This window comes from Streptomyces angustmyceticus (assembly GCF_019933235.1).
Taxonomy (GTDB): domain Bacteria; phylum Actinomycetota; class Actinomycetes; order Streptomycetales; family Streptomycetaceae; genus Streptomyces; species Streptomyces angustmyceticus.
On record NZ_CP082945.1, the window covers coordinates 3,307,026 to 3,363,957 of the forward strand.

Below are 56,932 nucleotides of genomic sequence, written 5' to 3' on the forward strand. Positions count from 1 at the left end.
ACCGGCGGCCGCGCGGTGGGCGTGACCACCTCCGCCACCGCCGAGATGCATCCGCACCCGTCCATGGCGTACGTCCCGCTCTCCGACGCGCCCCCGGTCCCGGTCGTCATCGCCCGGCGCGACGGCCCCGGCCATCCGCGGGTCCCCGACCTGATCAGGCTGGCCCACGAGGTCATCGGGAGGACGGCGGGCGGGGCGGCGAGCGGGACGGCAAGCGGATCGGCGGGCGGGACGGCAGGCAGGTCGGTGGGCGGGGCGGCGCCGGACGGTGGCTGAGGCGGCGGTTCCCCGGGCGGGCCGGGCCGGTGCGGGATGCAGGCGGTGCGGTGACGCCGGCGATGTGGGATGCAGGCGCCGTCCCCGCTCCATAAGCTCGTAACAGAGAGCACTCACCGGCGGGCGCAGCGGCCCGCCCGGTGCCCCTCGGCGTCCCGCCGGATGCCGGGCCAGGTGCTCAGCGCCGCATCGCTCCTGATGCCCTGACGTGGAGTCCTTCATGACCACACCGCGGGACCTGTTGTTCGTCGCCCTGGACGCGCCGCCCGACCGCGCCCCCGCGCAGGGCGCGCTGTCGCTCGCGCTCGCGGGGGCCGAGCTGGTCGACCTCCGCGAGGCGGGCGCCGTCGGCCTGGACGGCGACCGCCTCGTCCCGGGCTTCCGGCCCGCCGTGGCCGACCGCCTCATGGACGAGGCCGCGTCCTCCCTCGACCAGCAGCCGCCGTACGAGTCGGCCGAGGACTGGCTGTGGCGCAGGGGCCGCGGCCTGGCCGCCGCCTACCTCGCCGCCCTGGAGGCGGAGGGGCAGCTCACCCGGCAGGGCGGCGGGCGCTGGAAGCGCTTCCGTGCCGGTGAGTTGAAGCCGGCCGACTCCCCCGCCCACCGCGCCGCGACGGACCGCTGGGCCGCGGGCGAGCCCGTCCTCGCCGCGCTCGGGGCATCCCTGGGCATCGGCGACGAGCGCCCCGCCGACCCCCCGGAGGTCTCCGACGACGCGGTGGCCACCGTGCTCGCCGCCGTCGACACCGCGGTCCGGGAGCTGGAGTTCGAACGCCAGCGACGAGCCCTCGACGAGGAAGCCTTCAGCAACGTCTGGCGGGGCTACGACGGGTGGTGAGCCGCCTGTCGAGGAACTGCGCGGCCAGTTGGGCTGGGCGGGAGCGGTGCAGCAGGCCGCGGTATCCGCCGGCGCCCACGTCGCGCTCGGCGCGGCCATGCTCCTGTGCGCCTTCTGGATGCGTCAGGGCCGCAACTGGGCGCGGCTGCTGCTAATCGCCCTGGGCGCCCTCTACCTGGCGTTCATGCTCACCGACATGACCATGGACGGCCTGGGCCCCGCCGCCGTCTACCGCTACCTCCCCGAACTGTGCACCGCCGCTATCGCGACCCTGCTCCTCCTCCGTAGCCAATGGCCGACGGCAGTGACCGTCGACAGCCGCCCCTCCCGCTCCCTGGGTGTGCGGCACCCGGCCACGGTCCCTGGGTGTGGCGCACCCGGCCACGGCCCACCCTGGTTGCGCCGCCGCCGACGGCACAGAGTTGCCGCACCCGGCGGCCTCCGGGCCGGCGCGCGGACGCTCCCGCGCCCCCGTCACCGGCAGCCGCCGCCGGGGCCCGTGATCCCCCTCGCAGAGGAGCAAGCGACCGTGTCCGTCTCCCCCGGCAACCACAACGACGACCTCGCACGACGCCTGCGGCGCCTGGAGGACAAGGAGTCCCTGCGCGCGCTGCTGATCCACGGCTGGCGGGCGCTGGACCGCAAGGACTGGCGCACCTGGATCGACTGCTGGACCGAGGACGCGGTCCTGGAGTTCGGCCCGTGGGAACGGATCCACGGCCGGGAGGCGATCCTGGCCAAGGTCGAGGCGGCCGAGGCGCCGTACGCCGGCATGCAGCACCACATCCTCAACATGGACTTCGAGGTCCGGGGCGACCGGGCGACCGGCGTCGGCTACATGTGGTTCGTGGGCATCGCCGACCCCGCGGCCGCCTCCTCCCCCTACGCCATGGGCGGCCCCTACGACTGGGAGTTCACCCGCCACCCCACCGGCTGGCGCCTGACCCGCCAACGCCTGGGCGTGTGGTGGACCACCGGCGACGACACCCTCCAGGCGTTCTCGCCGGCCGACTAGCTCCCTGCCCGGACAGCCGCCGGAACGGGCTAACGCAGCGGACACACCCGCTCCGCCCGCACCCGGTGCGGGCCACAGCCGATCAGGTTCAACGAGAGGAACCGTCCCCCGCTCACCCACCACCCCCCGACCCTGTCCTCACCTGCGGACAAGGCCCGGACGGTCTCCTCGTACGACGGCTCCGGCGCGTAGGTGCCCACGAAAAGCCCGGCGTAGCGCCCGAGTTGTGCGCCGTACCAGCCCGCCGCCTCCTTCGGCTCCTCGAAGGTCGCCTCGATCCGGGCGGCCGGCTTCAGCAGCCAGTCCGCGCACTCCAGCGGCATGACCTGCGCGGCACGGAACTCCGGATGGTCCGGACGCCGGTGCGCGTCCCCCGGCTTCACGAGCACATCGCCGCTGCCGAGCCAGAGGTAGGCGTGGTGGTGGGGTCCGGCCATCTCACTCCTTCGCGCGAGCGCGTTACCCGCGCTGGTCCGAACGGGCGGCCCCCGCCCAGAAACCCGAACGAGGGCCGCCACTTCACTTCACGGCCTACTGACGGCCACAGCCCTGCCCGTCGCCGCAGCCGCCGTTGGGGTTGCCACCTTCGTCGTCGTCCTCGTCGCCGCCGTACTTGACCGGGTCGAAGCGGTATCGCATGGTGCTCTCCTCAGGTGCCAAGCCGCCGCGCGGTCGCTCCGCGCGCCGTCGTGCACGTGCGAGGGCCCCTCACGGGCCCACCCGCTCCGGCCGTGTCCTGCGAGGGAATGACGGCCGGGCGGGAGCTTTCACGGCCGCCCGCTCCCGCTCACGAATCCGCCCCGTGCCGGGCGCGATGCCGCGCGAGGAGGACGTCGAAGTCGGTCACCTTGCTGAGATCCCGCGCTGCGGCGGCTAGCCTGCGGCCGCGTTCCAGGTCGTCACACTCGGGGCAGCCGCGCGTCGTGGACGCGCTCGTGGAGGTGCTCGCTCGGGCCGCCTCCACGGGGTCCGCCGAGCCTTCTGGGTGTGTGGGTGCGGTCATGAGCAGGACGCTAGGAAGCAGACGGAGACGCCGCCACGCAATGTTCTCCGATGTTCTCGGGGAATGGCCGAATGTTCTCGCCTGGTCTCACACGACCGAGTGCAAGCTGTGGTGCGGGACTCCGGGGCGCTGTGAGGCTGGAGGCTCACGCACCTCCCTCACGAGGGAGACAGCCATGGCACGGCGACTGCGTTTCAACGGCACCAACAGCGGCAACGGCGGCTGCCCCGCCCTGCACGAGGACTTAGACACGGGCGAGTGGATCGTGCAAGGCAAACCGCTCACCCACCCCGAAGACCTCAGCCAGCTCAAGCACTTCCATGACGGCGAGAATGCAGTAGTCGTGCCGGCGGAGTTGCTCATCGACTTCGGCCCCAAGGAGGTCACCCGCGTGCCCGAGATCATTGACCTGAGCGAGTTCGCCCAACTCTTCAAGACATTCGAACACTCGGCATGGCGTTTGGAGACCCGGCGCGGCTATGCCTCCGACCGCGAGGAAGAGACCTACCGCGAGTTCATCGAGACGGGCAAAGTGACATGGGATCACGATGACGCCTGGTGCCGGAACATGCGCGCACAGACGACGGCGGGAAAGCGCGTGGGTCGGGTACGCATCGTCGACAACCCTCCGACTACCGGCCAGCTGTACCTACTCGACAACGCGAAGCGTAATTCGACCACAGGAGAGGACATGCGTAACCTGTGGCGCGCCGACGCCGAACGACTTCAGCTGCCCTCCGAAGATTTCTGGATCTTCGACTCACGGTTCATTGCACTGCTGCACTTCGATGAGGCCGACACCCTCCTCCACGTCGAATCGATCACGAATCCCGCGGAGGTGATGCGGTACGCCCAGGCACGCGATGCCGCGCTGCATCACTCAGTCCCCTACGAAGAATTCGCGGCACTGGTAGCCGCGAACAAGGAGTGACTCGTACCCGGTGAGCACGGACTACCAGCAAGCACGAGTCGCCCTCGGAGTGCGCCTGCGCGAACTCCGCATCTCGCACCCCGGAGGCCGGCTCACCGGGCCCCAGTTAGCGCAACGTCTCGGCTGGGCACATTCAAAGATCTACAAGCTGGAGAACGGGAAGCAGACCGCCAGCCCGGAAGACCTACGAGCGTGGGTGGACGCCACTGAACAGCCTCAGGCATTCGCAGAGCTGCATGGGCGTTTGAAAGGATTCGAATCACAGATCCGGTCGTGGCGACGCCAGCTTTCCTCTGGACATCGCCCAGTGCAAGAAAACTGGAACAGCGAAATTGCACGGACCAAGGTCATATACAGCTGGCAAGAATCCATCGTCGAAGGAATGCTTCAGACGGCCGAGTACGCACGCCACATTTTCACCCACTACGCGAAACTGCAGAACTCCCCGGGCGACGCGGATGAAGCTGTACGGGCCAGGCTGCAGCGCCAAGAGCTGCTGTACCAGCCCGGAAGGACGTTCCGAATCATCATGTGGGAGGCGGCTCTGCATGCTCGCCTTTGCCCTCCCTCAGCCCTCGCTTCCCAGCTTGACCGCCTTACAGGCGTGATCGGTCTGGACACTGTAGAGCTGGGGATAGTTCCCTTCAGTGCACCACTCAAGATCCCAACGGCCAACGGCTTTTACGTACTGGACAACCGGCTGGCTGTCACCGAGGACTGGCACGCAGAGTTGCGGCTGGAGGACACAGCCAGCATCGCTCTGTACTTGAACGTGTGGAACACGCTCCGGGAATCTGCCGTCTACGGCTCCGAGGCACAGAACGTGATCAATAGAGCCCGAAGAGCGCTCTGTTCCCCGTGACGCCCCTACTGACCACACAAGGAACCATGCCCCAGAGCGCCGTTTCGATCTGCTTGTCGAAGAGTCCGTGCTGTACCACCAGCTCGGAGAAAAGGAGGCGATGGAGAGCTTGCGCCGAGGTTGCGTGTGGCGGCGGCGTGTTCCCCGGGTCGGGACCTGAGCTGGGGCCGGACCCGGGCGGAGCAGGGGGCGCGGCAGTTGGGCGCACCGTACAGCGGGGTGGTACAGGAGGCGGTGGAGACGCCGCAGGCGGCCGCACCGGCCGATCCGCGCGCGTGGCCGGACGCGCAGGGGCCTCACGGATACGGCGGCGCGTTCCGTAGGACCGTGGCGGCGGCGCGGCGGATGGCGGCGACCGTGGGCAGGGTGCGGTTTCTGGCCATCCAGGCGAGGGCGGCGGTGCCCGGGGGAAGGTCCGGTACCGCGACGTAGCTGAGCCCGGGCCGGGGGTAGAAGTGGCGGGCGGCGGCGGGGAGGAAGGCCATGGCCTGGCCCTGGGAGACGGCGAGCAGCAGCGCCTCCATGTCGGGGGCGACCGGCCCGTACCGCACGGGAGAGCCGTCCGGACGCGGGTCGGCCATCCAGAAGCGCCACCACAGGCGGGGGCATTGAGGCGGGACGTCCACGACGGGGCGTCCGGACAGCTCGGCCAGCGTCACCTCGTCCCGGCCGGCCAGGGGGTCGTCGGCCGGCAGGCATGCCACCCGGGGTTCGGTGGCCAGGGTCAGCGTTTCGATGCCGGGCGGCACCGGCGGGCGCAGGAACAGCACATCGACCTCGCCGCGCTCCAGTGCGCCGAAGTGGGTTGCGAGATCGAGGCCGCGGACGCTGGTGCGCAGCCGCGGATGGCAGGCGTGCAGCTCGTCGAGGACGGCCCGGGTGTACGGCATCGCGGCCTCGGCGGCGATGGAACCGATCACCATCCGGCCCTCGATCTGCCGGGCGTGGGAGCCGGCGGCCCGGCAGAGCTCGGCCATCGCCTCCACCGCGGCGCGCGCCTTGGGCAACAGTGCCGCTCCCGCCGGGGTGATCTCGACATGACGCCGGGACCGCTGCAGCAGTACGACGTCCAACCGCTCTTCGAGCGATCGCAGTTGACGGCTCAGGGCGGGCTGCGTCACGAACAGCCGCGCCGCTGACCGGCCGAAGTGCAGCTCCTCCGCCAGGATCAGGAAGGACTCCAGCTGCTGGACACTCGGGACTGGCCGGGAGGCCGTCCACGGAGCGTCGGCGCGCTCGGGTGCCCTCGGGGAGTACGCATCCGGATCGCCTGCCCCTGGGGCGTCCGCGCCTCGGTGGTCCGCACCCCGGTCGTCCGCACCCTGACCGTCCGCGCCCTGACCGTCCGCGCCCTGACCGTGCTCCGTCATGCGAGGACGTTATCAATGAGCCGTGAACCCTCATCAGGATCAGGGTTCCACCGGAGGCCGTGGTGCCGCAGGATCGAGAGGCCGCGGGAGCGGAATCGGGGGACCGGCGGCGCTGAGCCGGGGCGCGACCCATGCGGTACGGGGAGCGGCTGCCGGCGCGGCTCCGTTGACGGAGGTTGACGGAAAGTGACGGAACCGGCCCCCGGCTGGGGCGAGCCAACGTTACGGCGAACCGCCCGCCCCGCCGGAGGAGACGGTCGGAGCGGCTCAACAGGGGAGAGCCGCTCCGCTCCGTCCCCCGGCATCGAGCAGCCGGCAGATCCGCTCAGCTCACCCTCACCCTCACCTCACGCGTCCCTCACCTCCAAGGCCCCCTCCTCCAAGGCCCCCTCCCCCAACGCCTCCGCCAGTACCTCCGCCAGATGCCGCCCCGGTCGGTCGCCGAGCTGGGCGAGCTGGGTGCGACAGGAGAAGCCGTCCGCGAGGATCTCCGTCCCTTCGGGGGCTTCCCTTACGGCGGGAAGGAGTTGGTCCTCGGCACAGGCGACCGACACGTCGTAGTGGCCGCGTTCGAAGCCGAAGTTGCCGGCGAGGCCGCAGCAGCCGCCGGTCAGGTTTCCGGTGAGGCCCGCGCGCTCGCGCAGGCGTTGTTCGGCGGCGTCGCCGAGGACCGCGTGCTGGTGGCAGTGGGTCTGGCCGGCGACGGGGCGGTCGAGGCGCGGGGGCTGCCAGTCGGGGGCGAGTTCCTCCAGGGCCTGGGCGAAGGTGCGTACGGAGCCGGCGAGTCGGGCCGCTCGGGGGTCGTCCGCGAGCAGTTCCGGGAGGTCCGTGCGCAGGGCGGCGGCGCAGCTCGGTTCGAGGACGACGAGGGGGCGGCCGGCCCGGAGCAGGGGGCTGAGGACCTCGACCGTGCGGCGCATGACGGCGCGGGCCCGGTCGAGCTGCCCGGTGGAGACATAGGTGAGGCCGCAGCACAGGGGCGGGCGGTGCAGCCGGGGCAGGCTGGGCTGCGGGAGGGCGCCGCCCGGCTGGCGCAGCGGGGCGGTCGGCGGCAGGAGGGGGCGCAGTCCGGCGGCCTCCAGGACGCGTACGGCGGAGCGGCCGACCTCCGGGGAGAGGTGGTTGGTGAAGGTGTCGGGCCACAGGACGACCGTGCGGCCGCCGGACGGCGACGGTGCGGCCGACGCCCTGCGGCGGCGCCACCACCAGCGGGTGAAGGTCTCGGTGGCCAGCGGGGGGATCGGGCGCTCGGGCGCGATCCCGCCGAGGCGTTTGCCGACGGCGGCCAGCGGGGTGCGGGCGAGGGCGTTGAGGGCGGGTGCGGCGGGGGCCGCGGCGTGCAGCCACTGGGGCAGGCGGCCCATCGAGTAGTGCGCGGCGGGGCGCCGCCGGCCCTCGTAGTGGTGGTGCAGGAACTCCGCCTTGTAGGTGGCCATGTCGACCCCTACGGGGCAGTCGCTGCGGCACCCCTTGCAGGACAGGCACAGGTCGAGGGCGTCGTGCACCTCGGGCGACCGCCAGCCGTCCGTGATGACCTCGCCGGCCAGCATCTCGTGCAGCAGGCGGGCCCGGCCGCGGGTGGAGTGCCGCTCCTCGCCGGTGGCGCGGAAGGACGGGCACATGACGTCCGCCGAGCCCGGACCGGTCGTGGCGTTGCGGCACTTGGCGACGCCGACGCAGCGCCGTACGGCCGCGGAGAAGTCGCCGTCGTCGTGCGGATAGCCGAACTCGACCGGGACCGGGCTCTTGGGCAGCAGCTCGAAGCGGAGGTTCTCGTCGAGCCGGGCGGGGCGGACCAGCATGCCCGGGTTGAGGCCGGCCGCCGGGTCCCACAGGGACTTGAACCGCTCGAAGAGGCCGACGAGTTCCGGACCGTACATCTTCGGGAGCAGTTCGGCGCGGGCCTGGCCGTCGCCGTGCTCGCCGGAGAGCGAGCCGCCGTGGGCGACCACCAGCTCGCCCAGGTCGTAGGAGAACTCCCGGAAGCGGCGGATGCCGGGGCCGGTCAGCAGGTCGAAGTCGATACGGACGTGGATGCAGCCGTCGCCGAAGTGGCCGTAGGGCGTGCCGCGCAGGCCGTGCTGGGAGAGCAGGGCGCGGAAGTCGCGCAGGTACGGGCCGAGCCGGGCGGGCGGGACCGCGCAGTCCTCCCAGCCGGGCCAGGCTTCGGAGCCGTCCGGCATCCGGGTCGCGGTGCCGGAGGCGTCCTCGCGGAGGCGCCACAGGGCGCGCTGGCCGGCCGGGTCGGTGACGAGGGTGTGGTCGGTGGCGCCGTCCGCGGCCGCCGCCCGGCAGAGCGCCTCGGCCCGCGCCGTCGCCTCGCCGGGGCTCGCCCCGCCCATCTCGACGAACAGCCAGGCGCCGCCCTTGGGCAGCCCGGCCGCGCTGCCCACCAGGTCGGCGGCCATCCCCTCGACGGTCATCGGCTGGTGCGGGAGCAGGGTGTGCGCGGCCTCGGCCGCCGCGCTCTCGTCGGGGTAGCCGAGGACGGCCAGGGCCCGCGCCGCCGGGGTCTCCACCAGCCGTACGGTCGCCTCGGTCAGCACGCCGAGGGTGCCCTCGCTGCCGGTGAGGGCGCGGGCGAGGTCGGTGCCCGCCTCCGGCAGCAGCGCGTCCAGGGCGTAGCCGGAGATCCGGCGGGGGAGGTCGGGGTAGCCGGTGCGCAGCAGCGCCAACTCCCCGTCGACCAGGGCCTTGACGCCGTCCCGCAGCCGCGGGGGCAGTCCGGTCGGGGCGCCGGTGGGGCCCGTACCGCGGCCGGCCCGCACCTGCTCGCCGCCGTACGTCAGCAGCTCCAGTGCGCGGACGCTGTCGGCGGTGGTGCCCCAGGCCACGGAGTGCGAGCCGCAGGAGTTGTTGCCGATCATGCCGCCGAGGGTGCAGCGGCTGTGGGTGGAGGGGTCGGGGCCGAACGTCAGGCCGTGCGCCCCGGCCGCCGCCCGCAGGTCGTCGAGGATCACGCCGGGCTGGACGACGGCGGTGCGGGCGTCGGCGTCCAGGGACACGATGCGCCGCATGTGCCGGGTGAAGTCCAGCACCACGCCGACGCCCGTCGCCTGCCCGGCGATGCTGGTCCCGGCGCCGCGCGGTACCACCGGCACCCCGTGGTCCCGGCACACCCGCAGCGCCGCCGCGACGTCCTCGGCGTCCCGGGGCGCGACCACCGCTCTGGGCACCCGCCGGTAATTGGACGCGTCCATCGTCATCAGGGCCCGGTCGGCCGCGGCGAACGAGACCTCCCCCCGTACCGCGGCCGCCAACTCCTCCGCCAGGTTCCGCTTCTCCGTCTCCGTGCGATCAGCCATGTCTCCAGCCTGCCCACTGGGGCGGGTTCATGGGTGGCTGGCGGGGCGGATGTCGGGCGAATTGCCCCGTCCTGGGGCGGGGAGGGCTGCCGCGGACGCAGCCCGGTCCGTCGCGGCGGCGGGGTGGAAGCGGAAGACGTTCTCCGGATCGTGCCGAGCCTTGAGGGCGGCCAGCTGCCGGTGCTCCTCCGGGGCGCGCACGCTGCGGGCCACCTCGTCGGCGTCCGGACGGTCCCCGTGCCCGCCGAGGAGGAAGTTCACGCTCCGGCCGAGCCGCCAGGGCGCGACGGCCGCCAGCGCCTCGGCGTGCAGCGCCCGGACGTCTGCCAGGGCGGCGGCCGCCTCCGCACCGCCGGGCCCGTCGCCCGCCACGGCTCCCGTGAGCGGCGACAGCACCCGCAGGGCATACCGGGCGTCCCGGTGACCGACGGAGCCGGCCGGGGCGCCGGCCGAGGACGCCCCCCGTGCCATCCCCCGTGGCCATCGCCCCGCCGAGATGATTGAGCTGGACCACGCACATGACCGGGGCGGCCGGGCCGGTCAGCGCCGCCACCCGCTGCAGCGCGGCCGCGTCCAGGCCGCTGAGCAGCGCGTTGTCGCCGTCGTAGGCATGCGGATCACTCGGGTCACGGTGAATGGTGTGCGACTCGGCGTACGGCATCTCGCGCAGGTCGTCGCTCACCCGCGGCCCCACCGCCCGCAGCGGCGCCACCAGCCGCTCGCCCTCCTCGGCGCTCCCCGTATAGGCGATCCGGATCTGCGCCAGGTAGCGGCCGCGCAGCGCCGCGGGCAACTGCGGGAGGTCCGGGTAGACGATCAGGGCGAGGGATGACGTGAGCTCGTCGGGGACGGTCCCGGTCCAGTGCAGATACGCCGCCAGCGCCTCGTCGGTCTGTTCGCCGCCGAACACCAGCTGCCCGCCGTACAGCCGGGCCACCGGCACCAGCCCGAACTCCATCGCGGTCACCACCCCCAGACCGTGGCCGCCGCCCAGCAGCGCCCGGAACAGCTCAGGGTCGCGCTCCGCGGTGACCCGCAGCTCCCGGGCGTCGGCGGTGACCAGGTCGACGGACCGCACCCGGTCGGCGGCGAAGCCGTACGTCCTGGCCAGCACCCCGACGCCGCCCCCGAGGGTGTACGAGACGACGCCGACGCCCGGGGAGGAGCCGTTGAGCGGGGCGAGTCCGTGCGGGGCCGCCGCCTCGACGACCTGTCCCCAGACGGCACCCGCCCCGACCCGCGCGGTACCCGCCGCCGCGTCCACCCGCACCCCGGCCATCCGCCGCGTACTGATCAGCAACCCGCCGTCGGTGGCCGCGGACAGCCCGTGCCCGGTGGCCTGCACCGCCACCGGCAGCCCCTGGGAGCGGGCGAAGCGCACCGCGGCGACGACGTCCTCGGCGCACTCCGCGCCGGCGATCACGGCGGGGCGGTGGGGGCGGGCCAGCTGGAAGCCGGACCGCTCGGCGTCGTAGCCGTCGTCCCCGGGGACGAGGACGGGGCCCCGGACCTGCGCCATGAGGGCGGCGAGGGCGGCGGGTCCAGGGGCGCAGGATTCGACGACGGCGGGTTCGAGGGTGGCGGCGGACGGCCGGGCGAGGGCGTTGATCTCCATGCCCCGCACTCTTCCGCGATAACTTGACATCCGCCGTCATATATAAAAGCGGCTGTGAAGTCGTCCCGTCTGCTCTCGATCGTGCTGCTGCTCCAGACCCGCGGCCGGGTGCCGGCCGCGGAGCTCGCCGAGCGGCTGGAGGTCTCCACCCGGACCGTCTACCGCGATATCGAGGCACTGTCGGCGGCCGGGGTGCCGGTCTACGCCGAACGCGGGCGGCACGGCGGGATCGCGCTGCTGCCCGGCTTCCGTACGGATGTCACGGGGATGACCACCGACGAGGCGCGCGCCCTGTTCATCCTGGCCGCACAGGGCGCCCACTCCGCGCTCGGCCTGGACGACGCGCTCCGCTCGGCGCTGCAGAAGGTGATGGCGGCGCTGCCGGCCCCGCACCGGCCGGCCGCGGAGCTGGCCGGCCGCCGCATCCTGGTCGACCCGGACAAGTGGACGACCCGCCCGTCGTCCGCCGCCATCACGGAGGACGGGCCCACCGGCCGCCGCGCGACGGTCGACCTCGATGTCCTGCACACGGCCGTCTTCACCGACCTCCGGCTGCGCATCGGCTACCGCCACAGCGGCGAGACCCGGCTGCGGAGGTACACGGTCGACCCGTATGGGCTGGTGGCCAAGGCCGGCACCTGGTACCTCGTCGCCGACCGGCGCGGCCGGCCGCAGCTCTTCCGGGCCGACCGGGTGGCGTCCGCGACTCTCACCGAGGTCCCCGTACGGCGCCGCGCGGGCGTGGAGCTGGCCGAGGTCTGGCAGCTGCTGCGGCGCCGGGTGGAGCACCGGCCCGCGGAGGTACGGGTGACCGCACGGATCCGCCGTGACCGACTGGATCTGGCGGTGCGGATCCTCGGCGGGGCGCTGACCGGACCGCCCCGTACGGAGGACGGCGACGGGACCGGAGCCGGCGAGTGGGCCACCCTCGACCTCGCCTTCCCCGTCCTCCCCGCCGTCCGCCAACTGCTCCAGTTCGGCGACTCCCTGGAAGTACTCGCCCCACCCGAGGCCCGCCGGGTGATGGCGGAGGCCGCCGCCGCCCTCACCACTCTCTACGCCGGGGCGGTGGCGGACCGCCCGTCCTGATGGTCCGGAGGAAGGGCTTCGCCGAGCGGGTTGACGGCTGTCCACGGCATCGCTGTGGGGCCGTGGTGACGTGCGATCGACGTCTGCGTTCATAGCAGGCGCTGCCCGCCTCTTACTGCGTTCGTGGCAGGTCAAGTGTCTGCGCATGGACAACGACAGCGTGGCGTCCGGACGGCACCGTGGAGGGTGCCCGAGCGGCGCAACAAGCGCCGCCTGTCGAGGAGTCTGGAGCAGTCGTGGATCCTGGAGCACGTCGCGAGGACGTCACCGCAACCGCTGTCCGTCGTCGGCTGCTTCGCGCGGTGATCGATGTCGCGCCGGTCTTCGGGTTCACCGTGAGCTTTGCGGTCACGCACCGGCTTGCCGTGGCGCTGGCGCTGGCCATCGCGGCCGGGGCTGCCGTGTGTGTCCACCGGTTGGTGCGTGGGGAACCGATCCGGCGTCCGCTCGCCGCCCTGGGGCTGGTCTGCGTCGGGGGTGTGCTGGCCGCCCGCACCGGTCAGGCCGCCAACTTCTTCTTGCCCAGTTTGGTCGTGCACTGCGTGGTGAGTGTGGTGACGCCGGTCCTGCTGGTTCTCGGATGGCCGCCGATGGGCCTGCTGGTCGGCGCGGTGACGGGAGAGCGGACCAGGTGGCGGCGCTGCCAGGTGCGCCGTCGGGCCTTCACCAAGGGGAACCTGGTGATCCTCGCCGGGCACCTGCTGATGCTGGCGATCCAGCTCCCGCTGTTCTTCTCCGGTCGGACCGTCGCCCTTGGCTCGGTCGACGTTCTTGGCCCGATCGCCCTTGCGCTGGCCGCGCTGTGGGGGTGGCGCATCTACCGCCGCGCCGTCGGTACACACCGCTGTACCGCCCATGACCGCCCGAGCGCCGAGATCTCTCCTTGTGTGGAAAGGGCTGCGTGACGGTGACCGAGGCACACGCTGATGCCAGGACGCAGCCGACGGCGCGGACCTGCCCCTTCGATCCGCCGCCGGAGTACCGCGTGCTGCGGGAGAACGATCCCGTTGCGGAGGTGACGTGCCCCGACGGCGTCCACGAACTGCCCGTGACCTGGTAGGCCGCCCCACCGCGGTCACCTGTCGAACCATACGAGAGGAAGTCCCCATGAAGATCACCATTGACGAGGACAAGTGCGTGGGTGCCGGCCAGTGTGTGCTGGCCGCCGCTGAGGTCTTCGACCAGCGCGATGAGGACGGCGTCGTCGTCCTGCTCGACTCCGCCCCGCCGCAAGAGCTCCTGGCCGACGTCGAGGACGCTGCCGCGCGCTGCCCCGCGCTGGCCATCGAGGTGGAGAAGTAGCCCTATGGACCACATCGTTGTGGTGGGCGCCTCGGCCGCGGGCCTGACCGCGGCCGACACCCTGCGCCGTGAGGGCTTCACCGGCACGCTCACCATGGTCGGTGACGAACTGCGGCCCCCGTACGACCGGCCACCGTTGTCCAAACAGGTCCTGGCCGGCGAGTGGGAACCCCACAAGGCCACCTTGCGCCAGGAAAGCGACGTCCAACGCCTGCGGTTGCAAATGGTGTTGGGGCATCGGGCAACCGAGGTGGACCCGGCGGCACGCGCCATCACCCTGGACGGCAGGGAACGGATCGGCTACGACGGGTTGATCGTCGCAACCGGTCTGAGGCCGCGGCATCTGCCGTTCGGCCACGACCTGGCCGGGGTGCACGTACTGCGCACCCTCGACGACACCCTCACGCTGCGCGCCGAACTGCTGGGCGGGCCCCGCGTGGTGGTGATCGGCGCGGGGTTCCTCGGCAGTGAGATCGCGGCCACCGCACGCGGCCTTGGCCTGGATGTCACCCTCGTCGACGTCGAGACCACTCCGCTGGCCAGGCAAATCGGTTCCGATGTGGGCGAGTTGGTGGCGCGGACGCATCGCGATCACGGGGTTGATGTGCGCATGCGCCGCCATGTCACCGGCATGACCGGGCAGAACGGCCGGGTCGCCGCGGTGGTGCTCGATGACGGCAGCCGCCTCGCTGCCGACGTGGTCGTGGTGGCCATCGGCTCGGTACCGGCCACCGACTGGCTGACCGACTCCGGGATCCCGCTGGGGGACGGCGTGCTGTGCGACCCCACCTGCAAGGCGGCGCCAGGCGTGTACGCGGCCGGGGATGTCGCCAACTGGCCGCATCCCCTGGTCGGTGGGCGGATCCGGCTGGAACAGCGGACCAACGCCACCTTGCAGGCCGTCACCGCCGCCAAGAACCTCCTCTCCGACCCCGACGGTGCGTTGCCTTACGCCCCGATGCCGTTCGGCTGGACCGACCAGTACGACACCAAGATCCAAATCCATGGCTGGTGCCCGCCGGACGCGCATGTCGAGGTGGTCGACGGCGACGTGCGGTCCCGCACGTTCGTCGCGCTGTACCGCACGGGCGGCCGGGTCGTCGGCGCGCTCGGCTGGAACAGCCCACGCGCCCTGCTGCGGTACCGCGGGCACATTGCCCAGCACCCCGGCGCCTGACTCCGGCCCTGGCAAGAGGCACCGCCCCGACCCACCGAACGCCGGTGCCGCCCGGCACCGGAATACCCCCACCCCCCTTCCCTGAGGAGTTTTCGTGACCTGCCCCGCCCACGAACCCGTTCCGCTGCCCCGCGAACGTCACCACCCCCTGGAGCCCGTGCGGGAGACGACCCGCCTGCTCCGTGAGGAACCGGTACGCAAGGTCCGCTTCCCCAACGGCATAGACGCCTGGTTGATCTCCGGCCACGAGTACTTCCGCGCCGTGATGGGCGATCCACAACGGTTCAGCAGCCGCAAGGACGAGACGGACCCGCAGATGCGTGCGGTCTCCAGGCCCCCGGTGGACAATCCCGCCGCGTTCAACCGCGCGGACGGCGCACAGCATCAGCACTACCGCCGCAAGCTGACCGGCCAGTTCATGGTCAAACGGATCGCCGCGCTGCGACCGCGCATCCAGCAGATCGTCGACGAACACCTCGACGCCGTCGCGGCGCGTCCCGCTCCGGTGGACCTGGTGAACACCTTCACTCTGCCCGTGCCGTCGCTGGTGATCGCGGAACTGCTCGGCGTGCCGTATGAGCACCGGCAGGCATTCCAGGACGCGGCGAGCAAAATGCTGGGGCTGAACCCCACAGCGGACGAAGTACAGCAGTCCTTCGCACGGCTCGCGGCAATCCTTGAGTCGGTGTTCGACGCCCGGCTGAGCGACCCCCGCGACGACCTGATCAGCCGCCTGCTGCACGAACAACCCGACCTCAGCCGCGCGGAGCTGACCTCACTGTGCGCCGGGCTGTTGATCGCCGGGCACGAGACGACCGCGAACTTCTCCGCGATGGCCATCATCACGCTGCTCCAGCACCCCGGCCAGCTCGCCACGTTCACCGCTCGCCCCGACAGGGCGGGCCAGGCTGTCGAGGAACTGATGCGCCGCCTCACCGGGAACTCAAGCGGCGGCGGTCTCACCCGCCGAGCAGTGGAGGACGTGGAGATCGGCGGACAGCTGATCCGCGCCGGGGACTGGGTCGCGCCGAATCTGGCTGCCGCGAACATCGACCCGGCCTTGTGCCCGCACGCCGAAGAGCTCGACCTCGACCGCACCCCCGCGCAGCACGTCGCGTTCGGCTACGGCCCGCACGCATGCCTGGGACAGAACCTCGCCCGCGCCGAGCTGGAGATCATGCTGGTCAGCCTGTTCTCCCGCTTCCCCCGGCTGCGGCTGGCGGTGCCGGTGGAGGAACTGCCGTTCCGCGACGACATGCTCGTCTACGGAGTCCATTCGCTACCCGTGACCTGGTAGGCAGCCATACGCGCCGCCGCCGCTGCCCGTTCCCCAGGCGGCGCGGTGGCGTCGCGGGGCTGCTGGGCTGCTCAAGGGGCTCGTGGGAATCGGACGGGGCGGTATCTGCGCTGGTGCCGTGCTCTGGCTGGTCCCGCTCCTGGGGCCGGGCGGGGGGGACCGCAGCGGTCGGAACCCACTGCAACGACTTCCGCTCCCCGTGGGCCGCCGCCCTGCCCCTCCTCACCGCTGTCGCCGGAGTGGGTGCCGGTGGGCTCGGCACCGGGCTGCTCAGCGGCACCACCGCGCTGGAAATGCGATACCTACAGTAAGAGGGGTGCAGATGATCGAGCGGCTCAAGCAGTGGCTGCGGGCCTGGCCGTGGACGGCAGACCTGGCAGTCGCGGCGAGCTGCTTCGCCTTGTCCGCCCCGGTGGCCGTGGGCGCCGCCTATCACCGCGGGAGCCCGATCGCCTGGTGCGTCGGCGCTCTGGCGCTGGCCTGCGCGCCGCTGGTCGCCCGCAGCCGCTGGCCGATCCCGGTCGTCGCAGCCACCTTGGCCGTCAACATCGCCCAGATCATCGTGTTCTCCTTCCCCGGGGCCTCGTCCATCCCCACCGGGGTCGCGGTCTACGCCGCGGCCGTGCGTACCGGCCGGCGTTCCGCTTGGCGCGTCGGCGCGTGCGCGACCGTGGTACTCACCACCGCGTCGCTCATCAGCGACCCGGGGCTGGAGAACCTCTGGCAGCACCTGGCCCTCGTCGCCGGAATGGGCCTGGCGGTGGCCAGCGGCGACGCCGTCCGCAGCCGCCACCAACTGCTCGCCGCCGCCATGGAACGAGCTGAACGTGCCGAACGCACCCGAGAGGAGGAGGCCCGACTCCGGGTCACCGAGGAACGCCTGCGCATCGCCCGGGAGTTGCACGACGTCGTCGCCCACCACATCACCCTGGTCAACGCCCAGGCAGGCGTCGCCCACCATCTGATGCGCACCGACCTCGACCACGCCTACCAGGCACTCGAACGCATCCGGGACACCAGCCGCACCGCCCTGGACGAACTGCGCGCCACGGTCGGACTGCTCCGCTATGGCGAGGACCCGCAGACGCCCCGCGAACCCGCACCCGGCCTCGCCGACCTCGACGACCTCCTGAACACCTTCCGCCACTCCGGCCTGAACATCACCCACGAGCAGACCGGCCAGCCGGTCGAACTGCCGCCGATCACCGACCTGACCGCCTACCGGATCATCCAGGAAGCACTCACCAACACCCGCAAGCACGCCGGCGCGGTATCGGCGCGGGTCCACCTGGACCACCGCGCCGACGCCCTGCGGATCACCGTCGAAGACGACGGCCCCGCCGGATCAGGAGCCGGCGGCAACGACGGCCCCCGTCCAGGCCCCGGTACGGGCCACGGCATGATCGGGATGCGCGAGCGGGCCCATGCCGCGGGCGGCACCCTCACCGCCGGCCCCATCCCCACCGGCGGCTTCCGCATCCACACCGCACTGCCCCTGCGCGCCAACCGAAAGGGCCTCGACCCATGACGATCCGAGTCCTCCTCGCCGACGACCAGGCACTCCTACGCGGCACCTTCCGCATGCTCATCGACTCCGCCCCCGACATGGAAGTCGTAGCCGAAGCCGCAACAGGACGCGAGGCCGTCCACCTCGCACGCAGCCAACAGGTCGACCTGATCTTGATGGACATCCGCATGCCCGACCTCGACGGCCTCGCCGCGACCAAGCTCATCGGCGACGACGAGGACCTCGCAGGCGTCAAGATCCTCATCCTGACCACCTTCGAGAACGACGAGTACGTCGCCGAAGCCCTACGCGCCGGCGCCAGCGGCTTCCTCGGCAAAGGCATCAACCCCGACGAACTCCTCAACGCGATCCGGGTCATAGCGGAAGGCGACTCTCTGCTCTCCCCGGCCGCCACCAAAGCCCTGATAACCCGTTTCCTGGCCCAAACCGCCGCGCCCCGCCCGCAGGCGCCCCCGGAACTCGCCACACTCACCCCACGCGAGCACGAAGTGGTCACCCTCGTCGCAGCCGGACTGTCCAACGACGAGATAGCCGAACGGCTCTTCGTCACACCACTCACCGCAAAAACGCACGTCAACCGCGCGATGACAAAACTCGGCGCCAGAGACCGGGCGCAACTCGTGGTCATCGCCTACCAGGCCGGCCTGGTCGAGCCGGCCGTACGCCACCGACCGCATCCGGGCTGACGCGCCGGTATCCGGGTCACCGCCGCCCCGTCCACCGTATGGGCGGCCGGCATCTCATCCGCTGGACGTGTCGCCGGAGCCCGCAGCGCGACGGATTAGGCTTCCCCCGTGGCTGATATCCAGATTCCCGCTGACATCAAGCCCGCCGACGGACGCTTCGGCGCGGGCCCCTCCAAGGTGCGTACGGAGGCGCTCGGCGCCCTCGCCGCCACCGGTAGCTCCCTTCTCGGCACGTCCCACCGCCAGGCCCCGGTCAAGAACCTGGTCGGCAAGGTGCGCGACGGCGTACGCGACCTCTTCCAGCTCCCCGAGGGCTACGAGGTCGTGCTCGGCAACGGCGGCTCCACCGCGTTCTGGGACATCGCGACGCACGGCCTGATCGAGCGCAAGTCCCAGCACCTCAGCTTCGGCGAGTTCTCCTCGAAGTTCGCCAAGGCCGCCAAGCTGGCGCCGTGGCTGGAGGAACCCACCGTCATCTCCGCCGACCCGGGCGACCACCCGGACCCGGTCGCGGAGGCGGGCGTGGACGTCTACGGCTTCACCCACAACGAGACCTCGACCGGTGTCGCCGCCCCCATCGAGCGGGTCGCGGGCGCCGACGACGGCGCGCTGGTGCTGGTCGACGCCACCTCCGGCGCCGGCGGCCTGCCCGTGGACATCACCGAGACCGATGTCTACTACTTCGCCCCGCAGAAGTCGTTCGCCTCCGACGGCGGCCTGTGGCTGGCGGCCTTCTCCCCCGCCGCCCTGGAGCGCGCCCGCGCCGTCCACGCCTCCGGCCGTCACATCCCGGAGTTCTTCTCGCTGCCCACGGCGATCGACAACTCCCTGAAGAACCAGACGTACAACACCCCCGCGCTGTCCACCCTCTTCCTGCTCAACGAGCAGCTGGAGTGGATCAACGGCCAGGGCGGCCTGGACTGGGCGGTCCGCCGCACCGCCACCTCCTCGCGCACCCTCTACGGCTGGGCCGAGGACGCCAAGTACGCCACCCCGTTCGTCACCGACCCGGCCAAGCGCTCGCAGGTCATCGGCACGATCGACTTCGACGACGACATCGACGCCGCGGCCGTCGCCAAGGCCCTGCGCGCCAACGGCATCGTCGACACCGAGCCGTACCGCAAGCTCGGCCGCAACCAGCTGCGGATCGCGATGTTCCCGGCGATCGACCCGGCGGACGTCGAGGCCCTGACGGCCTGCATCGACCATGTGATCGGCAAGCTGTGACCGGCTGACACCACCGCGCACCACCGCAGGCCCCGGCGGGCGACCGCCGGGGCCTGCGGCGTCGCGGGGCCCGACTCGGCCCACCGCCCGAACGGACGCACCATGAGGTGACGAAACGTGCCGGATGTGCCTGTATGGGAGCCATGACGAATCCCCCGAGCCCCGGCCTCGCCCCCTTCGAGCAGCAGGGGGCGATCCTGCTGACCACGTACAAGCGGGACGGCACCGGTGTCGGCACGCCGATGAACATCGCCGTCGACGGCGATCACGCCTACCTGCGGACGTACGGCAGCGCCTGGAAGGCCAAACGGATGCGGAACTTCCCCGAGGTGGAGATCTGCGCCTCCACCTGGCGGGGCCGCCCCACCGGGCCCACCGTCCCGGCCCGGGTGCGGCTGCTGGACCCGCAGACCCGGGAGTACCGGAGGGCCGAGCGTTCCCTGACCCGGAAATACCCCCTGATCCACGGGCTGTTCGTCCCGCTGCTGCACCGGCTGAGGAAGGAGCGGACGCTCCATTACGAGCTGCGGCTGACCGGGGACGGGGCGGGCGGGGAGCGGCCGGCGGAGGACTCGGGCCTCGGGATCTGAGGGCACGGGCCCCAGGGGCGCGGCATCGAGGGACCGGCCCGGCATCCGGAGGCCCGGCATCCGGCGCCGCCGCTTCCGCCGCTCCCCCGCCGCGTACCGCCTACCTCCCCCCGCCTACCGCCGCCTACCTCCGCCGCACCAGCCTGCGCAGCCCGACGACCAGCGCCGTGGCGACGGCGAAGACCATCGCGCCCTTGATGAAGCCGGGGTCCAGGTCCGACCCCGAACTCCCGTCCTTCCCCCCGCCGTTGGAGCCGTCTCCGTTCGCCGGGTCGTCCTTGGCCGAGTCCGGCAGCTGGCCGTCGCTCAGGCCGACCGGCTTCACCTCGCTGTCGCCGCCCTCCGAGCCGTACATCAGGGTGCGGCCGTCGGGGGTGAAGGTGACCGACTCGCCCTGTTGCTGGACCGGTACGCCCACGCTGCCGAGGTCCTTGGGGCGGCCGTCCTGCCAGCGGTAGATCCGGGCGCCGAAGTAGCTGCGCAGCACCAGCCGGCTGCCGTCGGGGGAGAACGCCCCGTCGGTCACCCACAGGTCGACCGGCGCGACCTTGCGGAAGACGTTGGTGCCGGAGGTGGTGAGCCGCTGCGGGCCCGCGTAGAGGGCGCCGCCGCCGTCCTGCTTCTTGCTGGCGATGTAGACCCGGCCGGTCCTGGGGTGCACCATCAGCGCCTCGGCGTCGCGCGGCCCGTCCGCGTACTTCACGTCGAACTGGGTGGCCGTCACCGTCGCGTCGCGCAGCTTCTTCGGCTCGGGGAAACGGTAGATCCAGACGTGGTTCCAGCTGCCGCCGAGGTTGTCGCCGATGTCGCCGACGTAGAGGTTGCCGTCCGGGCCGAGGGAGATCGCCTCGACGTCGCGGGGCGTGCCGATGCCGCGCAGCGTGATCCGGGCGACCGTCCGGCCGGAGCGGCCGTCGACGGCGTAGACGTAGGGGCCGTCGTCGCTGTCGTTGTGGGTCCAGTAGACGCCGGGGTGCGCACGGCTGGCGGCCAGGCCGCTGGACTCGGTGATCCGGGAGTCGCCGATGGTGAAGCCGTCGGGCTCGTCGGCGGCGGCGGGGACCACGGCCGCCGTCCACAGGATTCCCGCGGCACCGGCCGCGCACAGAAGCGAACGCATGGGCACAGACTGCCATCCCGGGCCGCGGCGCGCGGCCGCTGTGGCGCGGCGCTCCGTGGCCGGCGGGCGGGCGTGGCCAGCGTCACGTACCGGCCGGTAAGGATTCTCGGCCATCATGTCCGGATGAGGATCATGTTCGTCGGTGACTCGATGACCATTGGGAGCACCGGCGATTTCACCTGGCGCTACCGGATGTGGCAGCACCTGGACGCGACGTCCGACGGCCCGTTCCGCATCGTCGGGCCGCGCCACACGCTCCACGAACCCGCCACCGGCGCCCCCTCCTCCACCGCCTACGCCGACCCCCGCTTCCCCGAGGAGGCCCGGTGCCACCTCGCCGGCTGGGGCGAGGGCTGGCTGCACATGGCGCCGCTGATCGGCGACACGGTGCGCCGGTACGACGCCGACACCCTGCTGGTCTCGCTCGGGCTGATCGACCTCGGCTTCTACACCAACGCCGAGCAGACCGCGGAGAACGTACGGGAGTTCATGGCGCGGGCCCGGGAGGCGGCGCCGCACATCCGGGCGGTGCTGATGCCGGTGATACCCAATGTGCGGGCGGCGGCGGACCCCGCGTTCGGCGCGGAGTGCGCCCGCTTCAACGAACTGCTGGCCAAGGCCGTCGCCGACCTCTCCACCCCCGGCTCACCGCTGCTGCTGGCCTCCGAGCCGGACGGCTGGGAGACCGACCGTGCCACCTACGACGGGACGCATCCGTCGGAGCGGGGCGAGCGACTGCTCGCCGGGGCGTTCGCCGACGCGATGCATCAGGCATGGGGCGTCGGGGGCCCGTACGGGGCCGCCGGGCCGCACCGGGACGGCGTCAGGCGCGGGTCCACGAGTCCGCGAGCGCACACAGCTCCGCCGGCGCCGCCTCCGTACGCGCACGGTCTCCGGTGACCAGCACGTCGGCCTGCAGGCCCGCGTAGGCGCTGTTGAGGAACGTGGCGTGCACCCGCGCCGCGTCGGGGGCGAGACCGCGGGCCCGGAGGGCGCCGGCCACGAAGTCGGCCCGGTCCGCGAGGAACTCGGGGACCCGCCCGCCGAGCCGCCCGGCCGCCGCCAGCACGGCCGTGATCAGGGCGTCCTTGTCCGCGAAGTGATGGGTGAGCACCCGGGTGCTGTGCCCGAGCGCCCGGGCCGGCGGACGCAGCGAGAGGTGCGCGATCCCCGTCTCGGCCAGGTGCGCGATGACCGCGTCGAGGATCTCGGTACGGCGGCGGGGGTCACAGGGCCTGGCCATCGGGCGGACTCCTGACGGTGCGGGAACTCTGGGCGGCGTACGGCCCCCGGGCCCTCGGACCTCGGGCGGGGACAACCGCCCACCCTGATGAGGGAACCGACGCCGGCGTCCGCCACCCGCCACGGGTCCTTGCTTCGAGCGCCCTCCAAGGCGTTGGCTGGACCACCATGAAGTACACGCAGCTCGGACGCACCGGACTCAAGGTCAGCCGACTCGTCCTCGGGACGATGAACTTCGGGCCCCAGACCGACGAGGCCGACAGCCACACCATCATGGACGCGGCGCAGGGCGCGGGCGTCAACTTCTTCGACACCGCCAATGTCTACGGTTTCGGGGCCGACAAGGGCCGTACCGAGGAGATCGTCGGCAGCTGGTTCGCCAAGGGCGGCGGCCGGCGGGACAAGACCGTGCTGGGCACCAAGGTGTACGCCAACATGGGGGTGGAGGGCGAGCGGGTCTGGCCCAACCACGACAAGCTCTCCGCGCTCAACATCAGGCGCTCGGTGGACGCCAGCCTCAAGCGGCTGGGCACCGACCACATCGACATCTACCAGTTCCACCACGTCGACCGGGACACGCCCTGGGACGAGATCTGGCAGGCCATCGACGTCCTCGTCCAGCAGGGCAAGATCCTCTACGCCGGGTCGTCCAACCACGCCGGCTGGCACATCGCCCGCGCCAACGAGGCGGCCGCCCGCCGCGGTTCACTGGGCCTGGTCAGCGAGCAGTGCCTCTACAACCTCGCCGAGCGGCGCGCCGAGATGGAGGTCATCCCGGCCGCCCAGGGCTACGGCCTGGGCGTCATCCCCTGGTCCCCGCTGCACGGCGGGCTGCTGGGCGGGGCGCTGCGCAAGGAGCGCGAGGGCGGCGCGGGCCGCTCCGGCGTCGGACGCTCGGCCGACGCCCTCGCCAACTCCGCGATCCGGGCCCGGATCGAGTCCTACGAGGATCTGGTCGGCAAGCACGGCCTGGAGCCCGGCGAGGTCGCGCTGGCCTGGCTGCTGACCCGGCCCGGCGTCACCGGCCCGATCGTCGGCCCCCGCACGACGGACCAGCTCGCCTCCGCGCTGCGCGCCGTCGAGCTGACCCTCCCGGACGAGCTCCTCGCCTCGCTCGACGAGATCTTCCCCGGCCCCGGCCCGAGCCCGGAGTCCTTCGCCTGGTGAACGGCGCGAGCGCCCGGCGGCCGGTCGGACCGGCCGCCGGGCGCTCGGCGGCGGCCACGGCATCACTCAGTGCAGCGCCGACGCCACGACCACGACGATGAGCAGGACGGCGAGCAGGCCGGACATGATCCGGTTACGGGTTTTGGGGTCCACCCCTTGAGCGTAACCGGGGCGGCTCCGCGCGTTTCAGCGGCCCGTGCCCCGGGCGGCCGCCCGGCCCGGCCGGTCAGCGCCCCAGGGGCCAGGACCCCACCGTCTCGTAGCGGGGCTGCGCGCCCGCCGTCCCGGGGACGGGCGGATGGCTGCACACCAGGGCGAGGGAGCCGACCGTCCAGGGGGCGCCGGCGAAGTCCTTGAGGGCGGCCGCGTACGGGCGCAGGTCCAGGCCGGGGACGCGGTTGCGGGCGAGGGTGAGGTGGGGGGTGTACGGGCGGTGCTCCTCGTCCATGGCCACGCCGGCCCGGCGCGCCGCCGCCCCCGCCGCGCCCGCGAGGGTGCGCATGGCGGCCCGGTCGCCCTCGGCCCCGGCCCACACCACCCGGTCCGAGAAGCGGCCGCCGCCGGCGATCCGCAGCTCGTAGGGGTCACGGCGGCCGGCCGCGCGGCCCAGCCGCTCGCGCAGGCCGGGGACGGTCTCCTCGGGCACCTCGCCGTAGAAGGCGAGGGTGAAGTGCCAGCTCTCCGGGCCGGTCCAGCGCAGCCGCCCGGCGGCCGGGAGCTGCTTCAACCGCGCGACCTCGGCGGCCAGTTCCTCGATCGCGGGGGCCGGGGGCAGGACGGCGGCGAAGAGTCTCATGCGGTCAGTGTGGCGCAGGGCCCGCATCGTAGGGCGGACCGCGCCGTACGGCGGACCGTGCCCGGAAGCGCGCCGGCCCGGCCCGGAGGGGTGAGAAACCGGGCCGGGCCGGGCCGGAGCGCGTCCCAGGGGCCAGGGCCCCGCCCCGTCACGCCGCCGGGGCCAGGTCCTTCTCCGCGGACGAAGCCGTGCCGGGCGTCCGGGGCACGAAGGCGACCAGCCGGCGGCCGCGGCGCAGGTCGATCCGGAGGCGCAGGCCGCCCACCCGGGCGAGGATGAGGCCGATGACGACCGCGGCCACCATGGAGACCAGGCCGCCCGTCAGGAAGCCGATCCGGGGGCCGAAGGCGTCGGTGACCCAGCCGACCACCGGGGCGCCCAGCGGGGTGCCGCCCACGAAGACCATCATGAACAGGCTCATCACCCGCCCGCGCATCAGCGGGTCGGTGGCCATCTGGATGCTCGAATTGGCGGTGACGTTGATCGTCAGGCCGACCATGCCGATCGGGGCGAGGAGCGCCGCGAAGACCCAGAACGACGGGGCGAGCGCGGCCGTGATCTCCAGCGCGCCGAAGACGACCGCCGCGCCGACCAGCAGCCGCAGCCGGGAGCCGGCCCGGCGGGCCGCGAGCAGCGCGCCGATCAGCGAACCGGCCGCCATCAGCCCGTTGAACAGGGAGTATGTGCCGGCGCCCTGGTGGTAGACGTGGTAGACGAACGCGGTCAGCCAGATCGGGAAGTTGAAGCCGAAGGTCCCGATGAACCCGACCAGGACGATCGGCCAGATCAGGTCGGGGCGTCCCGACACGTACCGCAGGCCCTCCCGCAGCTGGCCCTTGCTGCGCGGGACCCGGTCGACCGGGTGGAGTTCCGCGGTCCGCATCATCAGCAGGCCGGCGACGGGGGCGATGAAGGAGAGGCCGTTGAGCAGGAAGGCCCAGCCGCTGCCGAAGGCCGTGATCAGGACACCGGCGACGGCGGGCCCGATCAGCCGCGCGGACTGGAAGTTGGCGGAGTTGAGGCTGACGGCGTTGCGCAGCTCGTCCTGGCCGACCATCTCGGAGACGAACGCCTGCCGGGAGGGGTTGTCGAGGACGGTGACCAGGCCGAGGACGAAGGCGACCAGGTAGACGTGCCAGACCTGCACCTGGCCGCTGAGTGTGAGCACGGCGAGGGCGAGGCCGGTCAGGCCCATGGCGGACTGGGTGAACAGGAGCAGCTTGCGCTTGGCGAAGCGGTCGGCGATGACGCCGCCGTAGAGCCCGAAGAGCAGCATCGGCAGGAACTGCAGCGCGGTGGTGATGCCGACCGCGGCGGACGAGCCGGTGAGGCTCAGCACCAGCCAGTCCTGGGCGATGCGCTGCATCCAGGTGCCCGTGTTGGACACCATCTGGCCGGTGGCGAAGAGGCGGTAGTTGCGTATACGGAGCGAGCTGAACGTGCCCTTGCGCGGTGTGGCGGCGGGGCCTGCGGCGAGCGCCGGGGCGGTGCCCGGGGCGGTCGCGGTCGCGTCGTCGGTGACCGTGTCGTCGTGGGAGTTCGGTGCGGGGGCGGAGTGTGCTCCGGATCCCGTACTCAAAGTGGGTTCGCCTCCTCGGCCTCGGGTTCTACAACTGTGCGAGCTTCTCCAGCACGGGCGCGGCGGCCCGCACCTTCGCCCACTCGTCCTCGTCCAGCCCGGAGGCCAGCTCGGCGAGCCAGGCGTTGCGCTTGCGGCGGCTCTCCTCGAGCATCGCCTCGGCCTGTTCGGTCTGCGTGACGACCTTCTGACGGCGGTCGTCGGGGTGCGGTTCGAGCCGGACCAGACCCTTGGCCTCCAGCATGGCCACGATGCGGGTCATCGACGGCGGCTGCACGTGCTCCTTGCGGGCCAGCTCGCCGGGGGTGGCACTGCCGCAGCGGAACAGGGTGCCGAGCACCGACATCTCGGTGGGGCTCAGCGATTCGTCGACCCGCTGGTGCTTGAGTCGGCGCGACAGGCGCATCACGGCGGACCGCAGAGCGTTCACCGCGGCCGCGTCGTCTGGGGGCGCCTCCCCGCCTTCGGGCAGGGGGCGGGACAGTTCCGGCATGGTCTTTAGCATAACTCATTACCCTTTCTAAGGAAAGCCAAGGGGTGCCGCCCGTCGGGTATCACCCATATGAGTGAGGACGCGGCGGAAAGTGACGCGCCTGACCGTGTACGGACGCGACCGTGTCCGCATGGGATCGCGAGTGCTCAGCCTGCGCGTGGACGGGGAGTTGCTGGAGCGCATCCGGCAGCACGCCGCAAAACGCGGAATGAGCGTCCAGGACTATGTGGTCCGGACGCTCATCCGCGAGGACTTCGACGAGCGGTTCCAGTCCTCCGTCGACGAGACGGAGAAGCTGGGGATCCGCTGGCCAGCTACTTGACCCCCAGCGCCTGCTCGATCGGGTCCAGCAGGAAGTAGACCAGGAAGCAGAAGCCGACCGCGCTCAGCAGCCAGGGGACCTCCTTGATCCGGCCGGTCGCCGCGCGCAGCAGGATGAAGGCCAGGACGCCGATGCCGATGCCGTTGGTGATGCTGTAGGTGAACGGCATCGAGACCATCGTCAAGAACGCCGGGATGCCGATGGTGAAGTCGCCCCAGTCGATGTCCCGCACGTTCGAGGCCATGATCAGGAAGCCGACGACCAGCAGCGCGGGCGTCGCGGCCTGCGACGGGACGACGGTCGCCAGCGGCGTGAAGACCAGCGCGAGCAGGAAGAGGCCGCCGGTCATCAGGTTCGCGAGCCCGGTGCGGGCGCCCTCGCCGACACCGGCCGTGGACTCCACGAAGCAGGTGTTGGCGGAGGCGGAGCCGAAGCCGCCGCCCGCGACCGCGATGCCGTCGACCATGAGGATCCGGCCCATGTTCGGCAGCTGGCCGGTCTCGTTGTCCAGCAGCCCGGCCTCCTCGCCGACGCCGATGATGGTGCCCATCGCGTCGAAGAAGCCGGAGAGCAGCACGGTGAAGACGAACAGGCAGCCGGTCAGCACGCCGACTTCCTTGAAGCCGCCGAAGAGGCTGATCTGCCCGATCAGACCGAAGTCCGGGGTGTCGACGATCTTGTGCGGGACGTTCGGGACCGCCAGGCCCCAGGCCGCGTCCGGGATCTCGACGAGGGCGTTGATGACGATCGCGACGACGGCCATCGAGACCATCCCGATCAGGATCGCGCCCCTGACCTTCCGCACGATCAGCACGAACATCAGCGCCAGGCCGATGACGAAGACCAGCACCGGCCAGCCCTTGAGCTGCCCGCCCTGGCCCAGGCTCATCGGCACGGTGGTGTGCGCGGCGTCCGGGTTGCGCGTCACGAAGCCGGCGTCGACCAGGCCGATCAGCGAGATGAACAGGCCGATGCCGATGGCGATGGCCCGCCGCAGCCCGTTGGGGATCGCGTCCATCACCCGCTGCCGCAGGCCCGAGGCGACCAGGACCATCAGGACCAGACCGGCGAGCACGACCATGCCCATCGCGTCCGGCCAGCTCATCTTGGGCGCGAGCTGCAGGGACACCACGGCGTTGATGCCCAGGCCCGCGGCGACGGCGATCGGGACGTTGCCGACGACGCCCATCAGCACCGTGCTCAGGCCGGCCATCAGCGCGGTGGCGGTGACCAGCTGGGCGTTGTCGAGGTGGTGGCCGAACTTGTCCACTCCGGCGCCGAGAATGATCGGGTTCAGCACGATGATGTAGGCCATCGCGAAGAACGTCGCCAGACCGCCGCGGAGCTCGCGGCCGACGGTCGACCCCCGCTCGGAGATCTTGAAGAAACGGTCGAGGCCGTTCTTGGGAGGCTTCGGCCCCGGGTTCTCCAGGGTGTCGACCGGCGTGGTGGCCGAGGGGGGCATGCGGGGACCTCAGTCGGACGGGCCTGAACAGGCGTGGGGGGCCGGAGGCCCGGAACACAAACAGAAGCGGAACATCTGGATCAGGTTGGAGGAACAGACGATCCAATCCAGCCGTCTCCAGAAAGGTTCAGTATGAATAAACAAAGCACTGATCGCTATCTCCGCGCGTAGACACAAGGGGCGTACGGCCGGTCGGTCCACCTCGCGGCGCCCCGCCGCGTCCCCCGGCCACCCCCGCCCGGGCCCTGGCCACCCGCGGCCCCCGCGCCCCCTCCCCGTAAGCTGGCCACCATGTGGAAGAAGTCCGAACTGCGCGAGGCCCCGGCGCCTCTCGAAGGTCCCGTCGTCGGCACGGTCACCGGCGGCACCATCATCTGGTTCGTGCTCTTCCTCGGCCAGCTCCCCTTCTACGGCTGGTTCGCCGACCGCGGCCACGCCTGGTGGGTGTGGACCTGCCTGGCCGGCGGCGGCCTCGGGCTGGTGGGCATCTGGTACGTACGGGCGCGGGACGCCGCGATCAAGCGCGACGCGGCCGCGTCCGAGCGGCCCGCCGACCACGCCTGAGACCCCGCCTCCCCGCCCGCCGGCCGTCCAGCGAGTGAAGTGCGCCGTCCGCCCGTAACGTCGAGGGCATGACGGAGCGGGCGAGGGCCGGGACCGGGCACGCCGGGCCGGGCCGCGAGCCGGCCCCACGGGCCGCCCGGGAGCCGGCCGGCCCCGGACTGACCGCCGCCGAGGTCGCGGAGCGGGTCGCCCGGGGCGAGGTCAACGACGTCCCCGTACGGTCCTCCCGCTCGGCCGCCGAGATCGTCCGCGCCAACGTCTTCACCCGCTTCAACGCGATCATCGGCGTGCTCTTCGTGATCATCCTGATCGTCGGCCCGATCCAGGACGGCCTGTTCGGCTTCGTCATCGTCGCCAACACCGGCATCGGCATCGTCCAGGAGCTGCGCGCCAAGCGGACCCTGGACAGCCTGGCGGTCATCGGCGAGGCCCGGCCGACCGTCCGGCGCGACGGGGCCGCCGCCGAGATCCCCACCTCCGCCGTGGTCCTCGACGACGTCATCGAGCTCGGGCCCGGCGACAAGGTCATCGTCGACGGCGAGGTGCTGGAGAGCGCCGGCCTGGAGGTCGACGAGTCGCTGCTGACCGGCGAGGCCGACCCGGTCCTCAAGAAGCCCGGCGACGTGGCGATGTCCGGCAGCTTCGTCGTCGCGGGCGGCGGCGCCTTCACCGCCACCAAGGTCGGCCGGCAGGCGTACGCGGCCCAGCTCGCCGAGGAGGCCAGCCGCTTCACCCTGGTCCACTCCGAGCTGCGCAGCGGCATCAGCCGGATCCTCAAGTACGTGACCTGGATGATGATCCCGACCGCGATCGGTCTCGTCCTGAGCCATCTGCTCACCCTCGGCCTGCCGGGCGACGAGGCCATCCGCCGGATGGTCGCCGGCATCGTGCCGATGATCCCCGAGGGCCTGGTGCTGCTGACCTCCGTCGCCTTCGCGATCGGCGTCGTCCGGCTCGGCCGCAAGAAGTGCCTGGTCCAGGAGCTGCCCGCGATCGAGGGGCTGGCCCGGGTCGATGTGGTGTGCCTGGACAAGACCGGCACGCTCACCGAGGGCGGGATGGACGTCAACGCCCTGCGGTCCCTCGACGGCGACCAGGCCCGGATCGCGCAGGTGCTGGGCGCGCTCGGGGCGAGCGACCCGCGGCCCAACGCCTCTCTCCGGGCGATCATCGAGGCGTATCCGGCGGACGGCGGCTGGCGCTGCGCCCGGTCCCTGCCGTTCTCCTCCGCCCGTAAATACAGCGGCGCCGCCCTCGACGGCCCGGACGGTGCGCGCAGCACCTGGCTGCTCGGCGCCCCGGACGTGCTGCTGCCGCCCGGCGACCCCCGCCTCGCGGAGACCGACGGCCTCAACGCCCAGGGCCTGCGCGTCCTGCTGCTGGCCCGCGCCGCACGGGAGCTGGACGACCCCGAGGTCGCCCGCGGCGTACGGCCCGCGGCCCTGGTCGTCCTGGAGCAGCGGCTGCGCCCGGACGCCCCCGACACCCTGCGCTACTTCGCGGAGCAGGGCGTCCGGGCCAAGGTGATCTCCGGCGACAACGCGGTGTCGGTGGGCGCGGTGGCCGGCAAGCTGGGACTGCCCGGCGCCGACGCCCCGGTGGACGCGCGCGACCTGCCCGGCGAGCGGGACGCGGGCGCGGGCGTGGTCGAACGGGCCGCGGTCTTCGGCCGGGTCACCCCGCGGCAGAAGCGCGAGATGGTCGCGGCCCTGCAGTCGCGCGGTCACACCGTCGCGATGACCGGCGACGGCGTCAACGACGTCCTCGCCCTCAAGGACGCCGACATCGGCGTCGCGATGGGCGCCGGTTCCGAGGCGACCCGCGCCGTCGCCCAGATCGTCCTGCTCGACAACAGCTTCGCGGCGCTGCCGTCGGTGGTCGCCGAGGGCCGCCGGGTCATCGGCAACATCACCCGCGTCGCCACCCTCTTCCTCACCAAGACCGTCTACTCCGTGCTGCTGGCGATCCTGGTGGCCTGCTGCCAGATCCCCTACCCGTACCTGCCGCGGCACCTGACCCTGCTGTCCACCCTGACCATCGGCATCCCCGCGTTCTTCCTCGCCCTGGCCCCCAACAGGGAGCGCGCCCGGCCGCACTTCGTCCGCCGGGTGATGCGCTACGCGGTGCCCTCCGGCCTGATCACGGGCCTGGCCGCCTTCACCACCTACCTGCTCGCCCGCGGCTACTACAGCGGCCCCGGCGCCCTGCCCGCCGAGACCAGCGCGGCCACCCTGACGCTGTTCCTCACCGCCATGTGGGTCCTGGCGATCATCGCCCGCCCCTACACCTGGTGGCGGATCGCCCTGGTCCTGGCCATGGGCGTGGCCTTCGTCGCCGTCCTCGCCACCCCTTGGCTGCAGACGTTCTTCGACCTGCGCCTGGTCGGGACGACCATGCCGTGGACGGCCGTCGCCATCGCGGTCGTGGCGGCCGTGCTCCTGGAACTCACCTGGCGCCTGGTGTCCCGGCGCTTCCCGGCCTGACCCCCGGCCGAGGGCACCGCCCCGACTCCCCTAGAGTCCGTGCCCATGACCTTCCCCCCGGCCTCCCGCGCCGTCGAGATCCTGGCGCGCTCCCACCACCACACCAGCCACTACACGAGCCACTACGGCCATTACGGCTCGCACTCCTCCGGCGTCTCCCTCGGCTCCTGGTGGATGATCCCGCTCGGCGTCGTCCTCGGCGTCGGCTGGTTCTTCGTCAAGCGACTGCGGGCCGGGTGAGCCTGCCGGGCGGCGCGGTGACACGAAGAGAACCTGCCCGGCCGATACCCCGGACGCTGCCCCCGTACTACGCTCCGGCCCCATGACATTCCACGGGGACCTGGCCCACCAGGTGCTGGCGAGCTCGCACCGCCACTACCACCACTACACCGGCAACCACTACGGCAGCACCGGCGACGGCACCCTCGACTGGTGGGTGTGGCCGCTCCTCGCGCTCTCCGCGATCGTCGTCATCTGGAGCCTGGTCAAGAGGTTCCGCTCGAACTGACCACCGCCGTCCGCGTCGTGCGGGCCTCGTACGACGCCAGGTCCGCCGGGTCCTGGGTCGCGAGCGCCAGATATCCGTCGGGCCGTACGAGAAAGAGTCCCCGGTCCCCGTACGCCTTGTGTGCGTGCCCGTCCACGTCGATGACGTCGGCCTGCTCGCCGGGGCGGCCGACCCGGACCAGCCGGTAGCGCTCGGAGGCCGGGGCGCCGGTCCCGCCGAAGGCGAGGAGCGTGGCGTGCGGGCCGCGGAAGAGGTCGAAGAGACGGACGGGCCCGCAGGGGGCGTCGGGGGCGCGGTCTCCGGCGCGCAGTGCGTCGTCGGCCAGGCCCTCGCGGCACTCGCGGGTCAGAGGGCTCGCGCGGTAGCCGAGGCCCAGTTGGAGGGTCTCGGCGCCGCGTCGGGAGAAGCCGCGGTCGGTGTCCACCCGGTCCCGCTCGAAGACCTGGGTGGTGAGGGCCAGCACCTGCCGCGCGACCGGCCGCCGCTCGGCCTCGTAGGTGTCGAGGAGCGCGTCGGGGGCACCGCGCAGCGCGGCGCCGAGCTTCCAGCCGAGGTTGTACGCGTCCTGGATGCTGGTGTTGAGGCCCTGGCCGCCCGTAGGGGAGTGGATGTGCGCGGCATCGCCCGCGAGCAGGACGCGGCCGACGCGGAAACGGTCGGCGGCCCCGGCCTTGATGCGCAGCACCGAGGACCACCGCACCTCGTGCACCCGCACGTCCTCGTGGCCGGTGCGCTCCACGAGCAGCTGCCGGACGGCCTCGGGCGTGGCGTCGGGCGTGAAGTCCGGGCCCGCGCCGCCGAAGTGGGCGAGCAGCTGGAAGAGGTCCGCCCCTTCGAGCGGGCGGAGCGCGACGCGCCCGCCCGGCGCGGTGGGCCACACGTGCCAGTGCGCGCGGTCGAATCCGTCCACGCGAACGTCCGCGATCAGCGTCGGGTCGGTGACGATATCGGTGACGGGGAAGCCCACCCCGAGGGCCTTGCGGACCGTGCTGCGTCCGCCGTCGGCCGCGACCAGATAGCCGGCCCGTACGGCCGACCCGGTGCCGTCCGGCCCGCGCAGCCGCGCCGTCACCCCGTCCGCGTCCTGCGCGAAGCCGGTCAGCTCGCAGCCGAACTCGACGCTGCCGCCCAGCTCTTCGAGGCGCGCCCGGAGGATCTCGACGGTGCGCCACTGCGGGAGCATCCACATCTCGCCGTACGGGACGTGGGGCGAGGGCTCGGAGGGCTCGACCGTGTCCCACTCGGCGACACGGGTGGTGCCGTCCCAGCTCTGGAGGCGCTGGACGGGGCCGCCTGCCGCGCGTATCGCGTCGATGACGCCCAGGTCGTCGAAGACCTCCAGGCTGCGCGGCTGGAGGCCGGAGCCGCGTGAGCCGGGAAAGCCGCGGCTCTCCCTCTCCACGACGCGGCAGGCGATCCCGCGCCGGGCGAGGTCGCAGGCGAGCACGAGGCCGGTGGGCCCGGCTCCGGCGATCAGAACGTCCGTGGTGGCGATTGCGGGCAGGCTCATCACAGGTTCCTTGACGTCGTCAGGCCGCCCCCCGGCACAGGAGGGGCGGCACGCCTCGCAGCGAGGCGTGCCGGTACGTCATATACGAGGCGCCCGAGGGGCACGAAACGCACCGGAACGGAACCCCCGGTGCCCCTGGGCAGCGCCCTTGCCGCCCGCCGTCAGTCGAACCAGCGCGCCCGCGCCAGCTCGTCCCCCCGTTCCGGGTCCTCCAGGAGGGCGGCGAGTTCGAAGCGGCGGGGCCACTGGCGGGCGGACCAGGCGAGGCCCGCGGCCACGCCCTCCAGGGTCGCGGCGTGCACGGTGCCGTCCGGGGTCCGGCGCCAGTCCAGTTCGGCGGGGCCGCCGGGGCCGTCGACGAGGAGTTCCTCGTGCTCGACGTACGCCTCGGGGGTGGCGGCGCCGAGCAGGACGCGGACGGCCTCGGGCACCTCGTGGCGTACGCCCTCGGAGCGGACCTCGGCGCCGATCTCCTCGCTCAGGCGCGGGACCTGCAGCAGCTCCGCCAGTTCGGCGGCGCGGGCCGGGCGCACCGGCAGCAGCGCGCGGCCGGACGCCAGCGGCACCAGGTCCGGGGCGTCGGCGACCACCGCGTCGGCCGCGTCCACCACCCGGACCTCCTCGTCGCGCACGACCCGCAGTTCGTCGGGCAGCGTCACCTGGTCGGGGTCGAGGTCGGCCAGCAGGCCGTAGACCGCGTGGAGTTGTGCGGCCCCCACCGGCAGTCCGGGGTCGGCGAGCCGGGACAGCAGCTCCGCGGCGCCGCCCGGCTCGTCCAGGAGCGCGGCGACGGACGTGCGGACGCCGAGCGCGCGCAGCACCTGCGCGTCGACCTCGCCCGCGTCCGCGGACTCGTACAGCCCGGCCAGCAGCGGATCGCCGCCCGCCGAGCGCAGGCCGGCGGGCCGGCGGCCGTCGAGCACCGGGTGCCCGCGCAGCCACCAGGCGGTGTACGGGCGGACGGACTCGGTGGTGCCGTCGGGGAGCAGGACGCGGACCGGCGCGGTCAGCGCGTCGCGCAGCGGCGGACGGGAGAGCATGGCCAGCACCTCGGGCCAGGCGTCGTCGTCGACCAGGTCGAGGTCGCGCACCGCCACGAGTTCGGTGACCACCGGCGGTACGGGGGTCTCCGGCAGGGCGTCGAGGATGTCCTCGCACCAGACGTCGACCGCGTCCAGCAGCCCGACGTCGTCCGGCTCGGCGAAGTCCCCGTCGCGCGGCTCCATTTCGTCCGGGTCGAGGACGACGTCGGTGGCCCGGACGAGGGCGAAGTCGGCCAGCACGCCCACGGCCGTCAGCGGCTGCTCGCCCCAGCGTTCGGCCAACTCGGCGTCGCAGGAGGGGATTTCACCCTCCCGGATGACCCGCTCGAAGGCGCTGCCCGGGTACACCAGCTCGCCGGCGGGCACCGGCTCGCCGTCCTCGTCGGGCAGGGCCAGCGCCCCGAGCCACGGCTCGTCGCCCGGCGCGAGGCCGGCGTCCCTGACCAGCCCGAGGACCGCCTCGGCCAGCTCCTCGGTGCCGAGCGGGGCGCCCGCGCCGCCCTCGGTCTCGTCGGCGAAGACGTCGTAGGCGTCCTCGTCCGCGTCGAGCGAGTTCGCGACGGCCGCGCGCACCTGCGGCGTGGTCAGGACGGCACGGGGCTGGGCCGGGGTGGCGCCCAGCTTCTCCAGCAGCGGGTGCACCGCGTCGGGGTGGGCGACCTTCAGACCCAGCCGGGCGAGCGTACGGTGCCGGGCCGCCGCGTCCTCGTCGGACCCGGGCAGCGGCAGCAGCACCTGGCGCGGCCCGATCGTGGTCCGTACGCCGCTGCCGCCGGGCCCCTGGCCCGCCGTGCCCGCCAGCGGCACCGGCAGGCCGCTCAGCCGGTCCGGGTCGGTGCCCGCCAGCGCGTCATAGAGCCGCCACCACCAGCCTGGCGTGCGCTCGACGCCCGCCAGCCGGTCGACCATCTCCCCCAGCCCCACCCGGGCCACGCCCAGCGCCCGCAGCTCCTGGCGGCGTTCGAGACCGGCCGGCAGCAGGCTCGGGAAGAGTTCGGCCAGCACCCCGACCGTCGCCGCGCCCGCGCCCTCCACCAACTCGGCGTCCACCGGGCGCAGCACGAAGCGGTCCACACCGGCGTCGCCCTCGTCCCACTCACCGGCCGCCGGCACCTCCGGCTCGGCGGGCCGGCCGCCGGGCGCGCCCGCGCTCGGCAGGAACCGCACCCGCGGCAGCAGCTCCAGCACCTGCCGGCGCAGCTCACCATCCAGGCCGCCCTTGCCCAGCGGCCCCGGCACCAGGTCGAGGGTGCCGACCGACACCGGCTGCCAGTCGCCCAGCAGCGTCGTGTAGACCGCGGCCGCGCGGGCCACCAGGAAGTCCGTCAGCGGGCCCGGCGCGACATGCCGCCGGGTCGGCTCCAGCGGGAACGAGGCGATCAGCAGCGCGGGCAGCCCCAGCGGCTCGTCCGTCGGCGTCGGCGCGTGCACCACCGCCGCGGTGCCCGGCCGCGCCGGTGCGCCCTCGTCGTCCACCGGCACCGCCCAGGTCACCGACCAGGCCGGCCGCAGCCGCTCCTCGACGGGCCGGTCCGCCAGCAGCGCCGGGTCCAGCGGACCGCCGTCGCCCGCCACCCGCCACCGGGCGGCGCCGCGCTCGCTGTCCTCGATCAGGACGTAGGGGCCGTCCTGGCTCCGCCGCAACTCCCGTACGTGCTCCGGGGTCTCGATCACGACCTCGGCCAGCCCCGGCAGGGTCAGCAGCAGCGCCGCGTCGACCGCGTCCAGCAGCCGCTCGGCGAGATCCTGCGCCGCGACGTCCCGCAGCGGCAGCACGACGGCGGTGTCGTACCCCTCGGGGGCCCGGCCCTCCGCGGGCAGCGGCAGCCGCAGCAGCGGTACGTGGCCGTCGCGCCGGCGCAACTCCCCGCCCAGACCCGGGCTGTGCGCCGCGACCTCCTCCGCCATCGCCCGCGCCTCGGCCAGCGACCAGCGCACCCCGCCGGTACGGCCCACCAGCGCCGGCTCGTCGCTCACCGACAGCACCGCGGCGAAGCCCACGCCGAACCGGCCGACCGCGCCGGCCGACACGCTGGCCTCCCGCTTCGCGGAGGCGCGCAGCGTCGACAGCGACTCGACGCCGGTGGCGTCCAGCGGGGCGCCCGTGTTGGACGCGACGAGCACGGCGGGGGCGTCGCCGTCGGCCGCGTGCAGCGTCAGCCGCAGCCGGCCCGGCACGCCGGCGCGGGCCGCCGCGTCGGCCGCGTTCTGCGCCAGCTCCACGGCGAGCCGGTCGCGGTAGCCGCCGAGCGCCAGGTCCTCCTCGGCGTTGGCGTCCTCCCGGAACCGCGCCGGCGACGCGGCCCAGGCATCCAGCACGCCACGCCGCAGCCGGGCCGTCCCGAACGGGTCTCCGGCGGCGCCTCGCACCCACGACGTAGCGATCACTGTCCGTCTCCCTCAAGCGTGTGTCGGTGGGCCGACGGTATCTCCCCACGATTGCGAGTGCCCCGCCGTGTCTGTTCCCGCCTTCGGCGGGGTGGGTGTCCCGCCTTCGGCGGGGTGGGTCTGGGGGGTGGGGTCCCGGCTGAGCGGTGGGTGCCGGGTTCGGGGCCTCCGGGGTGGGTGTGCGGACTGCTTCGCTTTACGTCCGAACACCCACCCCCGGAGGCCCACCACCGGCACCCACCACGCAGCAGAAGCGGCCCCCGCCCAAACAACCCCACCCCCGCCGGAGGCGAAACGGCGCCGCAGAAAACAACGTGGGGCGAAGGCCCAGCGCGCCGGCGCGCCTAGCTGTGGCCGAGCTCCTCGGCCGGCCCGGTCTCCTCGACCGAGCCCCCGTCCCGCTCGGGCCGCAACGACAACGGCTCCACCACCGTCTCGTCGACGACCGGCTCCGCCGGCCGGGGCGGCTTCGGCATGACGGCGGCCTCGGAGTGCGCCCCGCACCCGTACGAGAGGGAGACGACCCGCCCGTCCGCCGGGGCGAACTCGTTGGCGCAGACGCCGAAGGCCTGGCCCAGGGAGCCGGGGAGCGGGGTGAGGAAGCCGCAGGAGACGCAGGTGGCGGGGGCCGCCTGGGCCATGGGGGTCTTGGCGCCGAAGGCTTCTTCCCAGCGGTCGGCGGCGGAGTGCAGGCCGTAGCGGGAGAGCACCCGGGCGCGGCGCATGCCCAGTTCCTCGGCGACGGCCGCGATGCTGCCGCGCCGCGGGGCGGGCTGGATCGCGGGCGAGCCGGGGACGACGTCCGCTTCCTCGGAGTCGGCCACCTCGGCGGCCATGCCCTCGGCGACGGGGGAGTTCGGCGGCGGGGCGTCGTCGCCGGTGAAGCCGGGCTCCAGGCGCAGGTCGTCGGCCTCGGTGGGCAGCAGGTCGCCGGGGCCCATGTCGCCGGGGCGCAGCCGCTCGCTCCAGGGCACCCACTCCGGTGCGAGCAGCGCGTCGGGGCCGGGCAGCAGGACGGTCTCGTCGAGGGTGACGACCTTGGCGCGGGAGGCCCTGGCGACGGTCACGGCCCAGCGCCAGCCCCGGTAGCCGGGTTCGTTGCAGGCGAAGAGGTGGGTGACGACGCGGTCTCCGTCGGCGACGGCGTCGATGTGCTCGCCGACCGTGCCGGGCAGTGCGGCCTCCTCGGCCGCCTCCCTGGCCAGGTCGACCGCCGCGGCGCACAGGCGGTCAGGGGTACGGCTTCGCATCGCAGCACTCACAAGAATCGATTCTCTCTTCTACGCCGTCTCACGAGTGCGCCAGCCGGAGCTGTCCTTGTCCTGTCCGGACGACCGGCGGTACCGGGGCGGGCGGAGCGGACCAGGGGACCGCGTCGACGTCCGCGCCCGGTCGTTCCGGTCGAGCGCACCTCTTACGTCCCATTCTGCGGGATCGCGCGGAGGCACGCGGCCAAGAACGACCGCCGGTGGCGCGCTACACACGCTACCCCTTCAACGGTGTACGACCCCTCGGTGGGAGGGCAAATGTCAGCGGCGGCGACCGCGGGCCGGTGCGCCTCGCGCGGCAGCGTCGAGAAAGTGCCCTCTGCTGGGCGAGTTGGGGCACTATGACCAGGTGGCTGCCGCAAGGGCGTCGAAGGTGTCGAAGGTGTCCCGGACCCCGGGGGCGTCGTCACGGGTGCCGCGCGCCACGGCGCGCGGCGGGTATGGGGACAACCGGGCCCGCCGGGCGGGCCGGGCTGTCGGTCGCGCGCTGCGCAGACCGTTCACCGGCGCGGCGCGGGGGCTGCGGCGCGCCACGCATGCGCACGGCGCGGGCGAGTCGGGCCTGGGCAAGCTGATCGAACTGCACGCGGTGAACTCCGCGGGCGACGTGATGATCACGGTCGCGCTGGCCTCGACGGTGTTCTTCGCGGTGCCGACGGATCAGGCGCGGGGCCGGGTGGCGCTGTATCTGGCGGTGACGATGGCGCCGTTCGCCCTGCTCGCGCCGGTGGTGGGGCCGCTGCTGGACCGGGTGCCGCACGGCCGCCGGGCGGCGATGGCGGGCTCGATGCTGGCGCGGGCGCTGCTGGCGCTGACGATGTCGGGCGCGGTGGCGACCGGGGGGCTGCCGCTGTATCCGGCGGCGCTGGGGGTGCTGGTGGCGTCGAAGGCGTACGGCGTGGTCCGCAGCGCGGTGGTGCCGCGGCTGCTGCCGCCGCGGATCTCGCTGGTCAAGGCCAATTCGCGGGTGACGCTCGCGGGGCTGCTGGCGACCGGTGCGGCGGCGCCGATGGGGGCCGGGCTGCAACTGCTGGGGCCGGGCTGGCCGCTGTACGGGGCGTGTGCGGTGTTCGCCGCCGGGACGTTCCTGTCGTTCTCGCTGCCGCACAAGGTCGACTCGGCGAAGGGCGAGACCCGGGCCCGGCTGACGTCCCGGGCGGCGTCGGGGCGGTCGGCGGGCGGGAAGCGGAAGCCGGGGCTGCGGACGGTCGGCCCGTCGGTGCTGCACGGCCTGCAGGCCAACGCCGCGCTGCGGGCGCTCTCCGGGTTCCTGACGTTCTTCCTCGCGTTCATGCTGCGCGAGCATCCGCTGGGCGGGCTGGGCGCGGCGGCCTCGCTGGGACTGGTGGTGGTGGCGGCCGGTACCGGCAACGCGCTGGGCACGGCGGTCGGTGCCTGGCTGAAGGCCCGCGGTCCCGAGCCGATCATCGCGGCGGTGCTGGGGCTGGCGCTGTGCGCGACGGTGCTCGCGGCGGTCTTCTACCCGGTACTGGCGGTGGTCGTGGTACCCGCGGCGGCGGCCACCGCGGGGCTGTGCCAGGCGCTGGCGAAGCTGTCGCTGGACGCGATGATCCAGCGCGATGTGCCGGAGGAGGTGCGCACGTCCGCGTTCGCCCGGTCCGAGACGGCGCTGCAGATGTCGTGGGTGGTGGGCGGCGCGATCGGGATCTCGCTGCCGCTGATCGGCACGGTGGGCATGGCGGTGGCCGCGGCGCTGGTGGCCCTGGGCGTGGTGCTGGCCGTGCGGGGACTGCTGAGCGCGGCCCGGCGGGGCGGTACGGCGGCCCCCCGGGTGGCCTGAGGGCCGACGGGCGGCGCGGCACGCCGTACCCGGGCGTGGCGCGAGCCGGAGCGCCCGATAGCCTGCCCGTATGACCGCTGCGTTGATCTCCTGGGGCAAGGGCCGCCGTGCCGCTGCCGCCATCGGTGCCGTCTCCCTGGGCCTCCTCACCCTCTCCGCCTGCGAGAAGCCGACGTCGCTCGCGACCGTGACCGTCGGTTCGACGACGGTGCAGGCCGAGGCCACCCCCGGCTGCGACGGCGACGGCAAGGCCCTGTCCAAGAAGGCCGTCACCGCCTGCATCACCAAGAAGGGCGGCAAGACGATCACCGTCCACCCCGGTGAGCAGGTCCGCGTCGGCGTCGACCCGTCGGTCGCCAAGTCCGGCTGGATCGTCATCGGCGCCGGCCCCGTGATGCGCGAGCCCAGCAAGCAGACGTACCGCAGCTTCGACGCGGACACCCTGTTCATGCAGCAGAACCCGCAGACCGGCCAGACCTCCTACTCCAAGGACGTCACCCTCCAGGTCGCGGAGCTGGGCGGGGGCGGCGGTCCCAAGACCATGTGGCACTTCACGCTGAAGCAGAAGGACTGAGGACCGGGACGGCGGGCCGTTCGATGCGGGTTCTGGTCGTCACGGCGGTGACCGCCGAGCGCGACGCGGTGGCAGCCGCGGCGGGCCCCTGCGACGAGGTGGCGCTGCCCGGCGGGTACGCGCTGCTGCGCGCGGCGGGCGGACCGGTGGCGTGCGATGTCCTGGCCGCCGGTGTCGGCCCGGCCGCCGCGGCCGCCGGCGCGGCCACCGCGCTGACCGCCGCCGCGCTCGCCGGAGCGCCGTACGGCCTGGTCGTCTCGGCCGGGATCGGCGGCGGCTTCGTCCCCGGGCCCGAGGGCTCGCCGCCCGGCGCCCCGCTGGGCTCCGTGGTGGTCGCGGACGCGATCGTCGCGGCCGATCTGGGCGCCGAGACCCCCGACGGCTTCGCCCCGGTCACCGACCTCGGCTTCGGGACGGTGGCGCACCGCCCCGACCCCGCGCTGGTCGAGGCCGTCGCCGCGGCGGCCGGTGCGGCGGCCGGCACCGTCGTGACGGTCTCCACGGTCACCGGCAGCGCGGCCCGCGCCGCCGAGCTGGCGGAGCGTCACCCGGGGGTGCTGGCCGAGGCGATGGAGGGCTTCGGGGTCGCCGAGGCGGCCGCCGCACACGGGGTGCCGGTGCTGGAGGTCCGTACGGTCTCCAACGCCGTCGGCCCCCGCGACCGCGGCGCCTGGCGCATCGGTGCCGCGCTCACCGCCCTGACCGGCGCCTTCCGTACGCTTCCCGGAGCCCTGACGGCCGCCACCGGACCGGCTCCGGATCTTCACCGCTCCTGAGGAGGACCCCGTGACCCGGCCGCTGGACATCGCGTACTCGCCGTGCCCGAACGACACCTTCGTCTTCGACGCGCTGGCGCACGGCCGCGTCCCGGACGCGCCGGAGCTGGCGGTCACCTTCGCCGACATCGACGTCACCAACGGCATGGCCGAACGCGGTGAGTTCGATGTGCTGAAGGTGTCGTACGCGGTGCTGCCGTGGGTGCTCGACGACTACGCGCTGCTGCCCTGCGGCGGGGCGCTGGGGCGGGGCTGCGGGCCGCTGGTGCTGACCCGGGAGGAGGGCGCGGCGGCGGATCTGGCGGGCCGGACGGTCGCGGTGCCCAGCGAGCGGTCCACCGCGTATCTGCTGTTCCGGCTGTGGGCGGCGGCCGAGGTGCCGGGCGGGGTCGGGGAGATCGTGGTGCTGCCGTTCCACGAGATCATGCCGGCCGTGCGCGACGGCAAGGTCGACGCGGGCCTGGTCATCCACGAGGCGCGCTTCACCTACCAGGACTACGGGCTGTTCTGCCTGGCCGACATGGGCGAGCACTGGGAGCTGACCACCGGCCTGCCGATCCCGCTCGGCGCGATCATCGCCAAGCGGTCGCTGGGCGAGCCGGCGCTGCGCGAGCTGGCGGCGGCGATCCGCAGCTCGGTGCTGATGGCCTGGGACGACCCGGAGGCGTCCCGGCCGTACGTCCTGGAGCACGCCCAGGAGATGGACCCGAAGGTCGCCGACCAGCACATCGGGCTGTACGTCAACGAGTTCACCGCCGACCTCGGCGAGGACGGCTATGCCGCGGTGCGCGGGCTGCTCACCCGCGCCGCGGCCGAGGGGCTCGTTCCGCCCCTCGGCCGTGATGCGCTGCGCTTCGTGTGAGAGACGCGGCGGCTGACGGCGCGGCGGCGCCGCCGGCCCGCCGGGCTGCTCAGACGTCCAGTTGGTCGGCGACGGCGCGCAGCATGCCGGCGATCTTCGCGCCGTGCACCTTGTCGGGGTAGCGGCCGCGCTCCAGTTGCTGGGTGACGTTCTCCAGGAGGGTGGTCAGGTCCTGGACGATGGAGGCGAGTTCATCGGGCTTGCGGCGCTGCGCCGCGGCCACCGAGGGTGCGGGGTCGAGGAGCGTCACGGTCAGCGCCTGATCGCCGCGCTGGCCCGCGACGACGCCGAATTCGACGCGCTGGCCAGGCTTGAGTGCGGCCACGCCGTCGGGCAGCACCGACGAGTGCACGAAGACGTCACCGCCGTCATCGCGGGAGAGAAAGCCGAAGCCCTTCTCACTGTTGAACCACTTGACCTTGCCGGTAGGCACGTCTGTCCTCGTCCTCGTACTCGTTGGAAAGAAACGTTGAAATCTGGGGCCGGGTCTCCTGCGGATACTGCGGGGTGAGCGTCCCCCGCCCGTGGAGAACGGGAGCGGGAGAGGGGCTGGACAGCAGTGCAGCGGGCCGCAGGACCCGCCGTCACCAAGGCTAATGGTCCCCCGGCCGGTGACAAGACGCCGCCGGGTGGATCCTCGGTGCTTCTGGCCCCGACTTACCCTGGTCAGGTGTCTGACGAAACGCCCCAGGCCGGGGATCTGCTGGTCCGAATCGGCGCGATCATGTTCCTAGTTGGCGCAGCGGCCACTCTCGCCACGGTGGCGCCGCTGTTCCTCGGGACCGAGCCGCTGCCGTCCGTCTTCTACTGGCTGTGCATGCTGATGGGCCTCGGCTTTCTCGTCGCGGCGACCGGAGTGATCCGTTCCGCCCGCGCCGGGCGCCGTCAGGCAGCGGCGTCGTCGCCCCCGTCGGCGCCCTCCGCCACATAGCGCGCCAGCCAGGCCGGGAACTCCGCCAGGCCGGCGAGCACCACATCGGCGCCGGCCTCGCGCAGCTGCGCGGCGTCGCACGGGCCGGTGGCGACCGCGACGGACAGCGCGCCGGCGGCGCGCGCCCCCGCGACGTCGCCGGTGTGATCGCCGACGTAGACCCCCGCCCGGTGTTCGCGCAGCGCCTCGGCCTTGGCCTCGGCCCACAGCGAGCCGACGAGGGCGTCCGCGTCGAGGCCGAGGTGCGCCAGGTGCAGTTCGGCGCTGGGCTGGTACTTCGCCGTCACCACGACGGCCCGGCCGCCCGCCGCGTGCACCGCGTCCAGGGCCTCGCGGGCGCCGGGCAGGGCGGGCGACGCGGCGATCGCGTACTCCGGGTAGAGGGCGCGGTAGAGCTCGGCGATCTCCGCCACCCGCTCCTCGGGGAACCAGCGGCGGACCTCCTCCTCCAGCGGGGGCCCCAGCCGGCTCACCGCGAGGTCGGCGTCGACGAAGGTGCCGGTCCTGGCCGACAGCTCCTGGTACGCGGCCTTGATGCCCGGACGGGAGTCGATCAGGGTCATGTCGAGGTCGAAGCCGACCGTGAGGGGGTGCGCAGCCATGCCCGCCATTGTGCCCGCGGCGGCCCCGCCGGCGGCAGGAGGCCCCTGGCCCGGCCTCCTCACCGCGGCACCCGCCGCATCCGCCACACCAGGAACAGCGCCGAGGCGATGGCCGCCACCCGCACCACCCCCGGCAGCCCGTCGAGCATCTCCTGCCCCAGGCGCCCCTGCGCGATCGGCTCGCCCCAGCGCCCGTCGAAGCGGCCCCACAGCCACACCACCAGACCGCCGACGACGGTGCCCGGCACCCCGAGCGCCGCGATCTTGGCCTCGGTCCGGGTCAGCCGCCGGGAGACGTAGGCGAGGCCCCAGCCGCCCGCCAGCGCGAGCCACGACCCCAGCGCCGCACCGGCCACCAGCAGCAGGACGGCCAGCGTCAGCACCGGGCTGAGCGGCGCCCGCGCGGGCACCACCACGGTCTCCCCGGCGTCGGCCGCGGGCGCCGCACCGGCCGCGGCCCCGCGCCGCCGCCCGAGCACCCGGCGGACCAGCCGCGGCAGCCGGCGCCCGGCGGGGGCCGCGCCGTCCTCGCCGGCGTCCTGCGCCCCGTCCGCCTCGGCGCCGTCCTTCTTCAGCGAGAGCGGGTCGTTCTCCGGCCGGTCCCACATCTCCGGGATCTCGATTCCGCCGACGAACCCCGGCACGGTCTCGCCCGGCCCGAACGGCGCCGGCTCGACCCGCCACCAGTCGGGCGCGTCGCCGTCGCCCAGCTCGTCCGCGCCGGCCAGGTGCGGCGGCAGCCCGACGGACGGCGCGGACTCCGGCCCGCCGCCGCGCGGGGCGGGCACCGCGCCCCGGGAGTCCTTGCCGGGCGGGGCGTCCTTGCCCTGCGCGGACGCCATGCCGCGCCGGGCCAGCCCGGTGAGCTTGTCGCGCGCGGCGGACGTCCACGGGCGTAGCGGCTCCGGCGGCTGCGCGGGGGCCGGGCCGAGCGGTACCGAGGGCCCGGCGCCCGGCGTGCTCCCGGTCTCCGGCCGTCGCGCCGGGCCGCCCCAGGACGCGCCCGGCATCCGGTCGTCCGCGCTGCCCGCGGCCGCGACCACCGCCTCCGGCGTCCCCAGCCGTGCCAGGACCCGCTTCACCCCGGACACCGAATCGGCCTGCTGTCCGTCTATCTCCGCCCGGAGCCCGGTGACCAGCCGCATCCGGGTGGCGGCGGGCAGTCCGCGCTGCTGGGCCAGGTCGCCGACCCGGCTCAGATAGTCATAGACGAGCTGATCGCTCTCGATCCCCACGAAATCCCCTGCGGCGTCCGCTGGTTGCTGCCCCGACGGTACCGCCTCGGCCGGCCGGCGGGCCGGAGGCCGCGGGGCCGGAGCGGGGGTGGCGTGCCGGGGCGCGGCGGGGTGGCGCGGGCGTGGCGTTGCGGCGCTCCGCCCGGGCCGTGCCCGCGCTCGCTCCCCCGTCCTGCCCCGTCCCGCTAACGTAGGACGAATGACCGGTACACCCCGCACCCTCGCCGAGGAGCTCAGGACCCGCACCGACCGCGGGCTCGCCGGGCTGCTGCGGGCACGTCCCGACCTGCTCAATCCGGTGCCGGGCGACGTCACCCAGCTCGCCACCCGGGCCGGGACGCGGGCGTCGGTTCTCCGCGCGGTGGAGCGGCTCGACCGGTTCGTGCTGCAGACCGCGGAGGCGCTGGCGGTGGCGCCCGACCCGTGCCCGTACGACACGCTGGCCGCGCTGATGGCCGGGGACGCCGGGGACCCGGAGGTCGCCGCCGAGCTGCCCCGCGCGGTGGCGGAGCTGCGTGCGCAGGCGCTGGTGTGGGGGCCTGACGACCGGCTGCGGCTGGTGCGGACGGCTCGCGAGCTGCTCGGCCCGAGCGCCGCGCACCCGTCACCGACCGGCCTGGGCCCGACCGTCGCCGAGGCCGCGGCCGGCATGTCGCCGGGGCGGCTGCAGGAGATCCTCGCCGCGGCCGGGCTGCCCGCCACCCACGACCCGGTCACCGCGGTCGCCGCGCTCACCGGGCTCTTCACCGACCGCGTACGGATGGCGGCGCTGCTGGACACCGCGCCCGCCGAGTCCGTCGCCGTCCTCGACAGGTTGCTGTGGGGCCCGCCGTACGGCGGGGTCACCGACCGCCCGGCGCCGCATCTGCGGTGGCTGCTGGACCGGGGCCTGCTGATCCCGGCGGGCGCCCGCAACGTGGTGCTGCCGCGGGAGGCGGCGCTCCATCTGCGTGCCGGGCGCGCCCATCACACCCCCGAGCCGGTCCCGCCCGCCCTCGCGCCCGTCACCGAACGCGATCCACAGCTTGTGGACAACGCGGCCGCGAGCCAGGCGTTCACCGCGCTGGCGACCGTCGAGGAGCTGCTCAAGGAGTGGGACCTGGGCGGGCCGGCCGTGCTGCGCGCCGGCGGGATGAGCGTCCGCGACCTCAAGCGGACCGCCGCCGCCCTGGACACCACCGAGCAGCTCGCCGCCTTCTGGCTCGAACTCGCCTACGGGGCGGGGCTGATCGCCTCCGACGGCGAGGCCGACGAGCGGTTCGGGGCCACCCCGGCCGCCGAGGAGTGGCTGCAGCTGCCCGACCACGAGCGCTGGGCCGTGCTCATCGGCGGCTGGCTCGCCGCGACCCGCACGCCGGGCGTCGTCGGCACCGCCGACGCCAAGGGCCGCGCCCTGGCCGCCCTCGGCCCGCACCTCGACCGCTCCCCCGCCCCCGAGGTCCGCCGCCGCGCCCTCGCCCTCCTCGCCTCCCTGCCGCCCGGCGCCTCCGTACCGGCGACGGCGGTCCTGGCGCGGCTGCGGTGGGAGCGTCCGCTGCGCGGCGACGCGGCCGCGGGACAGATCCCGGCACCGGCCGCCGGCCGGACCCCGGCCGCGGGCGGCTCCGCCACCCCGCCCGTCCCCGCCGCCCCCGCGCCCGCCGACGACCTGCGCTCGCGCCTGGCCCAGGGAACCCTGGCCGAGGCCGAGTTGCTGGGCGTGACCGGCCGCGGCGCGCTCGCCGCCCACGGCCGCGCCCTGCTCGACACCGGCACCGACGCGGCCCCCTCCCCCTCGGACACCGGCGCCACGGCGCACCGCGCCGCCGCCCTCCTCGCCCCGCTCCTGCCCGAGCCCGTCGACCACGTTCTCCTCCAGGCGGACCTGACGGCGGTGGCCCCCGGGCCGCTGGAGCGCCCGCTCGCCGAGGCGCTCGGCGTGCTCGCCGACATCGAGTCCAAGGGCGGCGCGACGGTCTACCGCTTCACGCCCGCCTCCGTGCGCCGCGCCCTGGACGCCGGCCGCTCCGCCGCCGAGCTGCAGGAGTTCCTCGCCGCGCACTCCCGCACCCCGGTCCCCCAGCCGCTCGCCTACCTCGTCGACGATGTGGCCCGTAAGCACGGCCGGCTGCGGATCGGCGCGGCCGCCGCGTACGTCCGCTGCGACGACGACGCGCTGCTCTCCGAGATCCTCGCCGACCGCCGCGCCGCCGCCCTCCGGCTGCGCCGGCTCGCCCCGACCGTGCTCGCCGCCCAGACCTCCCCCGACCAACTCCTCGACGGCCTGCGGGCGATGGGGTACGCCCCGGCCGCCGAGTCCGCCGCCGGTGACGTGCTGATCGCCCGCGCCGACACCCACCGCACCCCGCCGCGCACCGCCCCCGTCCCGGTGCCCGACGGCCCGCCGTCCCCCGACCCCACGCTCCTCACCGCGGCGGTGCGCGCCATCCGCGCCGGCGACCTCGCGGCCACCGCCGAACGCAAGCCCGTCCACACCCCCGCCCCGGCCCCCGGCGCCCTCCCCCGCACCACCTCCGCCGAGACCCTCGCCACCATGCAGGCCGCGGTCCTGACCCACTCCGCCCTGTGGATCGGCTACGTCAACGCCGACGGCGCCGCCAGCCAGCGGGTCATCGCGCCGGTCCGCGTCGAGGGCGGCTTCGTGACGGCCTACGACCACACCTCCGACGAGGTCCGCACCTACCCCCTGCACCGGATCACGGGGGTGGCGGAGCTGGCGGACGACTCGGTCTGAGCGGCGGGCGCGCGCCGCTCGGACCGGGCCCCGGCGGCCGTCACTGCCGATCGCCGCGGCGATGCGGCACACTGGACGTTTGGCCGTATGTGCGGCCGAGGCCGTGGGCCGGTGATCGACGGCCCGGCCCCGCGGCCGGTGCCGGCGGCCGACAGCCGGGAAGCGAAAGGCGAGGCGTGTGAACGGACCCCTCATCGTCCAGAGCGACAAGACGCTGCTGCTGGAGGTGGACCACGACCAGGCGGACGCCTGCCGGCGGGCCATCGCGCCCTTCGCCGAGCTGGAGCGGGCGCCGGAGCACATCCACACCTACCGGGTGACGCCGCTCGGGCTGTGGAACGCGCGGGCCGCCGGGCACGACGCCGAGCAGGTCGTCGACGCGCTGGTGCAGTTCTCGCGGTACCCCGTGCCGCACGCGCTGCTCGTCGACATCGCCGAGACCATGTCCCGCTACGGGCGCCTCACCCTGGTCAAGCACCCCGCGCACGGCCTGGTGCTCACCACCACCGACCGCCCGGTGCTGGAGGAGATCCTGCGCTCGAAGAAGGTGCAGCCGCTGGTCGGGGCCCGGCTGGACCCGGACTCCGTCGTGGTGCACCCGTCGGAGCGCGGCCAGATCAAGCAGACGCTGCTCAAGCTGGGCTGGCCGGCCGAGGACCTGGCCGGCTACGTCGACGGCGAGGCGCACCCGATCGAGCTGGACGAGAACGGCTGGGCGCTGCGGCCCTACCAGCAGCAGGCCGTCGAGGGCTTCTGGCACGGCGGCTCGGGCGTGGTCGTGCTGCCCTGCGGCGCCGGCAAGACGCTGGTCGGGGCGGGCGCGATGGCGCAGGCCAAGGCCACCACGCTGATCCTGGTGACGAACACCGTCTCGGCCCGGCAGTGGAAGCACGAGCTGGTCAAGCGGACCTCGCTCACCGAGGAGGAGATCGGCGAGTACAGCGGGACGAAGAAGGAGATCCGGCCGGTCACCATCGCCACGTACCAGGTGCTGACGACCAAGCGGAAGGGCGTCTACCCGCACCTGGAGCTGTTCGACTCCCGGGACTGGGGCCTGATCGTCTACGACGAGGTGCACCTGCTGCCCGCGCCGGTCTTCAAGTTCACCGCCGACCTCCAGGCGCGGCGCCGGCTGGGCCTGACCGCGACGCTGGTGCGCGAGGACGGCCGGGAATCGGACGTGTTCTCCCTCATCGGGCCCAAGCGCTTCGACGCGCCCTGGAAGGAGATCGAGGCGCAGGGGTACATCGCCCCCGCGGACTGTGTCGAGGTCCGGGTCAACCTCACCGACACGGAGCGGCTGGCGTACGCGACGGCCGAGACCGACGAGAAGTACCGCTTCTGCGCGACCACCGCCAGCAAGCAGAACGTGACCGAGGCGCTGGTCCGCCGCCACCAGGGCCAGCAGACGCTGGTCATCGGGCAGTACATCGACCAGCTGGACGAGCTGGGCGAGCATCTGGACGCCCCGGTGATCAAGGGCGAGACCACCAACGCGCAGCGCGAGAAGCTCTTCGACGCCTTCCGGCAGGGCGAGCTCTCGGTGCTGGTCGTCTCCAAGGTCGCCAACTTCTCCATCGACCTCCCCGAGGCCACCGTCGCGATCCAGGTGTCCGGCACCTTCGGCTCGCGCCAGGAGGAGGCCCAGCGGCTGGGCCGGGTGCTGCGCCCCAAGGCGGACGGGCACGAGGCGCGCTTCTACTCGGTCGTCGCCCGCGACACCATCGACCAGGACTTCGCCGCCCACCGCCAGCGCTTCCTGGCCGAGCAGGGCTACGCCTACCGCATCGTGGACGCGGACGAACTGCTGGCGGCGGACGAGGACGTCTGAGGGGGCGGCGCGGCGGGCGCGGCGGGGCGTTGAGGACGTCTGCGCCTGCGCCCGGCGGCCGGGAGCCGGCCCGGTTTGCGGCTCCCCGGTTTGCGGCTCCCCGGCTTGCGGCTCCTCGGTTTGCGGCTCCCCGGCTTGCGGCTCCTCGGTTTGCGGCTCCTCGGTTTGCGGCTCCCGCCGGCTCCCGACTCCCGGCGCTCAGCGGGCGCGGGAGCCGCTGGGCAGTTCCTCCCCGGCGCGCTGTGCCGGTAGCCGGCCGCCCGGGACGCCTGCCGCGACGGGGGCGCCGGGCGCGGCGGCGGGCCGGCGCGTCCACCAGACGACGGCGGCCAGCAGGGCGAGGCCGAGCACCGGATACGGCGCCGCGAACGGCTGCTGCCACCACGCGAAGCGCAGGTCGAGGTCGCCGGTGTGCGGGATGATCCACATCGTGCGGGCGGCGAAGGCGAGGGTGACGGCCGCCAGCAGCGCCCGGCACCACGGCCGGCGCCGGGTGCGGGCGGCGAGCGCGGCCAGCAGCGGCACGCACCAGACCCAGTGGTGGGACCAGCTGATCGGCGAGACCAGCAGCGCCGTGACGGCCGTGCACAGCACGCCCCAGCCGTCCAGGCCGCGCCGCAGGTACACCCGGCGGGCCGCGCAGAGCCCGGCCGCCGCGGTCAGCAGCGCGGGCACCGCCCACAGGAGGCCGGGCTCGGGGTCGTGCAGCACCCGGCTGATCAGGCCCTGGAGCGACTGGTTGTCGACGATCCAGGCCGTGCCGACCCGGCCGGTCTCGAACATCCGCCGCGTCCAGAACTCGACGCTGGCGTCGGGCAGCACCAGCCAGCCCAGCAGCGCCGAGGCCAGGAACCCGCCGAGGACGGTGAACGCCGCCTTCACCCGGCCGGTGACCAGGAGGTAGAGGCCGAAGAGCGCGGGCGTGAGCTTGATGCCCGCCGCGATGCCCGTGGCGAACCCCTTGAGGCGGGCGCCGTCCGGGCGGGAGAGGTCCCACAGGACCAGGCAGGTCAGCGCGAGGTTGACCTGCCCGAAGACGAGGGTCTGGAAGACCGGCTCCAGCCAGAGGCCGAGCGCGGTGCAGACGAGGACGGCGGGCGCCGAGCCGGCGGCCCCGCGCAGCCCGGCGGCCTTGCAGGAGAGGTGGATGAGCAGGGCGAGCAGGGCCGCGTTGACCAGCGCGCCGACGACGATGAGGTGGCCGAGGGAGAGCCAGGTGGTCGGTATGAAGAGCACGGCCGCGAAGGGCGGATAGGTGGCCGGAAGGGCCCACTTGGTGACCGTGAAACCGTAGAGATCACCGCCGTCCCTGGCCGCCTGCCCCTCGGCGCGGTAGACCGCTATGTCGGACATCGGCATCGGCATGACCTGGTAGAGCAGCCACAGCCCGGCCAGCGACGCCACGAGCAGCGCCGCCGCGATCACCAACCCCCGGGGGCGGGTGATGCCCTGCCCCCAGCTCCGTCTCCCGGTCCGCGTCCCTTCGGCGGCAGACACCCCTTGTCCCCTCCCCGTCGCCCTGCGTGGTCCTCTGGCGGCGACGCTAATGGATCGCGGCCGACGGGCCGTAACGGTTTCCGGTCATCCCGGCGTCGGCGCGGAGGTGCTTCGTCGAGGACGCCGGCCGGATCAGACGCCCGCCGGATCAGGCGTCCGTCGCCCCGGCCGCCCGCCGTCGGCCTGCACTGCCCCTGCCGCCCGGAGATCCGCCGCCTCTGTCGTCCGGGGAGTCGTCGGTGGAGTCGTCCGCGTACTCGCCCATGACGGCGACGCTGAAGGCGGCCGTGGCGAAGACCTTGATCGCGCGGAGGGCGTTGCCGAGGACGTAGCGGTGCTCGTGGACGGGCGCCGCGTCGCGCGCGGGGTCCGTGCCGAGGGCCGTGGCGCCCTTGACCGGGTGAAGGGAGACGGGATGTGCGGAACCTGGGGGAATCGCTGCGCTGCTCATGTCTCCATGATGAAATTCACGCGATTGCAGCACATCGGTCCATAGGTCCATCCTTGGGCCCCGGCGTCAGTCTCCAGACCCACTCCGCCCCCTACGGGAGGGCTACGGCGCTCTCGGGGTTCGTCCGCACCGGAACGACCGCCGCAACCCCGCCGGAAATCCGTTGGCGCCCCTCCGGGCCGCTGACTACAATCGCGCGTCTGCCTGCCTCCCGCCGAGGAGTGCCGCCGGCCGGTCGGAAACCGGACGGTCCTTCGCTTCACGCCGCTGACCCGCGCCGCGCACCGACACCGGCCCGCCGCGCCCGCTCGCCCCGGCGCGCCCGCCGAAGTACCCGCCACCGGAGGCAACGCCGTGCCCTCGCACGCCCCCCACCCCGCACCGACGACGCCACGCGCCGAGAGCCCCTCGCCGTCGCCCGGCCACCCCCTGACCGACCCCGGATCACACCCCGACGCCCACCCGCAGGACCCCGACCCCCTCCAGCGCGAAAAGGCCCACCTGGCCGCCTCCCGGTCCGCGCTGCGCGCCATGCGCGAGGACGCCGAGGCGCTGAACATCGCCGATGTCACCGCGAACTGGGTCAACGCCGAGGTCCTGCAGGGCGAGATCGACGCCCGGATCAAGTCGCTCGCCGACCTCGCCCACACCCCGCTCTTCTTCGGCCGCCTCGACTACCTCCACTCCCCGGGGCTCGACCTCGCCGAGGGTGCCCCGGGCGAGAACTTCTACATCGGGCGGCGGCACGTCCACGACGCCGACGGCGACCCCATGGTCATCGACTGGCGCGCGCCCGTCTCCCAGCCGTTCTACCGGGCCTCCAAGAAGGACCCGATGGACCTCCGGCTGCGCCGCCGCTTCGGTTACACGGCCGGGGAGTTGACCGCTTACGAGGACGAGCACCTCACCGACCCCGCCGAGGCGGAACGGACCAGCCGGCTCCTCCAGTCCGAGATCGAGCGCCCGCGCGTCGGCCCGATGCGGGACATCGTCGCCACCATCCAGCCGGAGCAGGACGAGATCGTGCGGGCCGGCATCGGCGGCTCGGTCTGCGTCCAGGGGGCGCCCGGCACCGGCAAGACGGCGGTCGGCCTGCACCGTGTCGCGTACCTGCTCTACGCGCACCGCGAGCGGCTGGCCCGCGCCGGCACTCTCGTGATCGGCCCGAACCGCTCGTTCCTGCACTACATCGAGCAGGTGCTGCCGGCCCTCGGCGAGCTGGAGGTCAAGCAGGCCACGGTCGACGACCTGGTCGGCCATGTGGAGGTGCGCGGCACGGACGAGGCGGCCGCCGCGACGGTCAAGGGCGACGCGCGCATGGCGCAGGTGCTGCGGCGGGCGGTCCGCTCGCACGTCACGATGCCGCAGGAGCCCTGCGTGGTGGTCCGCGGCTCCCGCCGCTGGCGCGTACCGGCCTATGAACTCGAAGAGATCGTCCGGGAGTTGAGGGACCGGGACATCCGCTACGGCGCGGCCCGCGAGGCGCTGCCGCAGCGGATCGCGCACGCCGTCCTGGTCCGGATGGAGCAGGCGGGCGAGGCCCCGGACGACCGGGTGCAGGACGCGGTGGCCCGCAACGCCGCCGTGAAGGCCACGGTCAAGGCGGTGTGGCCGCCCGTCGACCCGGCCAAGCTGGTGCTGCGGCTGCTGGGCGACGCGGAGTTCCTGGCCGAGCAGGCCGAGGGGATCCTGACGCCCGAGGAGCAGAAAACGATCGTGTGGGCCAGGCCGGCCCGCGGCGTGAAGAGCGCCAAGTGGTCCGCCGCCGACGCGGTGTTGATCGACGAGGCGATGGACCTGGTCGCCCGCACCCACTCCCTGGGCCATGTGGTCCTCGACGAGGCGCAGGACCTCTCCCCCATGCAGTACCGCGCGGTCGGCCGCCGCTGCACGACCGGCTCCGCGACCGTCCTGGGCGACATCGCCCAGGGGACCACCCCCTGGGCGACCGGCACCTGGGAGGAGGCACTGACCCACCTGGGCAAGCCCGGCTCGGTCGTCGAGGAGCTCACCCAGGGCTTCCGGGTGCCGCGCGAGGTGATCGCCTACGCGTCCCGGCTGCTGCCCGCCATCGCCCCCGACCTGACGGAGGCCACGTCCATCCGTGAGTCGGCGGGCGACTTCGCGATCCGCGCGGTCGCACCCGAGGATCTGACCGCCGCCACCCTCGCCGCCTGCGACGACGCGCTGGCGAAGGAGGGCTCGATCGGCCTGATCGCCGCGGAGGCCCGGATTCCGGAGCTGCGCGCGGCGCTGGCGGCGACGGGCGTGACGTGCCTGGCGCCCGGCGAGGAGACCTCGGCCGAGGCCCGGCTGACGCTGGTGCCCGCCACGCTCGCCAAGGGTCTGGAGTACGACTACGTCGTCCTGGACGAGCCGGCCGCGATCGTCGACGGCGAACCGGACGAACGCACCGGCCTGCGCCGCCTCTACGTCTGCCTGACCCGGCCGGTGTCCGGCCTGACGGTGGTGCATGCGGCGGCCCTGCCGGAGGCCCTGGCCGGCCCCTGAGGACGGGGTACCGGCCGGTGGCTCGGCCCCGGGGCGCCGGCCGGCGGTTCAGACCGGCTGGGCGACGGGCTGGTCCAGCGCCTCCCGCCAGGTCCGTACGGCCGCCGCGTCCACCGGCGCCGACCATCCTGCGGGCCGGGCGGCGCCCCCGATGTGGAACGCGTCGAGACCGGCCGCGCGCAGCGCCGGCAGATGGCCGAGCGCGAGGCCGCCGCCGACCAGGATCCGCGGGCCGTACCCGGGCTCGTCCGCGGCCGTGCGCGCCTGCTCGGCCAGCAGCGTCGGCACGCCCGCGGCCACGCCCTGCGCCGCCCCGGCCGTCAGGTAGGTGTCGAGCCCCGCGGTGCCGGCCGCGCCCGACAGCTCCTTGCGCAGCGCGTCCCGGTCGGCGGCCCGGTCGATGGCCCGGTGGAAGGTCCACCGGCAGCCTTCGATCGCCCCGGCCAGCGCCGCCACCGCTTCGAGGTCCGGCCGCCCGTCCGGCGTCAGAAAGCCCAGGACGAACTCGTCGGCGCCCTCCGCCCGCAGCGCCGCCGCCTCCTCGCACAGCGCCGTCACGTCACCGGCCGCGAAGCCGTCGGCGGCCCGCAGCATCACCCGCAGCGGAAGACCGACCGCCGCCCGGGTCGCCGCGAAGACCTCCCGGGGCGGGGTGAGCCCGTCGGCCGCCATGTCCGTGACCAGCTCCAGGCGGTCGGCCCCGCCGGCCCGGGCGGCGACCGCGTCCCGCGGGCCGAGCGCGATCACCTCCAGGAGCGCGCGCTTGCTCATATGACCCAATCCTTCGATGACGACGTGACGAGACGGACGACGTGCGGTGACGGGCGACGTGCGGAGCCGTACCACCACCACAACAGGTCTAGTCCAATATCCCAGACTACGGGCCACCGCGCGCCCCGGGGCCCACCTCGGCACCGGCGCGGCCGGAATCCGCCCGTACGCCGCAGTGGTGGCCGTACGCCTACCCGGATGGCCTGCCTCCGCCCCGGCGTGCCCCCCGGCCTCGCGGTGCGGGCCTCGCGCACCGCCGACCCGGGTGGCGCGGCCCACCGCCCCCTCCCGCCACGACCGCGCCCCCGGCGGAACGGACATCGCCGTCCGCCCCGCTTTCCGTGCGGATCCCGAGGCACAATGGCGGGCATGACCTCCGTGTCCCGTACGGCAGACACCACCGACCCGGCGCAGGAGCTGCGGCAGCGATGGGCCGTGACCGTCGCCAAGGCCCGCGGCACCAAGAACCCCTCGGCCCCCGACCCCGCCCCGTACGCGGACAACCTCCTGTCCCGTTGGCGGGAACCGCAGCGCCGCTACCACACCGTCGACCACCTGACCGCGGTCCTCTACCGCATCGACGAACTGGCGCAGCACGCCGACGACTTGCCCACCGTCCAGTTGGCGGCCTGGTTCCACGACGCCGTCTACCGTCCGGACCGCTCCGAGAACGAGGAGCGCAGCGCGGCCCTCGCCGAACGCGCGCTGCCCGAGCTGGGCGTCGGCCCGGCCCGCACCGCCGAGGTCGCCCGCCTGGTGCGGCTCACCGTCACCCACGACCCGGCGCCCGACGACCCGGACGGCGAGGTGCTGTGCGACGCCGACCTCGCCGTGCTCGCCGGCTCCCCCGACGAGTACGCGGCCTACGCCGCCGCGGTCCGCGCCGAGTACGCCTTCGTCCCCGACCCCGACTTCCTCGCCGGCCGCTCCGCCGTGCTCTCCCAACTCCTCGCCCTCCCCCGCCTGTTCCGGACCCCCCGCGGCTACGACCGCTGGGAACACCTCGCCCGCCGCAACCTCACGACGGAGCTGGACCTGCTGCTGGGCGCGTAGGGGCGGGGCTCACGCCCCCGGCGACCGTCCGCTTCCGGCGGCGCTACGGCACCACGCAGCACCGCGGTATCGCGGCACCACGACACCGCGGCACACCCGCCCCGCAGCGCCCACCCATCACCCGCGAAACCCCGCGGGAACCGCCCGCTCCGGGAATGTGCGCCGTCCTATCGCTGTTAGTAGCTGATATGCCAGCTCCGCCCGACCGCACCCGCCTGCCCGTCGCCGTCTACGTCCTCGGCCTGTCCGTCTTCGCTCTCGGCACGTCCGAGTTCATGCTCTCCGGCATCCTCCAGCCGCTCGCCCGCGATCTCCGGGTCTCGATTCCGCAGGCCGGGCTCCTGGTCTCCGCCTTCGCGATCGGCATGGTGGTCGGCGCGCCGGTGCTCGCCGCCGCGACGCTCCGGCTCCCGCGCCGGACGACCCTGATCGCCCTGCTCGCCGTCTTCGGCCTGGGCCAGGTGGCGGGCGCGCTGGCCCCCTCCTACGGCGTGCTGTTCGCCTCCCGCGTCGTGAGCGCGCTGGCCTGCGCCGGGTTCTGGGCGGTGGGTGCGGCCGTGGCCGTCTCGCTGGTGCCGGTGACCGCACGGGCCCGCGCGATGGCGGTGATGGTCGGCGGCCTGAGCATCGCCAATATCGCCGGCGTTCCGGCCGGCGCCCTGCTCGGCCAGCACGCCGGCTGGCGCGCCGCCTTCTGGGCCGTGGCCGGCCTGGCCGCGATCGGCCTGCTCGGCGTGGTCGCACTGGTGCCGCGGACGGCCGTGCCCACCGGCGACGACCGCCCGCAGCTCCGCCGTGAGCTGACCATCTACAAGGACAAGCAGGTCTGGCTGGCGCTGACCGCCACGGCCCTGAACGGCGCCGCGGTCTTCGCGCTCTTCTCGTACCTCTCGCCGCTGCTGACCGACACCGCCGGCCTCGCCGAGAGCTGGGTGCCGACGGTGCTGGCGCTGTTCGGCGTCGGCGCGCTGATCGGTACGTTCATCGGCGGCCGGATCGCCGACGCGCACCTCTTCGGGACGCTCTTCGGCGGCATCATCGCGTCGACGGTGGTGCTGGCCGTCCTGGCGCTGACCGCACACAGCGCGGTCGCTGCCATCGCGCTGTCGCTGCTGCTCGGGGTGACCGCGTTCACCACGGCCCCGGCGCTCAACGCCCGGATGTTCAACGTGGCGAACGCCGCGCCGACGCTGGCCGGCGCCACCACCACCGCCGCCTTCAACATCGGCAACACCCTCGGCCCC

Annotated in this window: 51 protein-coding genes and 1 pseudogene (2 of these 52 only partly in view); 32 read left to right on the top strand and 20 right to left on the bottom strand. The window is 73.8% G+C overall.

Annotation, left to right across the window (positions count from 1 at the left end):
- From K7396_RS14745 to K7396_RS14755, 3 genes are all read left to right on the top strand, one after another.
- Positions 1 to 276: the 3' portion of a LysR family transcriptional regulator gene (locus tag K7396_RS14745; RefSeq protein ID WP_223659966.1), read on the top strand. It extends 669 nt beyond the left edge of the window; only the last 276 of its 945 coding nucleotides appear in the window; the start codon falls outside the window, past its left edge; it ends in the stop codon at positions 274 to 276.
- A gap of 220 nt (positions 277 to 496) precedes the next feature.
- Positions 497 to 1,114, top strand: a complete 618-nt coding sequence (locus K7396_RS14750; RefSeq protein ID WP_086717543.1) for a GPP34 family phosphoprotein — start codon at positions 497 to 499, stop codon at positions 1,112 to 1,114.
- Positions 1,115 to 1,142: 28 nt separating this feature from the next.
- Positions 1,143 to 2,129 (top strand): nuclear transport factor 2 family protein, encoded by a 987-nt coding sequence (locus tag K7396_RS14755; protein ID WP_223659968.1) that lies wholly within the window; start codon positions 1,143 to 1,145, stop codon positions 2,127 to 2,129.
- Positions 2,130 to 2,158: 29 nt separating this feature from the next.
- Here the strand turns inward: K7396_RS14755 and K7396_RS14760 are convergent, their stop codons facing one another.
- Together K7396_RS14760 and K7396_RS14765 are read right to left on the bottom strand one after the other, a co-directional pair.
- A complete protein-coding gene (locus K7396_RS14760) occupies positions 2,159 to 2,566 on the bottom strand; it encodes a hypothetical protein (RefSeq protein WP_086717542.1) in 408 nt (135 codons plus the stop codon).
- Between the two features lie 350 nt (positions 2,567 to 2,916).
- Entirely contained in the window at positions 2,917 to 3,132 is a 216-nt protein-coding gene (locus tag K7396_RS14765; RefSeq protein WP_143589082.1) for a hypothetical protein, read from the bottom strand.
- A 175-nt stretch (positions 3,133 to 3,307) separates the two neighbouring features.
- Between K7396_RS14765 and K7396_RS14770 the strand changes: the two genes are divergently transcribed.
- The gene (locus K7396_RS14770; protein ID WP_086717541.1) at positions 3,308 to 4,063 is read left to right on the top strand and encodes a DUF6879 family protein; all 756 of its coding nucleotides are present in this window, start codon (positions 3,308 to 3,310) and stop codon (positions 4,061 to 4,063) included.
- A 10-nt stretch (positions 4,064 to 4,073) separates the two neighbouring features.
- A complete protein-coding gene (locus tag K7396_RS14775) occupies positions 4,074 to 4,925 on the top strand; it encodes a helix-turn-helix domain-containing protein (protein WP_086717540.1) in 852 nt (283 codons plus the stop codon).
- 296 nt (positions 4,926 to 5,221) lie between these two features.
- Here the strand turns inward: K7396_RS14775 and K7396_RS14780 are convergent, their stop codons facing one another.
- From K7396_RS14780 to K7396_RS14790, 3 genes and pseudogenes are all read right to left on the bottom strand, one after another.
- A complete protein-coding gene (locus tag K7396_RS14780; protein WP_086717539.1) occupies positions 5,222 to 6,295 on the bottom strand; it encodes a LysR family transcriptional regulator in 1,074 nt (357 codons plus the stop codon).
- A 347-nt stretch (positions 6,296 to 6,642) separates the two neighbouring features.
- Positions 6,643 to 9,600: an FAD-binding and (Fe-S)-binding domain-containing protein gene (locus tag K7396_RS14785; protein ID WP_086717538.1), complete on the bottom strand. Its 2,958-nt coding sequence runs from the start codon at positions 9,598 to 9,600 to the stop codon at positions 6,643 to 6,645.
- A gap of 129 nt (positions 9,601 to 9,729) precedes the next feature.
- Positions 9,730 to 11,119 (bottom strand): annotated as a pseudogene (locus K7396_RS14790) (FAD-binding oxidoreductase); the annotation flags it as partial.
- A 150-nt stretch (positions 11,120 to 11,269) separates the two neighbouring features.
- Between K7396_RS14790 and K7396_RS14795 the strand changes: the two are divergent.
- From K7396_RS14795 to K7396_RS14840, 10 genes are all read left to right on the top strand, one after another.
- Positions 11,270 to 12,304, top strand: coding sequence for a helix-turn-helix transcriptional regulator (locus tag K7396_RS14795; protein WP_086717537.1), 1,035 nt, complete (start codon positions 11,270 to 11,272; stop codon positions 12,302 to 12,304).
- 236 nt (positions 12,305 to 12,540) lie between these two features.
- Positions 12,541 to 13,209: a DUF3159 domain-containing protein gene (locus tag K7396_RS14800; protein ID WP_086717536.1), complete on the top strand. Its 669-nt coding sequence runs from the start codon at positions 12,541 to 12,543 to the stop codon at positions 13,207 to 13,209.
- Positions 13,206 to 13,364: a hypothetical protein gene (locus K7396_RS14805; RefSeq protein ID WP_167392747.1), complete on the top strand. Its 159-nt coding sequence runs from the start codon at positions 13,206 to 13,208 to the stop codon at positions 13,362 to 13,364. The genes K7396_RS14800 and K7396_RS14805 overlap by 4 nt, the downstream gene beginning before the upstream one ends.
- 47 nt (positions 13,365 to 13,411) lie before the next feature.
- Positions 13,412 to 13,606, top strand: coding sequence for a ferredoxin (locus K7396_RS14810; RefSeq protein WP_086717535.1), 195 nt, complete (start codon positions 13,412 to 13,414; stop codon positions 13,604 to 13,606).
- Positions 13,607 to 13,610: 4 nt separating this feature from the next.
- Positions 13,611 to 14,783 carry an NAD(P)/FAD-dependent oxidoreductase gene (locus K7396_RS14815; RefSeq protein ID WP_152104723.1) on the top strand — a complete coding sequence of 391 codons (1,173 nt, stop codon included), beginning with the start codon at positions 13,611 to 13,613 and terminating at the stop codon, positions 14,781 to 14,783.
- A 94-nt stretch (positions 14,784 to 14,877) separates the two neighbouring features.
- Complete coding sequence (locus tag K7396_RS14820; RefSeq protein WP_223659970.1) at positions 14,878 to 16,080, top strand: cytochrome P450; 1,203 nt, start codon at positions 14,878 to 14,880, stop codon at positions 16,078 to 16,080.
- 322 nt (positions 16,081 to 16,402) lie between these two features.
- Complete coding sequence (locus tag K7396_RS14825; RefSeq protein WP_086719907.1) at positions 16,403 to 17,608, top strand: sensor histidine kinase; 1,206 nt, start codon at positions 16,403 to 16,405, stop codon at positions 17,606 to 17,608.
- Positions 17,605 to 18,294, top strand: a complete 690-nt coding sequence (locus K7396_RS14830) for a response regulator (RefSeq protein WP_086719905.1) — start codon at positions 17,605 to 17,607, stop codon at positions 18,292 to 18,294. Before K7396_RS14825 ends, K7396_RS14830 begins: the two co-directional genes overlap by 4 nt.
- A 108-nt stretch (positions 18,295 to 18,402) precedes the next feature.
- Positions 18,403 to 19,521, top strand: a complete 1,119-nt coding sequence (gene serC, locus K7396_RS14835) for a phosphoserine transaminase (protein ID WP_086719904.1) — start codon at positions 18,403 to 18,405, stop codon at positions 19,519 to 19,521.
- A gap of 143 nt (positions 19,522 to 19,664) precedes the next feature.
- Positions 19,665 to 20,111, top strand: coding sequence for a PPOX class F420-dependent oxidoreductase (locus K7396_RS14840; protein WP_152104724.1), 447 nt, complete (start codon positions 19,665 to 19,667; stop codon positions 20,109 to 20,111).
- Positions 20,112 to 20,235: 124 nt separating this feature from the next.
- On the opposite strand, the gene K7396_RS14845 is transcribed toward K7396_RS14840, so the two are convergent.
- A complete protein-coding gene (locus K7396_RS14845; RefSeq protein WP_086721479.1) occupies positions 20,236 to 21,231 on the bottom strand; it encodes an esterase-like activity of phytase family protein in 996 nt (331 codons plus the stop codon).
- A 132-nt stretch (positions 21,232 to 21,363) separates the two neighbouring features.
- Between K7396_RS14845 and K7396_RS14850 the strand changes: the two genes are divergently transcribed.
- On the top strand, positions 21,364 to 22,131 hold the full coding sequence (locus K7396_RS14850; RefSeq protein WP_086721486.1) for a GDSL-type esterase/lipase family protein: 768 nt from the start codon (positions 21,364 to 21,366) through the stop codon (positions 22,129 to 22,131).
- On the opposite strand, the gene K7396_RS14855 is transcribed toward K7396_RS14850, so the two are convergent.
- Complete coding sequence (locus tag K7396_RS14855; protein ID WP_086721480.1) at positions 22,055 to 22,474, bottom strand: TetR family transcriptional regulator; 420 nt, start codon at positions 22,472 to 22,474, stop codon at positions 22,055 to 22,057. The two genes, K7396_RS14850 and K7396_RS14855, sit on opposite strands and share 77 nt — an antisense overlap.
- A gap of 167 nt (positions 22,475 to 22,641) precedes the next feature.
- On the opposite strand from K7396_RS14855, the gene K7396_RS14860 reads away from it, so the two are divergent.
- Complete coding sequence (locus tag K7396_RS14860) at positions 22,642 to 23,640, top strand: aldo/keto reductase (RefSeq protein WP_086721481.1); 999 nt, start codon at positions 22,642 to 22,644, stop codon at positions 23,638 to 23,640.
- A gap of 226 nt (positions 23,641 to 23,866) precedes the next feature.
- On the opposite strand, the gene thpR is transcribed toward K7396_RS14860, so the two are convergent.
- The 3 genes from thpR to K7396_RS14875 all read right to left on the bottom strand — a co-directional run bounded on the left by thpR (position 23,867) and on the right by K7396_RS14875 (position 26,508).
- Entirely contained in the window at positions 23,867 to 24,436 is a 570-nt protein-coding gene (gene thpR, locus K7396_RS14865; protein ID WP_086721482.1) for an RNA 2',3'-cyclic phosphodiesterase, read from the bottom strand.
- 148 nt (positions 24,437 to 24,584) lie between these two features.
- Positions 24,585 to 26,015 carry an MFS transporter gene (locus tag K7396_RS14870; protein ID WP_086721483.1) on the bottom strand — a complete coding sequence of 477 codons (1,431 nt, stop codon included), beginning with the start codon at positions 26,013 to 26,015 and terminating at the stop codon, positions 24,585 to 24,587.
- A gap of 28 nt (positions 26,016 to 26,043) precedes the next feature.
- Complete coding sequence (locus tag K7396_RS14875; protein ID WP_086721484.1) at positions 26,044 to 26,508, bottom strand: MarR family winged helix-turn-helix transcriptional regulator; 465 nt, start codon at positions 26,506 to 26,508, stop codon at positions 26,044 to 26,046.
- 130 nt (positions 26,509 to 26,638) lie between these two features.
- Between K7396_RS14875 and K7396_RS14880 the strand changes: the two genes are divergently transcribed.
- Entirely contained in the window at positions 26,639 to 26,830 is a 192-nt protein-coding gene (locus K7396_RS14880; RefSeq protein ID WP_086721487.1) for a ribbon-helix-helix protein, CopG family, read from the top strand.
- Here K7396_RS14880 and K7396_RS14885 read toward each other — a convergent pair.
- Positions 26,823 to 28,295 carry an NCS2 family permease gene (locus tag K7396_RS14885; protein WP_086721485.1) on the bottom strand — a complete coding sequence of 491 codons (1,473 nt, stop codon included), beginning with the start codon at positions 28,293 to 28,295 and terminating at the stop codon, positions 26,823 to 26,825. The two genes, K7396_RS14880 and K7396_RS14885, sit on opposite strands and share 8 nt — an antisense overlap.
- Before the next feature lie 291 nt (positions 28,296 to 28,586).
- Here K7396_RS14885 and K7396_RS14890 point away from each other — a divergent pair, with 291 nt between their 5' ends.
- The 4 genes from K7396_RS14890 to K7396_RS14905 all read left to right on the top strand — a co-directional run bounded on the left by K7396_RS14890 (position 28,587) and on the right by K7396_RS14905 (position 31,850).
- Positions 28,587 to 28,859, top strand: coding sequence for a DUF2530 domain-containing protein (locus tag K7396_RS14890; protein ID WP_086721816.1), 273 nt, complete (start codon positions 28,587 to 28,589; stop codon positions 28,857 to 28,859).
- Between the two features lie 68 nt (positions 28,860 to 28,927).
- Entirely contained in the window at positions 28,928 to 31,342 is a 2,415-nt protein-coding gene (locus K7396_RS14895) for an HAD-IC family P-type ATPase (RefSeq protein WP_086721815.1), read from the top strand.
- 45 nt (positions 31,343 to 31,387) lie between these two features.
- Positions 31,388 to 31,582 (top strand): hypothetical protein, encoded by a 195-nt coding sequence (locus K7396_RS14900; RefSeq protein ID WP_086721814.1) that lies wholly within the window; start codon positions 31,388 to 31,390, stop codon positions 31,580 to 31,582.
- Positions 31,583 to 31,664: 82 nt separating this feature from the next.
- Entirely contained in the window at positions 31,665 to 31,850 is a 186-nt protein-coding gene (locus K7396_RS14905; RefSeq protein ID WP_086721813.1) for a hypothetical protein, read from the top strand.
- Here K7396_RS14905 and K7396_RS14910 read toward each other — a convergent pair.
- From K7396_RS14910 to K7396_RS14920, 3 genes are all read right to left on the bottom strand, one after another.
- Entirely contained in the window at positions 31,828 to 33,360 is a 1,533-nt protein-coding gene (locus K7396_RS14910) for an FAD-dependent monooxygenase (protein ID WP_086721812.1), read from the bottom strand. The two genes, K7396_RS14905 and K7396_RS14910, sit on opposite strands and share 23 nt — an antisense overlap.
- A gap of 161 nt (positions 33,361 to 33,521) precedes the next feature.
- The gene (locus K7396_RS14915; RefSeq protein ID WP_223659972.1) at positions 33,522 to 36,791 is read right to left on the bottom strand and encodes a sacsin N-terminal ATP-binding-like domain-containing protein; all 3,270 of its coding nucleotides are present in this window, start codon (positions 36,789 to 36,791) and stop codon (positions 33,522 to 33,524) included.
- 344 nt (positions 36,792 to 37,135) lie between these two features.
- Positions 37,136 to 38,041 (bottom strand): DUF3027 domain-containing protein, encoded by a 906-nt coding sequence (locus K7396_RS14920; RefSeq protein WP_152104726.1) that lies wholly within the window; start codon positions 38,039 to 38,041, stop codon positions 37,136 to 37,138.
- 430 nt (positions 38,042 to 38,471) lie between these two features.
- Here K7396_RS14920 and K7396_RS14925 point away from each other — a divergent pair, with 430 nt between their 5' ends.
- The 4 genes from K7396_RS14925 (at position 38,472) to K7396_RS14940 (ending at position 42,072) form a co-directional block, all read left to right on the top strand.
- Positions 38,472 to 39,860 (top strand): MFS transporter, encoded by a 1,389-nt coding sequence (locus tag K7396_RS14925; RefSeq protein WP_086721094.1) that lies wholly within the window; start codon positions 38,472 to 38,474, stop codon positions 39,858 to 39,860.
- A 70-nt stretch (positions 39,861 to 39,930) separates the two neighbouring features.
- Positions 39,931 to 40,434, top strand: coding sequence for a hypothetical protein (locus K7396_RS14930; protein WP_086721093.1), 504 nt, complete (start codon positions 39,931 to 39,933; stop codon positions 40,432 to 40,434).
- Between the two features lie 23 nt (positions 40,435 to 40,457).
- Positions 40,458 to 41,210, top strand: a complete 753-nt coding sequence (locus tag K7396_RS14935; protein ID WP_086721092.1) for a futalosine hydrolase — start codon at positions 40,458 to 40,460, stop codon at positions 41,208 to 41,210.
- Between the two features lie 10 nt (positions 41,211 to 41,220).
- On the top strand, positions 41,221 to 42,072 hold the full coding sequence (locus K7396_RS14940; protein WP_086721091.1) for a 1,4-dihydroxy-6-naphthoate synthase: 852 nt from the start codon (positions 41,221 to 41,223) through the stop codon (positions 42,070 to 42,072).
- A 49-nt stretch (positions 42,073 to 42,121) separates the two neighbouring features.
- Here the strand turns inward: K7396_RS14940 and K7396_RS35810 are convergent, their stop codons facing one another.
- Entirely contained in the window at positions 42,122 to 42,505 is a 384-nt protein-coding gene (locus K7396_RS35810; protein ID WP_018089689.1) for a cold-shock protein, read from the bottom strand.
- A gap of 291 nt (positions 42,506 to 42,796) precedes the next feature.
- Here K7396_RS35810 and K7396_RS14950 point away from each other — a divergent pair, with 291 nt between their 5' ends.
- Positions 42,797 to 43,003, top strand: a complete 207-nt coding sequence (locus tag K7396_RS14950) for a hypothetical protein (protein ID WP_086721098.1) — start codon at positions 42,797 to 42,799, stop codon at positions 43,001 to 43,003.
- On the opposite strand, the gene K7396_RS14955 is transcribed toward K7396_RS14950, so the two are convergent.
- Positions 42,958 to 43,605, bottom strand: coding sequence for an HAD family hydrolase (locus K7396_RS14955; protein ID WP_086721097.1), 648 nt, complete (start codon positions 43,603 to 43,605; stop codon positions 42,958 to 42,960). The two genes, K7396_RS14950 and K7396_RS14955, sit on opposite strands and share 46 nt — an antisense overlap.
- Before the next feature lie 59 nt (positions 43,606 to 43,664).
- Positions 43,665 to 44,840, bottom strand: a complete 1,176-nt coding sequence (locus tag K7396_RS14960; RefSeq protein WP_152104727.1) for a hypothetical protein — start codon at positions 44,838 to 44,840, stop codon at positions 43,665 to 43,667.
- 199 nt (positions 44,841 to 45,039) lie between these two features.
- On the opposite strand from K7396_RS14960, the gene K7396_RS14965 reads away from it, so the two are divergent.
- Positions 45,040 to 47,574: a helicase-associated domain-containing protein gene (locus tag K7396_RS14965; protein ID WP_152104728.1), complete on the top strand. Its 2,535-nt coding sequence runs from the start codon at positions 45,040 to 45,042 to the stop codon at positions 47,572 to 47,574.
- Between the two features lie 178 nt (positions 47,575 to 47,752).
- The gene (locus K7396_RS14970) at positions 47,753 to 49,405 is read left to right on the top strand and encodes a DNA repair helicase XPB (protein ID WP_086721116.1); all 1,653 of its coding nucleotides are present in this window, start codon (positions 47,753 to 47,755) and stop codon (positions 49,403 to 49,405) included.
- A gap of 198 nt (positions 49,406 to 49,603) precedes the next feature.
- Here the strand turns inward: K7396_RS14970 and K7396_RS14975 are convergent, their stop codons facing one another.
- On the bottom strand, positions 49,604 to 50,902 hold the full coding sequence (locus K7396_RS14975; RefSeq protein WP_174886943.1) for a glycosyltransferase 87 family protein: 1,299 nt from the start codon (positions 50,900 to 50,902) through the stop codon (positions 49,604 to 49,606).
- A 148-nt stretch (positions 50,903 to 51,050) separates the two neighbouring features.
- Positions 51,051 to 51,353, bottom strand: coding sequence for a hypothetical protein (locus K7396_RS14980; RefSeq protein WP_223659974.1), 303 nt, complete (start codon positions 51,351 to 51,353; stop codon positions 51,051 to 51,053).
- A gap of 354 nt (positions 51,354 to 51,707) precedes the next feature.
- Between K7396_RS14980 and K7396_RS14985 the strand changes: the two genes are divergently transcribed.
- The gene (locus K7396_RS14985; RefSeq protein ID WP_152104729.1) at positions 51,708 to 53,864 is read left to right on the top strand and encodes a HelD family protein; all 2,157 of its coding nucleotides are present in this window, start codon (positions 51,708 to 51,710) and stop codon (positions 53,862 to 53,864) included.
- A gap of 48 nt (positions 53,865 to 53,912) precedes the next feature.
- Here K7396_RS14985 and K7396_RS14990 read toward each other — a convergent pair whose 3' ends face one another.
- Complete coding sequence (locus tag K7396_RS14990) at positions 53,913 to 54,635, bottom strand: copper homeostasis protein CutC (RefSeq protein WP_152104730.1); 723 nt, start codon at positions 54,633 to 54,635, stop codon at positions 53,913 to 53,915.
- Between the two features lie 369 nt (positions 54,636 to 55,004).
- On the opposite strand from K7396_RS14990, the gene K7396_RS14995 reads away from it, so the two are divergent.
- Entirely contained in the window at positions 55,005 to 55,688 is a 684-nt protein-coding gene (locus K7396_RS14995; protein WP_152104731.1) for an HD domain-containing protein, read from the top strand.
- 188 nt (positions 55,689 to 55,876) lie between these two features.
- Positions 55,877 to 56,932, top strand: the 5' portion of a protein-coding gene (locus tag K7396_RS15000; protein ID WP_174886944.1) for a Cmx/CmrA family chloramphenicol efflux MFS transporter. The gene runs 282 nt beyond the window's last position; 1,056 of the gene's 1,338 nt are visible here — the first part of the coding sequence; the start codon lies at positions 55,877 to 55,879; its stop codon lies beyond the right edge, outside the window.

Bases quoted from the DNA above. Each gene is read 5' to 3' on its own strand.
- K7396_RS14750 (WP_086717543.1), top strand. From the start codon at position 497: ATGACCACACCGCGGGACCTGTTGTTCGTCGCCCTGGACGCGCCGCCC.
- K7396_RS14760 (WP_086717542.1), bottom strand. From the start codon at position 2,566: ATGGCCGGACCCCACCACCACGCCTACCTCTGGCTCGGCAGCGGCGAT.
- K7396_RS14765 (WP_143589082.1), bottom strand. From the start codon at position 3,132: ATGACCGCACCCACACACCCAGAAGGCTCGGCGGACCCCGTGGAGGCG.
- K7396_RS14770 (WP_086717541.1), top strand. From the start codon at position 3,308: ATGGCACGGCGACTGCGTTTCAACGGCACCAACAGCGGCAACGGCGGC.
- K7396_RS14780 (WP_086717539.1), bottom strand. From the start codon at position 6,295: ATGACGGAGCACGGTCAGGGCGCGGACGGTCAGGGCGCGGACGGTCAG.
- K7396_RS14785 (WP_086717538.1), bottom strand. From the start codon at position 9,600: ATGGCTGATCGCACGGAGACGGAGAAGCGGAACCTGGCGGAGGAGTTG.
- K7396_RS14810 (WP_086717535.1), top strand. From the start codon at position 13,412: ATGAAGATCACCATTGACGAGGACAAGTGCGTGGGTGCCGGCCAGTGT.
- K7396_RS14815 (WP_152104723.1), top strand. From the start codon at position 13,611: ATGGACCACATCGTTGTGGTGGGCGCCTCGGCCGCGGGCCTGACCGCG.
- K7396_RS14825 (WP_086719907.1), top strand. From the start codon at position 16,403: ATGATCGAGCGGCTCAAGCAGTGGCTGCGGGCCTGGCCGTGGACGGCA.
- K7396_RS14830 (WP_086719905.1), top strand. From the start codon at position 17,605: ATGACGATCCGAGTCCTCCTCGCCGACGACCAGGCACTCCTACGCGGC.
- K7396_RS14840 (WP_152104724.1), top strand. From the start codon at position 19,665: ATGACGAATCCCCCGAGCCCCGGCCTCGCCCCCTTCGAGCAGCAGGGG.
- K7396_RS14845 (WP_086721479.1), bottom strand. From the start codon at position 21,231: ATGCGTTCGCTTCTGTGCGCGGCCGGTGCCGCGGGAATCCTGTGGACG.
- K7396_RS14850 (WP_086721486.1), top strand. From the start codon at position 21,364: ATGTTCGTCGGTGACTCGATGACCATTGGGAGCACCGGCGATTTCACC.
- K7396_RS14855 (WP_086721480.1), bottom strand. From the start codon at position 22,474: ATGGCCAGGCCCTGTGACCCCCGCCGCCGTACCGAGATCCTCGACGCG.
- K7396_RS14860 (WP_086721481.1), top strand. From the start codon at position 22,642: ATGAAGTACACGCAGCTCGGACGCACCGGACTCAAGGTCAGCCGACTC.
- thpR (WP_086721482.1), bottom strand. From the start codon at position 24,436: ATGAGACTCTTCGCCGCCGTCCTGCCCCCGGCCCCCGCGATCGAGGAA.
- K7396_RS14875 (WP_086721484.1), bottom strand. From the start codon at position 26,508: ATGCCGGAACTGTCCCGCCCCCTGCCCGAAGGCGGGGAGGCGCCCCCA.
- K7396_RS14880 (WP_086721487.1), top strand. From the start codon at position 26,639: ATGGGATCGCGAGTGCTCAGCCTGCGCGTGGACGGGGAGTTGCTGGAG.
- K7396_RS14885 (WP_086721485.1), bottom strand. From the start codon at position 28,295: ATGCCCCCCTCGGCCACCACGCCGGTCGACACCCTGGAGAACCCGGGG.
- K7396_RS14890 (WP_086721816.1), top strand. From the start codon at position 28,587: ATGTGGAAGAAGTCCGAACTGCGCGAGGCCCCGGCGCCTCTCGAAGGT.
- K7396_RS14895 (WP_086721815.1), top strand. From the start codon at position 28,928: ATGACGGAGCGGGCGAGGGCCGGGACCGGGCACGCCGGGCCGGGCCGC.
- K7396_RS14900 (WP_086721814.1), top strand. From the start codon at position 31,388: ATGACCTTCCCCCCGGCCTCCCGCGCCGTCGAGATCCTGGCGCGCTCC.
- K7396_RS14905 (WP_086721813.1), top strand. From the start codon at position 31,665: ATGACATTCCACGGGGACCTGGCCCACCAGGTGCTGGCGAGCTCGCAC.
- K7396_RS14910 (WP_086721812.1), bottom strand. From the start codon at position 33,360: ATGAGCCTGCCCGCAATCGCCACCACGGACGTTCTGATCGCCGGAGCC.
- K7396_RS14920 (WP_152104726.1), bottom strand. From the start codon at position 38,041: ATGCGAAGCCGTACCCCTGACCGCCTGTGCGCCGCGGCGGTCGACCTG.
- K7396_RS14930 (WP_086721093.1), top strand. From the start codon at position 39,931: ATGACCGCTGCGTTGATCTCCTGGGGCAAGGGCCGCCGTGCCGCTGCC.
- K7396_RS14935 (WP_086721092.1), top strand. From the start codon at position 40,458: ATGCGGGTTCTGGTCGTCACGGCGGTGACCGCCGAGCGCGACGCGGTG.
- K7396_RS14950 (WP_086721098.1), top strand. From the start codon at position 42,797: ATGTTCCTAGTTGGCGCAGCGGCCACTCTCGCCACGGTGGCGCCGCTG.
- K7396_RS14955 (WP_086721097.1), bottom strand. From the start codon at position 43,605: ATGGCTGCGCACCCCCTCACGGTCGGCTTCGACCTCGACATGACCCTG.
- K7396_RS14965 (WP_152104728.1), top strand. From the start codon at position 45,040: ATGACCGGTACACCCCGCACCCTCGCCGAGGAGCTCAGGACCCGCACC.
- K7396_RS14980 (WP_223659974.1), bottom strand. From the start codon at position 51,353: ATGAGCAGCGCAGCGATTCCCCCAGGTTCCGCACATCCCGTCTCCCTT.
- K7396_RS14990 (WP_152104730.1), bottom strand. From the start codon at position 54,635: ATGAGCAAGCGCGCGCTCCTGGAGGTGATCGCGCTCGGCCCGCGGGAC.
- K7396_RS14995 (WP_152104731.1), top strand. From the start codon at position 55,005: ATGACCTCCGTGTCCCGTACGGCAGACACCACCGACCCGGCGCAGGAG.